General features: G+C 58.3%; 56 protein-coding genes (1 of these 56 only partly in view). 30 read left to right on the forward strand and 26 right to left on the reverse strand.

Going from position 1 to position 56526, the window contains the following annotated elements:
• Positions 1 to 45: 45 nt before the first annotated feature.
• On the reverse strand, positions 46 to 1023 hold the full coding sequence (locus tag DWX63_RS07740) for an IS110 family transposase (RefSeq protein ID WP_158559651.1): 978 nt from the start codon (positions 1021 to 1023) through the stop codon (positions 46 to 48).
• A gap of 484 nt (positions 1024 to 1507) precedes the next feature.
• On the opposite strand from DWX63_RS07740, the gene DWX63_RS07745 reads away from it, so the two are divergent.
• The 3 genes from DWX63_RS07745 to DWX63_RS07755 all read left to right on the forward strand — a co-directional run bounded on the left by DWX63_RS07745 (position 1508) and on the right by DWX63_RS07755 (position 3392).
• Positions 1508 to 1750: a hypothetical protein gene (locus tag DWX63_RS07745; protein ID WP_117843320.1), complete on the forward strand. Its 243-nt coding sequence runs from the start codon at positions 1508 to 1510 to the stop codon at positions 1748 to 1750.
• 134 nt (positions 1751 to 1884) lie between these two features.
• A complete protein-coding gene (locus tag DWX63_RS07750; RefSeq protein WP_117843321.1) occupies positions 1885 to 2793 on the forward strand; it encodes a hypothetical protein in 909 nt (302 codons plus the stop codon).
• Positions 2794 to 3125: 332 nt separating this feature from the next.
• Positions 3126 to 3392 carry a ribbon-helix-helix protein, CopG family gene (locus DWX63_RS07755; protein WP_055252530.1) on the forward strand — a complete coding sequence of 89 codons (267 nt, stop codon included), beginning with the start codon at positions 3126 to 3128 and terminating at the stop codon, positions 3390 to 3392.
• Positions 3393 to 3523: 131 nt separating this feature from the next.
• On the opposite strand, the gene DWX63_RS07760 is transcribed toward DWX63_RS07755, so the two are convergent.
• On the reverse strand, positions 3524 to 4456 hold the full coding sequence (locus tag DWX63_RS07760; RefSeq protein ID WP_233514511.1) for a tRNA-dihydrouridine synthase: 933 nt from the start codon (positions 4454 to 4456) through the stop codon (positions 3524 to 3526).
• A 144-nt stretch (positions 4457 to 4600) separates the two neighbouring features.
• On the opposite strand from DWX63_RS07760, the gene DWX63_RS07765 reads away from it, so the two are divergent.
• Both DWX63_RS07765 and DWX63_RS07770 read left to right on the forward strand, forming a co-directional pair.
• Positions 4601 to 5128, forward strand: coding sequence for a DUF3592 domain-containing protein (locus tag DWX63_RS07765; protein WP_117843322.1), 528 nt, complete (start codon positions 4601 to 4603; stop codon positions 5126 to 5128).
• Between the two features lie 63 nt (positions 5129 to 5191).
• Complete coding sequence (locus DWX63_RS07770) at positions 5192 to 6325, forward strand: hypothetical protein (RefSeq protein ID WP_117843323.1); 1134 nt, start codon at positions 5192 to 5194, stop codon at positions 6323 to 6325.
• Positions 6326 to 6399: 74 nt separating this feature from the next.
• Here DWX63_RS07770 and DWX63_RS07775 read toward each other — a convergent pair whose 3' ends face one another.
• From DWX63_RS07775 to DWX63_RS07795, 5 genes are all read right to left on the reverse strand, one after another.
• The gene (locus tag DWX63_RS07775) at positions 6400 to 9654 is read right to left on the reverse strand and encodes an ABC transporter ATP-binding protein/permease (RefSeq protein WP_117843324.1); all 3255 of its coding nucleotides are present in this window, start codon (positions 9652 to 9654) and stop codon (positions 6400 to 6402) included.
• A gap of 221 nt (positions 9655 to 9875) precedes the next feature.
• A complete protein-coding gene (locus DWX63_RS07780) occupies positions 9876 to 11567 on the reverse strand; it encodes an FAD-dependent oxidoreductase (protein WP_117743321.1) in 1692 nt (563 codons plus the stop codon).
• Positions 11568 to 11793: 226 nt separating this feature from the next.
• Positions 11794 to 12756: a redoxin domain-containing protein gene (locus DWX63_RS07785; protein WP_117799872.1), complete on the reverse strand. Its 963-nt coding sequence runs from the start codon at positions 12754 to 12756 to the stop codon at positions 11794 to 11796.
• A 35-nt stretch (positions 12757 to 12791) separates the two neighbouring features.
• On the reverse strand, positions 12792 to 13751 hold the full coding sequence (locus tag DWX63_RS07790; protein ID WP_117843325.1) for a 4Fe-4S binding protein: 960 nt from the start codon (positions 13749 to 13751) through the stop codon (positions 12792 to 12794).
• Positions 13696 to 13842 (reverse strand): CD1871A family CXXC motif-containing protein, encoded by a 147-nt coding sequence (locus tag DWX63_RS07795; RefSeq protein WP_197032205.1) that lies wholly within the window; start codon positions 13840 to 13842, stop codon positions 13696 to 13698. Before DWX63_RS07795 ends, DWX63_RS07790 begins: the two co-directional genes overlap by 56 nt.
• An 89-nt stretch (positions 13843 to 13931) precedes the next feature.
• On the opposite strand from DWX63_RS07795, the gene DWX63_RS07800 reads away from it, so the two are divergent.
• Both DWX63_RS07800 and DWX63_RS07805 read left to right on the forward strand, forming a co-directional pair.
• Positions 13932 to 14606: a response regulator transcription factor gene (locus DWX63_RS07800; RefSeq protein WP_117843326.1), complete on the forward strand. Its 675-nt coding sequence runs from the start codon at positions 13932 to 13934 to the stop codon at positions 14604 to 14606.
• Positions 14603 to 15778, forward strand: a complete 1176-nt coding sequence (locus tag DWX63_RS07805) for a cell wall metabolism sensor histidine kinase WalK (protein ID WP_117843327.1) — start codon at positions 14603 to 14605, stop codon at positions 15776 to 15778. Before DWX63_RS07800 ends, DWX63_RS07805 begins: the two co-directional genes overlap by 4 nt.
• A 97-nt stretch (positions 15779 to 15875) precedes the next feature.
• Here the strand turns inward: DWX63_RS07805 and guaA (DWX63_RS07810) are convergent, their stop codons facing one another.
• Positions 15876 to 16856, reverse strand: coding sequence for a glutamine-hydrolyzing GMP synthase (gene guaA / locus DWX63_RS07810; RefSeq protein ID WP_117843328.1), 981 nt, complete (start codon positions 16854 to 16856; stop codon positions 15876 to 15878).
• 327 nt (positions 16857 to 17183) lie between these two features.
• On the opposite strand from guaA (DWX63_RS07810), the gene DWX63_RS11410 reads away from it, so the two are divergent.
• Complete coding sequence (locus tag DWX63_RS11410) at positions 17184 to 18158, forward strand: helix-turn-helix transcriptional regulator (protein WP_199411146.1); 975 nt, start codon at positions 17184 to 17186, stop codon at positions 18156 to 18158.
• Positions 18159 to 18445: 287 nt separating this feature from the next.
• On the opposite strand, the gene DWX63_RS07820 is transcribed toward DWX63_RS11410, so the two are convergent.
• Entirely contained in the window at positions 18446 to 19030 is a 585-nt protein-coding gene (locus DWX63_RS07820; protein WP_117843329.1) for a hypothetical protein, read from the reverse strand.
• A gap of 9 nt (positions 19031 to 19039) precedes the next feature.
• Positions 19040 to 19270 carry a helix-turn-helix transcriptional regulator gene (locus DWX63_RS07825; RefSeq protein WP_117843330.1) on the reverse strand — a complete coding sequence of 77 codons (231 nt, stop codon included), beginning with the start codon at positions 19268 to 19270 and terminating at the stop codon, positions 19040 to 19042.
• 435 nt (positions 19271 to 19705) lie between these two features.
• Between DWX63_RS07825 and DWX63_RS07830 the strand changes: the two genes are divergently transcribed.
• Positions 19706 to 21703: a type IIA DNA topoisomerase subunit B gene (locus tag DWX63_RS07830; RefSeq protein WP_117716801.1), complete on the forward strand. Its 1998-nt coding sequence runs from the start codon at positions 19706 to 19708 to the stop codon at positions 21701 to 21703.
• Between the two features lie 45 nt (positions 21704 to 21748).
• The gene (locus DWX63_RS07835) at positions 21749 to 23989 is read left to right on the forward strand and encodes a DNA gyrase subunit A (protein ID WP_117843331.1); all 2241 of its coding nucleotides are present in this window, start codon (positions 21749 to 21751) and stop codon (positions 23987 to 23989) included.
• Between the two features lie 99 nt (positions 23990 to 24088).
• On the opposite strand, the gene DWX63_RS07840 is transcribed toward DWX63_RS07835, so the two are convergent.
• From DWX63_RS07840 to DWX63_RS07850, 3 genes are all read right to left on the reverse strand, one after another.
• Positions 24089 to 25378, reverse strand: a complete 1290-nt coding sequence (locus DWX63_RS07840; RefSeq protein ID WP_117583295.1) for an ATP-binding protein — start codon at positions 25376 to 25378, stop codon at positions 24089 to 24091.
• A gap of 180 nt (positions 25379 to 25558) precedes the next feature.
• Positions 25559 to 26089 (reverse strand): flavodoxin family protein, encoded by a 531-nt coding sequence (locus tag DWX63_RS07845; RefSeq protein WP_117843332.1) that lies wholly within the window; start codon positions 26087 to 26089, stop codon positions 25559 to 25561.
• 198 nt (positions 26090 to 26287) lie between these two features.
• Positions 26288 to 26848 (reverse strand): TetR/AcrR family transcriptional regulator, encoded by a 561-nt coding sequence (locus DWX63_RS07850; RefSeq protein ID WP_089572815.1) that lies wholly within the window; start codon positions 26846 to 26848, stop codon positions 26288 to 26290.
• A 143-nt stretch (positions 26849 to 26991) separates the two neighbouring features.
• On the opposite strand from DWX63_RS07850, the gene DWX63_RS07855 reads away from it, so the two are divergent.
• From DWX63_RS07855 to DWX63_RS07865, 3 genes are read left to right on the forward strand one after another with little or no spacing between them, the layout of a single operon-like run.
• A complete protein-coding gene (locus DWX63_RS07855; RefSeq protein ID WP_199411147.1) occupies positions 26992 to 27957 on the forward strand; it encodes a hypothetical protein in 966 nt (321 codons plus the stop codon).
• A gap of 3 nt (positions 27958 to 27960) precedes the next feature.
• Positions 27961 to 28659: a hypothetical protein gene (locus DWX63_RS07860; RefSeq protein WP_117799862.1), complete on the forward strand. Its 699-nt coding sequence runs from the start codon at positions 27961 to 27963 to the stop codon at positions 28657 to 28659.
• The gene (locus DWX63_RS07865; RefSeq protein WP_117843333.1) at positions 28647 to 29519 is read left to right on the forward strand and encodes an NAD-dependent protein deacetylase, SIR2 family; all 873 of its coding nucleotides are present in this window, start codon (positions 28647 to 28649) and stop codon (positions 29517 to 29519) included. Before DWX63_RS07860 ends, DWX63_RS07865 begins: the two co-directional genes overlap by 13 nt.
• Here the strand turns inward: DWX63_RS07865 and DWX63_RS07870 are convergent.
• Positions 29494 to 30258 carry a carboxymuconolactone decarboxylase family protein gene (locus tag DWX63_RS07870; protein WP_117843334.1) on the reverse strand — a complete coding sequence of 255 codons (765 nt, stop codon included), beginning with the start codon at positions 30256 to 30258 and terminating at the stop codon, positions 29494 to 29496. The two genes, DWX63_RS07865 and DWX63_RS07870, sit on opposite strands and share 26 nt — an antisense overlap.
• Positions 30259 to 30410: 152 nt before the next feature.
• Between DWX63_RS07870 and DWX63_RS07875 the strand changes: the two genes are divergently transcribed.
• A complete protein-coding gene (locus DWX63_RS07875) occupies positions 30411 to 30851 on the forward strand; it encodes a MerR family transcriptional regulator (RefSeq protein WP_117635863.1) in 441 nt (146 codons plus the stop codon).
• Positions 30852 to 30988: 137 nt separating this feature from the next.
• On the opposite strand, the gene DWX63_RS07880 is transcribed toward DWX63_RS07875, so the two are convergent.
• On the reverse strand, positions 30989 to 31624 hold the full coding sequence (locus tag DWX63_RS07880) for an NAD(P)-dependent oxidoreductase (RefSeq protein WP_199411148.1): 636 nt from the start codon (positions 31622 to 31624) through the stop codon (positions 30989 to 30991).
• 137 nt (positions 31625 to 31761) lie between these two features.
• Here DWX63_RS07880 and DWX63_RS07885 point away from each other — a divergent pair, with 137 nt between their 5' ends.
• Positions 31762 to 32139 (forward strand): winged helix-turn-helix transcriptional regulator, encoded by a 378-nt coding sequence (locus tag DWX63_RS07885; RefSeq protein ID WP_369831937.1) that lies wholly within the window; start codon positions 31762 to 31764, stop codon positions 32137 to 32139.
• A 271-nt stretch (positions 32140 to 32410) separates the two neighbouring features.
• On the opposite strand, the gene DWX63_RS07890 is transcribed toward DWX63_RS07885, so the two are convergent.
• Positions 32411 to 33034, reverse strand: a complete 624-nt coding sequence (locus tag DWX63_RS07890; RefSeq protein ID WP_117843336.1) for a TetR/AcrR family transcriptional regulator — start codon at positions 33032 to 33034, stop codon at positions 32411 to 32413.
• A 29-nt stretch (positions 33035 to 33063) separates the two neighbouring features.
• Positions 33064 to 33417, reverse strand: coding sequence for a dihydropteridine reductase (locus DWX63_RS07895; protein WP_117635866.1), 354 nt, complete (start codon positions 33415 to 33417; stop codon positions 33064 to 33066).
• A 134-nt stretch (positions 33418 to 33551) separates the two neighbouring features.
• Here DWX63_RS07895 and DWX63_RS11415 point away from each other — a divergent pair, with 134 nt between their 5' ends.
• The 8 genes from DWX63_RS11415 (at position 33552) to DWX63_RS07935 (ending at position 39421) form a co-directional block, all read left to right on the forward strand.
• Positions 33552 to 33701, forward strand: coding sequence for a DUF6019 family protein (locus DWX63_RS11415; RefSeq protein ID WP_199411150.1), 150 nt, complete (start codon positions 33552 to 33554; stop codon positions 33699 to 33701).
• Between the two features lie 639 nt (positions 33702 to 34340).
• A complete protein-coding gene (locus tag DWX63_RS07900) occupies positions 34341 to 34814 on the forward strand; it encodes a LytTR family DNA-binding domain-containing protein (protein WP_117843337.1) in 474 nt (157 codons plus the stop codon).
• Positions 34807 to 35286, forward strand: a complete 480-nt coding sequence (locus DWX63_RS07905; RefSeq protein ID WP_117843338.1) for a DUF3021 family protein — start codon at positions 34807 to 34809, stop codon at positions 35284 to 35286. Before DWX63_RS07900 ends, DWX63_RS07905 begins: the two co-directional genes overlap by 8 nt.
• A gap of 578 nt (positions 35287 to 35864) precedes the next feature.
• Positions 35865 to 36284 (forward strand): YjdF family protein, encoded by a 420-nt coding sequence (locus tag DWX63_RS07915; protein WP_117843340.1) that lies wholly within the window; start codon positions 35865 to 35867, stop codon positions 36282 to 36284.
• 212 nt (positions 36285 to 36496) lie between these two features.
• Positions 36497 to 36676: a DUF6019 family protein gene (locus DWX63_RS07920; protein WP_117843341.1), complete on the forward strand. Its 180-nt coding sequence runs from the start codon at positions 36497 to 36499 to the stop codon at positions 36674 to 36676.
• Positions 36677 to 37253: 577 nt separating this feature from the next.
• On the forward strand, positions 37254 to 37883 hold the full coding sequence (locus DWX63_RS07925) for a class I SAM-dependent methyltransferase (RefSeq protein WP_117786446.1): 630 nt from the start codon (positions 37254 to 37256) through the stop codon (positions 37881 to 37883).
• The gene (locus tag DWX63_RS07930) at positions 37870 to 38475 is read left to right on the forward strand and encodes a class I SAM-dependent methyltransferase (RefSeq protein ID WP_117843342.1); all 606 of its coding nucleotides are present in this window, start codon (positions 37870 to 37872) and stop codon (positions 38473 to 38475) included. The genes DWX63_RS07925 and DWX63_RS07930 overlap by 14 nt, the downstream gene beginning before the upstream one ends.
• Before the next feature lie 115 nt (positions 38476 to 38590).
• On the forward strand, positions 38591 to 39421 hold the full coding sequence (locus tag DWX63_RS07935; RefSeq protein WP_117843343.1) for a class I SAM-dependent methyltransferase: 831 nt from the start codon (positions 38591 to 38593) through the stop codon (positions 39419 to 39421).
• A gap of 190 nt (positions 39422 to 39611) precedes the next feature.
• Here DWX63_RS07935 and DWX63_RS11140 read toward each other — a convergent pair whose 3' ends face one another.
• Positions 39612 to 40046, reverse strand: a complete 435-nt coding sequence (locus tag DWX63_RS11140) for a hypothetical protein (RefSeq protein WP_147336075.1) — start codon at positions 40044 to 40046, stop codon at positions 39612 to 39614.
• Between DWX63_RS11140 and DWX63_RS07940 the strand changes: the two genes are divergently transcribed.
• Together DWX63_RS07940 and DWX63_RS07950 are read left to right on the forward strand one after the other, a co-directional pair.
• A complete protein-coding gene (locus DWX63_RS07940) occupies positions 40045 to 41007 on the forward strand; it encodes an Abi family protein (protein WP_117843344.1) in 963 nt (320 codons plus the stop codon). The genes DWX63_RS11140 and DWX63_RS07940 overlap by 2 nt on opposite strands.
• Positions 41008 to 41667: 660 nt before the next feature.
• Positions 41668 to 42270, forward strand: coding sequence for a Type 1 glutamine amidotransferase-like domain-containing protein (locus DWX63_RS07950; RefSeq protein WP_117843345.1), 603 nt, complete (start codon positions 41668 to 41670; stop codon positions 42268 to 42270).
• Positions 42271 to 42761: 491 nt separating this feature from the next.
• Here the strand turns inward: DWX63_RS07950 and guaA (DWX63_RS07955) are convergent, their stop codons facing one another.
• A complete protein-coding gene (gene guaA / locus DWX63_RS07955) occupies positions 42762 to 44360 on the reverse strand; it encodes a glutamine-hydrolyzing GMP synthase (protein WP_117583320.1) in 1599 nt (532 codons plus the stop codon).
• Between the two features lie 267 nt (positions 44361 to 44627).
• On the opposite strand from guaA (DWX63_RS07955), the gene DWX63_RS07960 reads away from it, so the two are divergent.
• Positions 44628 to 45641, forward strand: a complete 1014-nt coding sequence (locus DWX63_RS07960; protein ID WP_117843346.1) for an asparaginase — start codon at positions 44628 to 44630, stop codon at positions 45639 to 45641.
• A 22-nt stretch (positions 45642 to 45663) separates the two neighbouring features.
• Here DWX63_RS07960 and DWX63_RS07965 read toward each other — a convergent pair whose 3' ends face one another.
• On the reverse strand, positions 45664 to 45882 hold the full coding sequence (locus tag DWX63_RS07965) for a helix-turn-helix domain-containing protein (RefSeq protein WP_035136926.1): 219 nt from the start codon (positions 45880 to 45882) through the stop codon (positions 45664 to 45666).
• A 76-nt stretch (positions 45883 to 45958) separates the two neighbouring features.
• Between DWX63_RS07965 and DWX63_RS07970 the strand changes: the two genes are divergently transcribed.
• Complete coding sequence (locus DWX63_RS07970) at positions 45959 to 46348, forward strand: hypothetical protein (RefSeq protein ID WP_117843347.1); 390 nt, start codon at positions 45959 to 45961, stop codon at positions 46346 to 46348.
• 9 nt (positions 46349 to 46357) lie between these two features.
• Here DWX63_RS07970 and DWX63_RS07975 read toward each other — a convergent pair whose 3' ends face one another.
• The 6 genes from DWX63_RS07975 to DWX63_RS08000 all read right to left on the reverse strand — a co-directional run bounded on the left by DWX63_RS07975 (position 46358) and on the right by DWX63_RS08000 (position 52937).
• Positions 46358 to 46741 (reverse strand): DUF1648 domain-containing protein, encoded by a 384-nt coding sequence (locus tag DWX63_RS07975; protein ID WP_117843348.1) that lies wholly within the window; start codon positions 46739 to 46741, stop codon positions 46358 to 46360.
• A gap of 11 nt (positions 46742 to 46752) precedes the next feature.
• Entirely contained in the window at positions 46753 to 47829 is a 1077-nt protein-coding gene (ychF, locus tag DWX63_RS07980) for a redox-regulated ATPase YchF (RefSeq protein ID WP_089572784.1), read from the reverse strand.
• 114 nt (positions 47830 to 47943) lie between these two features.
• Positions 47944 to 49197 (reverse strand): 4Fe-4S binding protein, encoded by a 1254-nt coding sequence (locus tag DWX63_RS07985; protein WP_117843349.1) that lies wholly within the window; start codon positions 49195 to 49197, stop codon positions 47944 to 47946.
• Between the two features lie 150 nt (positions 49198 to 49347).
• On the reverse strand, positions 49348 to 50415 hold the full coding sequence (locus DWX63_RS07990; RefSeq protein ID WP_117843350.1) for a glycerol dehydrogenase: 1068 nt from the start codon (positions 50413 to 50415) through the stop codon (positions 49348 to 49350).
• 114 nt (positions 50416 to 50529) lie between these two features.
• Positions 50530 to 51630 (reverse strand): glycerol dehydrogenase, encoded by a 1101-nt coding sequence (locus tag DWX63_RS07995; protein WP_117843351.1) that lies wholly within the window; start codon positions 51628 to 51630, stop codon positions 50530 to 50532.
• Between the two features lie 83 nt (positions 51631 to 51713).
• Positions 51714 to 52937, reverse strand: a complete 1224-nt coding sequence (locus DWX63_RS08000; RefSeq protein WP_089572776.1) for an iron-containing alcohol dehydrogenase — start codon at positions 52935 to 52937, stop codon at positions 51714 to 51716.
• A gap of 500 nt (positions 52938 to 53437) precedes the next feature.
• Between DWX63_RS08000 and DWX63_RS08005 the strand changes: the two genes are divergently transcribed.
• The 3 genes in view from DWX63_RS08005 to DWX63_RS11520 are tightly spaced (at most 45 nt apart) and all read left to right on the forward strand, a layout consistent with a single transcriptional unit that may run on beyond the window.
• On the forward strand, positions 53438 to 54514 hold the full coding sequence (locus DWX63_RS08005; RefSeq protein ID WP_117843352.1) for a hypothetical protein: 1077 nt from the start codon (positions 53438 to 53440) through the stop codon (positions 54512 to 54514).
• Entirely contained in the window at positions 54514 to 55557 is a 1044-nt protein-coding gene (locus DWX63_RS08010; protein ID WP_117843353.1) for a hypothetical protein, read from the forward strand. The genes DWX63_RS08005 and DWX63_RS08010 overlap by 1 nt, the downstream gene beginning before the upstream one ends.
• A gap of 45 nt (positions 55558 to 55602) precedes the next feature.
• A protein-coding gene (locus DWX63_RS11520) for a MurT ligase domain-containing protein (RefSeq protein ID WP_233514513.1) crosses the window boundary here: on the forward strand, positions 55603 to 56526 show its beginning. 1254 nt of this gene lie beyond the right edge of the window; the window shows 924 of its 2178 coding nt (coding positions 1-924); the start codon lies at positions 55603 to 55605; its stop codon lies off the right edge, out of view.

Below are 56526 nucleotides of genomic sequence, written 5' to 3' on the forward strand. Positions count from 1 at the left end.
ATTGGTTATTGAGCGTTGGTCAAAATGGTTGTTTTTACAGTAGCGCTAACACCTCACCGACGTGCCGGAGCTCCTCACCCTCGGGGCTATGCCGCAGTACGAGGCCAGGTGGTCGTGGTCCGGGAACCTCGCGATGTCGACCGATACCGCGAGCTGCGCCGCCGTCCTCGGCCCGATGCCGGGCACGGTGAGCAGGCACGCGTAGGTCTCGTCGCCCTCGAGCAGCCCCGCCGTCTCGGCCTCGAGGGCCCCGGCCTCGTCGAGGGCCTCCGATATCCGGGCGGCAAGGAACCTGACCTGCCTGTTCTCGGCCTCGACGAGCGCCGGCGGCGGCGCGGTCGAGGCGGCCGCGGCCTCCCCGGCGGCCTCGGCCTGCGGCCCCTCGGCCCCCGAGCGGGCGATCCCCCACGCCCCGCCGAACCCGGCGAGCAGCTCCAGCCACCGGCGGTCCGACAGGTCGACCGCGGCCTCGAGGGCCGGGCAGGACTCGAGCAGCACCGCGCGCAGGCGGTTCTTGTCCCTGGTCGCGCAGGCCACGACGTGGTCGCGCTGGGAGGAGAGGGCGCGGGCGGCCTCGAGGGCCTCGCCGCGGCCCGGGACCCCCGACAGGGAGTCCGGCACGCCCAGGGCGGTCCGCGCGATCACCGCGGCGTCGCGCTCGTCGGTCTTGGCCTCGCCGGCGAACAGGCCGGCGGCGCGGCTGGCGGCGAGCCCGGGCAGGTGGGCGACCCCGAGCCCCGCGGCGCGGGCCCGCCTCACGGCGAGGGACCCTATGTTGCGGAACTGGTCGACGACGACGAGCGTGCCGGCGGGCGCGGAGGCGAACAGCGCGTCGAGCTCGGCCTCCCTGTTGCGGACGGGGGCGCTGGCCAGCACCTCCCCGTCGCGGTCGACCAGGCAGGCCCAGTGCGATGACTTGCCGACGTCCAGGCCGAGCACGGCCGCGGGCCTGGTGGATGGCGCTTTCACGGTGGTATCCTTCCGGTAGTCGTTCGACCGGATGGCCTCCCCCTCGGCACTCACATTACCAGCCGCGGCACCTGCCCGGCACTTTCCTATCAGCCGTCGGGGGCGGCGCGTCCCGCGCCGGCAGCACCCAACGGGCCCTCTCGGGGGCAGGGACGTTCGGCCGTGCGCGGGCGCCCGGTCGGCGGCCCGTTCTGGGCGCGCCTCAATCGTAGCCCGAGACGGTCCCGGGCTGACAATTTCGACTGTAATGGACGTTCTTAAATGACTAGTCGTTAAAGAACGTCCCCAACGACTAGTATCGATTTAATAGAACATACGTTTGCTTTTTATGCTATACTCGCCTCAAGGCATGAGAATGGTCGAGAGTTCCCGCGGAGGTCCCCAATGACACGCTGGAGCGAGCCCGGTAAGTAAGATCGGTGGTTACCGCACTCGTCCATCTCAGACAGGCTGCGCTCCTGTTCGTCGTCGCCGTCAAAGAACGACACTCACAACCAAACGTTTCCGTTATCCGTGAGCCACACAGGAGTGCATCGTTATGGCAAAAAAGATTCCAACCTTTACGTCCGACACCGTATCAAGCGCCTGCTCAGATATCAGCAAGATCGTTGAAGCCAAGAGTCTCAATCAAAAGAGACTCGATCATGAGACTTCGTTAGAGGGGGCGTTGCTCATTGGGCGCCGCCTCGAACAAGAGACTGCCGATACCCCATTACTAATCTCAAAGGACTGCTCTCCCCCGTCGGCGGCCATCTACACAAGCACTATGGCCCCCGCCTAGGACAATCCTATCTCGCACGCTGCATTAAGTTCGCTCGCGCCGTTCCCAAATACGCACCTTTTCGATCAGAGCTTGACCTAGCCCACTATGAGGCACTCGCTCGCGTCACAAACGAGTACCTGCGTCTTGAGCTCATGAACGTCGCGGCCGACAACAGGTGGCCCTCATCGCACATCGCGCTTCACGCCAGATACCAGAATCCACAAGATGCTCCAAGCAACAGAGAATTCCGCGAGCTCACAGCGAACCAGGAAGTTTGGCGCTTTGCCCGCGCTTATACAGATGCCTGCGGAATCATTTCGCTCGAGAAGTTTGTTGAGCTTTACAATTCTTGCGCTCCCGAACCAGTCTCGATATTCGAAGTAAATGAAACTATTTGGAAAATCAAAGAGGAGTCGGGGCGCATCGACAACCCCTGCATACTTTCCAAGGACGGAGAGCTGTACCTCATAGCGCCGGAACTAGACGACACGGTCGAAAATAACCCTTATTACTACGACGACTACGGATATTCCTATCGAAGATACGAACGCCATAGCGAGTACACCCAGGAAATGCGCTCGTTACGCGAGCGACGTGTTCAGAGCAGGAGGGCGGCCATATTCACTGGCCATAAGCAGCATCCAATCGAAAAACTAGACTATGAGGACATCGTCTGTGGATATGCCAGCTACACACAATCTGTTAATAATCTCAAATTGTATATCTTGAATGATTCCAAGCTGGGTGCCGCAAGCCTTCACGCAAGAGAGGACGAGTTCGATTTCATCATGGCAAAGCTCTTGCGTTCTATTGGTCTCAACGGCATGCCGACAGCACAACAAACAACCGAAGATGCCGAATTTTTATTGATCGTCGTACGACCCGATTTTTACAAACAAGCGGAGATAAACAAGGTCTCCAAGCTCCTCGCAATAGTCTATGAAAACACTCCCCTCTGGGAGTTCAACGGACGCTCATACACCGAGCTAAAGAGCGAAAAAACGCTAGAGCCTCCGGTGCCAACTTTGCAACGAACAGTCCAACCAAAACAGGCTGCTTAACCTAATTAACTGCTTGTATTTTTGTCTACAAAACTGTATACATAAAGAGAGGTCCATATGGAGCTCATCGCAATCCACCCCCATGCCCTCAAACACGGGCTGACAGAGACGGATATTATATGCGCCTGGAACTCCGCTTTTGCATGGTTCAGGCGTGATCTTGAAAATTGAGGCATCGATTACGTTCTCGTTGGACTTGATGGAAGAAGCCGCCTCATGGAGCTCATTGCTCGATGTTGCCCCGATCGGGATGGTTACATCATTTACCACGCCCTTGTCCCTCCTACGCGCAAGGTGCTCAGGGAAATCGGAATCGATCGATAGGAGGCGCTATGGACGCTAAACAGCTCGAAAAGATGATGGGGTTTGCTCCCGGTGAGCTAGAAAAAGCCGCAGCGGCATACGAAAAAGATGAGTGGCCGAAGGGCCACACCGTCAAGTTGGGAAGGCCGCCGATTTCCGATGAACCAAGCGTTGTTTTATCGGCACGTGTGGGCGAATCGGTTCTTGAAGCATTTGACGCAAAGGCAAAGCGCCATGGGCAAACGCGCACGGAGCGACTCAGGGAACTCATTACACTCGATGCAATGATTGCCTAGTCCCCTGCCGAACCAAACATGTACGTCAGCATCCAAAAACGATATTTTTCGACATCCTTGGATGCTGGCGTACAGTTTTTTGCATGGGTCCGGCACAGGCGATCCGTTCTTCTCCGTCCCCAAGGGATCATTTAGCCACAAAAGCGGGCGATGGGCGCAAGCTGCTGCTCGCGAAAGACACGGTCGACAGCGGCACGGTATTCATCGACCTTTTTGGTCTTGCGTACGAGTTTGTGAACGGTCGCGGGATCGGCGAAGGCGCATTTGGCGTAGAACCACCACTCCTTCATGCGAAAGACCGCGTTGCCCCCAATCTCGTCCGCATAGGCCGCAAACAGCATGTCATGGAAGCGTTGCAGCTCAGCGGCGGTAGCGGCAGGGTCGCCCTTAACCATGCGAGCCAGCGCGGGATTCGCAAGCAAGCCGCGCCCCAACATTACGTGGCGTGTTCCGGGATAGGCCTTCACCAGCGCATCCATGTCCTCAAGATCAAAGATGTCGCCGTTATAGGCCACGGGGAACGGCGCCCGTTCCAGCGTCTCGCCGTAAAACTCTTTGCGCGGTGAGCCCGTATAACGGTCCTTTTGCACGCGCGGATGCACGATCAACTCCGCCAGCGGCATTCGGCAATAGAGGTCGAGCACGCGCTCGTACTCGTCATCGCATTCGAGCCCCAGTCTGGTCTTGACCGACACCGGCAAGGGCGAGCGTTCGCACACGTCGCTCAAGAACACCTCGAGCTCATCCAAATTGCGCAGAAAGCCCGAACCCTTGCCCTTCGCGACCACCGTACCCGAAGGGCAGCCAAGGTTGAGGTTGACCTCGCGGTAACCCATATCGGCAAGCACCTGCGCCGCCCACACAAACTCGTCCGCATTCTTGGACATCAGCTGGGGCACCACGTTAAGTCCCTGGTTGTTGGCAGGATCGACCTCTTTAAACGCCTTGCCGCCAAAGCGATTGCCCACCCGCGGCGGCGGCAAAAACGGCGTGTAATAACAATCGAGCGCGCCGAAGCACTCCGCATGCACGCGACGGAACACATGCCCGGTAATCCCCTCCATAGGAGCCAGCGATAAATACATCAACATCCATTCTCAAATCAATGTGACAAAGGGACTGTCCCTTTGTCACATAATACGCCCACCGAGGGCGGGGGTTCTCTATACTGGGTCACATATGACGGTATCGCGCCAAAGGAGAACGCCGTGACCACCTCGCAGATATCCCTGCTCGCGCTCATCTTGGTTGGGGGCATCGGCATCCTGCTTATCGGAGTGAGCGCGCTCATGAAAGCCGTCGCTCGCAAGAAAGCCAAGGCCTGTACCGCCGTGACCATGGGAACGGTCATCGACCATCGCTTTATGGGCGAAGGCAGGATGTATCCCGTTTTGGAATACACCGTCGACGGCACGCAATACCGCGCGAAAAAACAATTCCGTGGCATAAAGACCAAAAGCTTGTCGGGACCCCCCATCCGCACGCAAGCCACCGCCCACGAAGACGCCAAGGGCTGGCTGCACGTGCAGACAGGCCCCATCGCCCGCCTAGGCACCCTCGCGGAGCAGCTTTGGCCCCTCGGTAGCCAAATGACCGTGTACTACAACCCCAGCAACCCAGACAAAAGCTATGTCGAACGCCCCATCGTGGGCAACTTTGCCACACTGATGTTTAACATCGCAGGCTTCTTGCTCATCGCGATGAGCATCTTGCTCTATGTTCTTATCCAGCGCTAGCTCAAACTGATGCGCCCCGCGCCCCATGCGCCGCAACGACCGTTACGACACCAAGGATCAGCCATGGCAACACTTTCCGAACAAGAACGCAAGCGTATCCAGCGATACTGCATCTATCCCAAGATTGCCGGCGCAGCGCTTGCCATGGCGTTTGTGCTGCCTTTTTTGATTATTCCCTTCGAAATGATTGACGATATCGTCTTCCATCATGAAAGCTTCCAGGAGACGGGCATGATGACCGCCTTGGCGCTCACCGCCGTCGAGCTCGCCATCTTCTGCTACTGCGCGCTCGCGCCGCGCTTTGGCATGCGCGGCAAGCAGTGGAAAGAAATGCAGCACCGACTCGTCGTCGAGCAGGCTGAGAAAGACCGCTCGGCACAAATCGCAGGTGTTATCGGTACGCAGGCCGCCGCGCGCCTGCTCAAGAACAGCGACAACGAGACCGCACGCAACCTGGGCGGCGCGGCAGAAGTCGCCGCTGCCGTAGGCGCCGTCGCCACCGCGGCAGACGTGCTTGCCGAAAGCTTTGCCAACGCAAAGGCAATGGCAGAGGCCTGTGGCGTGCCCGTCCCCCGTGCAAAAAAGTGGATCGTCGCGCTTGTGGCGCTGCCCCTCGCGATCGTGTGCGGTGCCTATATCCCGCAGCTGGCGCAGGGAAACATCGAGATGCAACAGAACGCAGCGGCCGCGGCCGAGCAGATCGCCATCGCTCGCAAGGCATTAGAGCCCGCATGCGAGTACGTGTCCGCCGATGACCCCTACGAGCGATATCAAGATTACGGCTATCACGTCCGCGGCTATCTGCACGAAGGCGACTCAGGTACCCAGAAGGCCTATACCTATCTGGACTTTGACAACAAGGGGACACTCAAGGAAGTGAGCTACGCGGCAGAGGTCGACCCCAGCGCGAGCCTTGAGGACAACCTCGCCCGCATCGAGCGCGACCTTGACGAGCTGTTCTCTGCCGTCCAAACCGTAGACGTCAAGACGGTGAGCCCCGAGCTCTTGGCACCGCAGAAACTCCCCGAAGAGTTTAGGCAGGCATTTTTGAACGGCTCACTCTACGAGAGAATCTCTATCAGGACGAGTGACGACCCCATCAAGGTGTATTACTCGTTTGATACGGATCCCGAGGACGAGTTTGACGAGTACACCCATCCAAGCATCCGTATCACGTTGATGGGCAAAACAAACTAAAAGGCGCGGGAAGGGCCACCCCCCTTCCCGCGCCTTTTCATCCAATGTGACAAAGGGGCTGTCCCTTTGTCACATTATTCGGAGCGTAGGGCTTCTACGGGGTCTTTTTTGGATGCGCTGCGGGCCGGCAGCAGGCCAGCGACAACCGTCAGCAACACCGAAATCGCGATGAGCACCAGCGCATCCTGCACGGGCAGGCTCATCAGATTGGGGACCTGTTTGACCGCAAGCGCCCAGGCATTGACCGGAAAACTCACGAGCACCACGACGACGATGGCGAAGACGCCAGCAATGAGGCCTTCGATGAAAGTCTCGGCGTTAAACACGTTGGCCACATTGCGCTTCGACGCGCCGATCGCGCGCAGGATGCCAATCTCCTTTTTACGCTCCAGCACGCTGATGTAGGTGATGATGCCGATCATGATGGAGCTGACGACCAAGCTGATGCTCACAAATGCGATGAGCACCAAGCTGATGGTGTTCACGATGTCGGTTACCGAACCCATGATGATGCCCATGTAGTCGGTGTACGAGATTGCCTGCTCATCGTGGCCAGCGGCTTTGACCTGCTTGTTGCACGCGTCGATGTGATCGAGCACGCGCTCCTTGGCCTCAAAGTCGCGCGGGAAAATCTTGACCGAGATGGGGTCTGCCTCGTCCGCATAGCCCAACGTGGTCAGATTGTTGTCGTAGGTGAGCTTTGACGCCTTGGCATAGCTCATCATGAGCGAGCTCAGGTCCTCGGCGTCCATGTTGAAGTGGATGGCACGAGCAAAGGCGTTCGCATCCACGCGCATGGCGCTCGCCAGGTTGGCAAAACTCGAAGACATCTGCGTCGCCATCTGGTCCATAAGCCCTGCCGCGCCCGCCTTGAGCTGAGCTGATACCGTCGTGGCAATCTGCTCGCTGACCGCCTTCATCACCTGATCCATAGCCTGCTGCAAATACGGAGCCAGCTGCTTTTGCACATAGTCGCCCATCACCTGCTGCAGACGCTCGGCCAGGGCATCGCCGCCAAGCGCTTTGAGCTGTGCCAAAATTTGCTGGGCTGCGGCATCATTCTCAAGATATGCCGAGAATGCGGCAGCGAGCTTTGACGCGTCTTTAAGGTCTTCGGGTGACAGCGCCTTAAACTGATCAGACCGCAAAAAGCCCTCAAACAGCTGGTTGGCAAGCGTTCCCACCTGCTGCATTTGCTCGGGCGTGAGCTCCAGACCGTCAAAGATGCCCGAGAAATCTGGGGTTGGCGCTTTGGCCATGATGTCGCTGAAGTCGATGTCCTTACCAACGCCCGAAAGGTCAATGTTCAGCCCGGACAAGTCGATACCAGAAAGGTCCATACCGCCGGCCGCACCCGAGAGCGCAGACGAATCGAGAGAGAACGCGCTCTTGAGCGCCGCCTCGTCCACGCTGAACATGCTGCTCAAATCCACGCCCTGCTTGGCTTCGCCCTGCAGCTCGTCGAAGGTTTTGCCCGTAAAGACATCCGTCTCGGGGTGGGCAAGCTGCTCCTGCACGATTTGCGAATCGGCAGCACGCTCCATAAGCTGGCGAGTCAGCGCACGCGTATAGGCAATGCCCGGGGACAATGCGCTCGCGTTTGCCGTCTCGCTGGGTCGCACCACGCCCACAATGCGCACGTCAATACCGTCGGCAACCTTGGCTTTCATAAAGTCGGCGTCGCCAGACATGTCAGTCCACATGCCGGTCTCTTCGTTTTTGCGATAGGCATCGGCCGGCGACAACACCTTAAACGTCGTGGACAGTGCATCGTCGTAGGTAAAGTCGCTGCCGGTCTTGGGCGTCTTGACCTTGCCGTCGGCCGTCATGGCACTGTTAACCAGGTCGTTGAGCTCATCGATATCCAGCGCGCCGATACTGTAGAGCGTGTAGTCGCCCACTGTTCCGCGGCTCGAAAGCACCATCACGGCCTCGTTGGCAGACGTAGGCCAATGGCCGGCAACGACATCGTACTGGCTGTCGAGCAGACTCTGGTCGTTGATCATCTCGTTAAAGACCGAGGTCCCCATGGAATCCATGCTCACCGTTGCCGCCGAGCTCGCGCCTCCGCTCATGGCCTCGGTCATAGCGTTGGGCACCAGCCGGACAGGCTTCTCATCGCCCTTGCCGGCACGATAGACAACCGGCGATACACCGTAGCCGTACTGAATGGCGTTGACCTCTTTATCGATGCCGTCGCCACCGGCATCGAGCCATGCCTTAAAGCTCGTCATGTCGTTGGACTTAACGCTTGCGAACATATCCTTTACGGCCGTGACCACAGGGATCTTATCGGTCCCCTGAGCCTTGCCGTCGGTGCCGTCGTCAGACGAACCCTCGTTCTTGGACGTATCGTCATCCGTGGCCCCATGCCCGCCCATCATGGACGACAGGTCGTAATCTTGTTTGGAAATCGTAAGCGGGTAGCTCGAGAGCGTGTCCTCCTCGACCTTTTTGATGTAGCCGTTTACGCCGTTGGAGAGCGCCAGAATCGCCGCGATACCGATGATGCCGATCGAACCAGCAAAGGCCGTCATAGCCGTACGGCCCTTCTTGGTCAAAAGGTTTCGCGCCGAAAGCCCCAGCGCTGTCACAAAGCTCATCGAGGTTTTGCGCGTGGGCTTGGCCTCGCGACGCGCGGCCTCGGCAGCATCAAAGGGATCTGAATCGTCGGTGACCTTGCCGTCCGCCAGGTTGACAATGCGCGTGGCGTACTTGTACGCCAGCTCGGGATTGTGCGTGACCATGATGACCAGACGGTCGCGCGCAACGTCCTTGAGCAAATCCATGACCTGGACGGACGTCGTTGAATCCAAGGCGCCGGTCGGCTCGTCTGCCAGCACAATCTCGGGGTCATTGATCAGGGCGCGGGCAATGGCCACGCGCTGCATCTGCCCGCCCGAAAGCTGGCTCGGGCGCTTGTCAACGTGCTCGCCCAGACCGACTGCCTCGAGCGCCTTGCGTGCACGTTGGCGGCGCTCGGCATGCCCCACGCCCGTGAGCGTAAGCGCCAACTCCACGTTTTCCAAAATGCTCTGATGCGGAATGAGGTTATAGCTCTGGAACACAAAGCCGATGCGATTATTGCGATAGGCATCCCAATCGCGGTCGTTGAAGTCCTTGGTCGAGATGCCGTCGATCAGCAGATCGCCCGAATCGAAATGATCGAGTCCACCGATGACGTTGAGCATCGTAGTTTTACCCGAACCCGAGGGACCCAGAACGGCTACGAACTCGTTATCGCGAAAAGACAGGCTTACGCTGTCGAGCGCTACCTGCGTAAACGACTGCGTAACGTACCTTTTGCAAATAACTCTGAGATCCAGCATGGACGGCAACCTCTCTCGCGCGGGCGCGCTCGCCCGCTCCCCCGCCGTTCACGTTCGGCGCGTTTGTCCTACTCTATCCTCATTTTTGGCCGATACCAGTGAGGAATGTAACGAACCGCGCCAAAAAACGAACGGGACAGCACGCCGCATGGCGCACCATCCCGCATATAACATCCCCGATGCGACAAAGAGGCTGTCACTTTGTCACATTCCAATGCGCGCTACTTTTCGAGCCCGCACGGCATAACGTTAGCGCTGCCGCGGCGAGCCTCAGTCACGGCTGCAAAGAAGCGATAGCCGCCCGAGAAGTTAAAGCACTCAAAGCCATGCTGCGCCAAAATGCGGCAAGCAATGTAGCTGCGAATGCCGCTCTGGCAAATCACGTAAACCGGCTTGGCCCGGTCGAGCTCGCCCAGGCGATTGCGCAGATCATCGACGGGAATGTTTACGAAACCATCGATATGCCCGCGCTCATACTCCCCTTCCGTACGAACATCGAGCAGCTGCACGCTGCCATCGCGTGGCAAGTTGGGCTCATCCTCCCAATGCCACTGCGCCAGTATGCCGCGATTGAGGTTCTCGATCATAAAGCCCGCCATATTGACGGGATCCTTCGCCGATGAATACGGCGGCGCGTATGCTAGGTCCAAATCCTTAAGCCTATCGCCGCGCATGCCTGCCTGGATGGCAGTCGCCAGAACGTCGATACGCTTGTCCACACCATCGATGCCCACGATTTGCGCACCCAGCAGGCGCAATCCCTGCTTCTCGAAGACAACCTTCATGGTCATGGGCGTTGCACCCGGATAATAACCCGCATGCGAACCGGGCGACAGGACCACGCTGTCGCAGTCAATTCCCGCCGCGTGTGCTGCCTTTTCGGATAGTCCCGTGCTTGCCGCCGTCAAGTCGAATACCTTGATAACCGATGAGCCCAACGATCCGAGGTAGCAGCTGTCCATGCCGGCTATGACATCGGCGACGACACGCCCCTGCTTGTTGGCGGGGCCGGCGAGCGAAATGACCGCGTCCTCGCCGGTCACCTGATGCGTGACCTGCACGGCATCGCCCACGGCATACACGTCGGCAGCAGAGGTCTCCATGCGGTCGTTGACCACAATAGCCCCCTTGATGCCCAGTTCGAGCCCCGCCTCTTGCGCCAGATGGCTCTCAGGTGCCACGCCAATGGCAAGCAGCACCATATCGGCTCCGATAGGGTCATCGCCCGCAACATGGGTGACAACGCGGCCATCAACTTCCTCAAAACCTGTCACATCGGCCTTGAGGCGCAGATCGATACCGTGCTCACGCACCTCGGTATGCAAAAGGGTCGCCATGTCGTAATCCAGGTTGTTCATAAGCTGGACGGGACGCTGCAGAAGGGTCACCTGGAGCCCCAGCTCGCACAGATTCTCCGCCGTCTCGACGCCAATGAAGCCGCCGCCGATCACGACGGCACTGCTCGGTCGCCGCTCTCGAACATAGCTGTGAATACGCAGCGTGTCCTCAACGGTGCGTAGGCTAAAGATTTTATCCGAGTCGATGCCCGGCAACGCAGGGCGAATCGGCTTTGCACCCGGCGACAGGATGAGCTTGTCATACGTCTCGACAAATTCCTCGCCCGTCAGCATATTGCGAACCTCGACCGTATGCGAATCGGGATGGATGGCAAACACCTCGTGACTCGTCTTGACCGCAATGCGAAAGCGATCCCAAAAGCCCTTGGGAGACTGCAGCGTCAATGCGCTCTCTTCTTCTATCACGCCGCCAATGTAGTACGGAAGCCCACAGTTGGCATACGATACAAAACCCGTGCGCTCAAAGATGACAATTTGGGCCTGCTCGTCGAGTCTGCGCAAACGTGCGGCCGCCGATGCTCCGCCCGCGACGCCTCCAACGATAACCACCTTCATAGCTAACGCACCACCTTTCCCGTGTAGCCGCTTATGCCGCCGATATTCTTGACACTGCCATACCCAGAACGCTTAAGAAAACTCACAGCTTGGTTGCCTCGCGCACCGCTCAGGCAATGCACGAAAAGCTGCGTGCCCTTTCGACGTATACCCATGATGCTACCCCGAAGCAGAAAAAAGAGTCGCTGTTTCCAGCGACTCCCCTTCAGTTGTCTGTCCCACGGACTTACTGTTCGCTCTTCGCGAGTGCCTGATCGATCAGTTTGTTGAGCGCCTCGCGCTGCTCAGCGGAGTTGATGCCGCCCATGATCGGCTCTCCCACAATGTTACCGTTCTGGTCGATCACGTAGGTGGTCGGGAACGAGTACAGGTTGGAGGTGAACTTTCCGGCCTCGCTGTCCGACTTAAACCAGATGTTCTTATACGTCACGCCCTTCTTGGAAAGCACGTCCTTGGCATCGGCCACCGCGTCTTTGTTGCCATCGAGCGTAAAGGAATTAACGCCCACGACCTGGCCGCCCTTCTCGGCAAGCTCCTTGTTGAGCTTCTCCAGATCGCCCAGCTCTCCCACGCACGGCTTGCAGGTGGTAAACCAGAAGTTCATGACGGTGACCTTGTTCTTGGAGAACAGCTCGTCGCTGTTTACATCGTTGCCGTCCAAGTCCTTGCCCTTAAAGCTGGGGAACTTCGTCTCCCCGCTCTCGCCGTTGGTCATACCCGCGGTCGAGGCATCAACGCTCTCCCCCTCGCCGGGCGTGCTGCCGCATCCGGGGAACTCCTTCTCCAGCGCCATGAGCTTGTCCTCGATCTCCTTGACCTGCTGCGCGCCGGCCTTAAGCGTCTTAAGCTCGTCAGCCGCAAACTGATCCTTGGCGCCCTCGATGGTATCGAGCAAGAAGTCACCGTAGTTCTTGCCGTCCTCAATCATGGGGGTGTCTTTGTTGGCCGCAAGGAACACCTTTTCCCATAGGGCGTTATCGCTCGCAAAGATCTCGTTTTCCTTTTGCAGCAGCTGCTGATACAGCTCGGCCGCCTCCTCGGCACTTGACGGCTTTTGCGCTATGAGCTCGGCAATCTGCGCATCGCCGCTCGTAGCATCCTTCGCGTCGCCCTTGGGGGCAGAGCACGCCGCGAGAGTCAGCGCCAGCACGGGCAGCATCAACAGAGCCGCAATTTTTGACAGTTTCATGGTTCCTCCGTTTATATCGAAACTTATATAGGTACCTATTTGTTTTCGCAGGCTTGCGTGGACTGCGCGGGTTTGTCGCCCGTCACACCCAGCCCATAGCGAAAGCTAATAGCATCGACGGGGCACGCGCCCACGCATTTGCCGCAACGAATGCACTCGGCATGGTCGGGCGTACGCGTAACGTCCACGTCCATCTGGCACACCCTGGCGCACTTGCCGCACGAGACGCATTTACAATGATCGACCCGAATCCCCAGCAAAGACACCTTGTTCATGAGCGCATAAAACGCACCGAGGGGGCAAATCCATTTGCAGAAGGGGCGGTAGAACAGCACGCTCAGCACCGCAACCACAATGAGGATCGCGAGCTTCCAGGAAAAGAGCTTTCCCAGCGTGGAGCGGATTCCCACGTTCATGATGGACAGCGGAATCGCGCCCTCGAGCACACCTTGCGGGCAGATGTACTTGCAAAAGAACGGGTCGCCCATACCAACATCGTTAACCACCAAGACGGGCAGCAGCACCACGGCAAACAGCAGCACGGCATACTTGATGTACGTGAGCGGCTTGAGCTTTTTCGTGGAGAGCTTTTTGCTGGGAATCTTATGCAAAAGCTCTTGTAGCCATCCAAACGGGCACAAAAAGCCGCATACAAAACGTCCCAGCAGTACGCCGATCAGAATGAGCGTTCCGGTGACGTAATACGAAAAGCTAAACTTAGACGAGCCCACCACCGACTGAAACGACCCGATGGGGCACGCACCCGAGGCCGCCGGACACGAGTAGCAGTTGAGGCCCGGCACGCAGACGGCTTTGCCCGCTCCCTGGTAGATACCGCCCTTGGCAAAGTTAGGCAGGTGAATATTGGTCGCAAGCGTCGCCGCCGCCTGAATCAATCCGCGAAATCTCGCCAAAAGATGCGATGCAGTGTTTTTTCTTTTATCCAATTCCGATACACTCCAAGCAAAGCCTGATTGCCTTGGCCAGCACGGCATCTGCCTCGCCGCGCATAACGCCAAAGCACACCATGGCTACCCCAACGATCAGCAAAGCCACCTGCGCCACAGGCTTAATCGCTTTGAACAATCTGACCACTCCTTTCGTTTCGCGACCCATTGGACCATACCGACTATAAAATCCGTGTTAAGCGTGAATGACTATGCAAGGAGAACGTTATGCGCATCTTGGTCGTCGAGGACGAGCGGGCGCTGTGCGATGCGATCGCACGCAGCCTGCGCAACTTGGCCTATAGCGTCGACTGCTGCTACGACGGGCAGCAGGCCCTCGACCTGCTCGATATCGAGACCTTTGATCTTGTCGTGCTCGACCTCAATCTCCCCCATGTCGACGGCATGACCGTGCTCAGGCAACTCAGAATTACCGATTGCGAGACCAAGGTGCTCGTGCTCTCGGCACGCGGCGAGGTCACCGACAAGGTAGCAGGGCTCGATGCGGGCGCCAACGACTACCTCACCAAGCCGTTCCATCTTGACGAGCTGGCAGCACGTATCCGTAGCCTCACGCTCAGACGCTTTACGCAAAGCGACGTTGTCCTGACCTGCGGATCGCTGAACTTTGACACCAAGGCGCGCGTCGCCTCCGTGGGCGGCGAGACCCTATGCCTCACGCGCAAGGAGACCGGCATCTTGGAATACCTGATGCTTAACCAGGGGCGGCCGGTGAGCCAGGAAGAGCTTATCGAGCATGTATGGGACAGCAGCGTCAACAGCTTTAGCAACGCGACCCGCGTGCACATCTCGTCGCTGCGCAAAAAGCTGCGCGGCGCGTTGGGGCACGACCCCATCCGCAACCGAATCGGCGAAGGCTACGTTATGGAGGACGGCAAATGAAGCGGCTGTCGCTGCAGTGGCGCATCACGTTGATGACGGCACTGCTGATATGTTCAACCTGCGTACTTATGAATTGCCTGGTTGGCTACTCCGGCATGCGCTACATGGACTCGATCGGCAATGAACTATCGGCGCACAGCAAGGTGGAGGCGGCCTCGCCCAGCTCATTTGACCCGACAAACAAAGAGCTCGACGACGCGCTGACCATCGTCGTGAACGACGCCCAAGAATCGTTTGGCGCGACGAGCTGGTATATAACTGCGGCGGTGACGCTGCTCGGCGGCGTGCTGGCCTACTTTGTAAGCGGACATGCGCTGCGGCCGTTGCGCTTCTTTGCGACGCAAGTCGAGAGCGTGCGGCCCGACAACCTCGCCGACACAAAAATCAGCGAGGACGTGCCCTCTGAACTCAGGCGCTGCAGCGCGTCGTTTAACGACATGATTGCCCGCCTTGACGAGGGATTTTCCGCACAAAGACAGTTTACGGGCAATGCGGCGCACGAGCTGCGCACGCCACTTGCGCTCATGCAGGCCCAGGTCGAGCTGTTTTGCGCCGAGCACCCCGACGTCGACGCCGATACAGCGAGCCTGCTCGGGCTGCTGCAGGAGCAGACCGAGCGAATGACGCACATGACAAAGACCCTGCTCGAGATGAGCGAGCTGCGCAGTGTCCCTTGCAACGATGTGATTGACCTAGCGCCGATGATCGAAGAAGTGCTCACGGACCTGGCGCCCCTTGCCGAGCAAAAAGACATCACGCTTACAAGTGAGGGCGACGCGCAAATGATCGGCAGCGACACGCTAATCTATCGGTTGCTGTTCAACTTGACCGAAAACGCCATACGCTATAGCGCGCCCAACTCGACCGCGCAAATCAACGCCTGCGCCGAAGGCGACCGCGTGCTGCTACGCGTGCGCGACCAGGGGCCGGGCATTCCCGAGCAATACCAGACGAGCATCTTTCAGCCCTTCTTTCGCGTCGACAAATCGCGCAGCAGGGCATACGGCGGCGTGGGGCTGGGGCTTGCGCTGGTCTGGGAGATTGCCGCGCTCCACGGCGGCTCCATCGAGGTCGAAGAGAGCTCGGAGCGCGGAACGACCATGCTCGTGACTCTTCCCGCGCATAACATCGAAGATGCGACAAAGGAACTGCCCCTTTGTCACATCTGTTAGTTCGCAGGATACGTGAGGCCCAAGATGCGCGAAATTGGGCGAAGCGCCAGCAAAAAGCCCCCGCTTCCAAGCGGAAACGGGGGCTAGGTGAGTTAGCTTACTCCCACTCGACCGTGCCGACGGGCTTCGGCGTGAGGTCGTAGCAAACGCGGCAAATACCGGGGACCTCGGCGGTCACTCGAGCGGTAATGCGCTTGAGCAGCGCCCAGTCGAGCTCGGGCACCTCGGCGGTCATGACGTCGACGGTGTTGATGCAGCGAATAATGCAGGGCCAGTCGTAGGCGCGCTTGCCCTCGCGCACACCGGTAGCGCGGAAATCGGGCACTACGGCAAAGTACTGCCAGATGGTCAGGCCGGCCTTGTCGATCTCTTCGCGCACGATGGCATCGGCCTCGCGCAGCGCCTCGAGACGGTCGCGGGTGATGGCGCCAAGGCAGCGGACGCCCAGGCCAGGACCGGGGAACGGCTGACGCTCAACCATGTTCTCGGGCAGGCCGAGCTCGCGGCCCACGACGCGCACCTCGTCCTTGTACAGCAGCTTAACGGGCTCGCAGAGCTCAAACTGTAGGTCCTCGGGCAGGCCGCCAACGTTGTGGTGAGCCTTCACGCCGTCCTGCGACTCCAGAATGTCGGGATAGATGGTGCCCTGGGCGAGGAAACTGACCTCGTCGCCAACCTTGCGGGCCTCCTCCTCGAACACGCGAATGAACTCGGCGCCGATAATCTTGCGCTTGGCCTCGGGCTCCTCGACGTCCACGAGCTTATCCAGGAAGCGATCAGTAGCGTCGACATAGACCAGGTTCGCATCCATCTGGTTCTTGAAGACGTCGACGACCTGTTCGCTCTCGCCCTTGCGCATCAGGCCGTGGTTCACGTGCACGCAGATGAGCTGCTTGCCGATAGCTTTGATGAGCAGGGCCGCAACTACAGAACTGTCGACGCCGCCGGAAAGAGCCAGCAGGACCTTCTTGTCGCCAATCTGCTCGCGGATTGCAGCGACCTGCTCTTCGATGAACACCTGGGCAAGTTCGGGAGTGGTGATACGCACCATATCGTCGGGACGCTTGTTGGGATCCATGCAGAGCTCCTTTTCGGTTCGATGGGAGTGCGTTGCACGTATGCAAACGCACCGTCATATGACCTCATTATATGCAGAGCGAGGTTCGTTTCCCATCGCTGCGACGAAGCTTTTTGCAGGGGTGGCAATTTTTCCTAATGACGAGGTCAGCTAGGCTTCGGTAGCCACCTTGGGAGCATCGCCAATAGGCTCTTCCTTTATACGTTCGGCATAATCGTAGGCGATAACCACAAATTCCAGTCCCGAGCAACAGGAGTACAATTGCTGCTAATGTTGCCAGCTGTTGGGAGATGGAAGATGGACTGCGATGGCTACCCATGCGTTCCCATGCCGTTGATGTGTACCGCCTTTGTGCCGGGGCAGATTGACGCTGCGGTTGCAGGCATTTCCGACCCCGATTCACACACCATCGCCTCGGCAGAAGCGCTGTACTTTCGCGGGCAGGCCACACTCGCCGCCGAGACAGCACGCCCCTATCTTGACGCCACCGACCCCGCACTGCGCTATTCCGCATGCCTTATCTGCGGATATGCCAGTCTGTCGCTCAACCGTATCGCCGATGCCCGCCGTTGCCTTGCGGGCATCATCGATATACCAACTGACGAGGAACCGTCCGCCGTCCACGCCACGCATATCCTGTTCGCCTCCGCCGCGAGCGTCCTGCTGCACTTGCCTTCCCCGTATTCTGCCGAAGAGTTTTATCCGCTTGCGGCACATCTGCCCGAAGGCCTGCGCCTGTTCGCCAGCTACGTGATGGCGCATGCCCTGTACCTGCGCGGCGAATATGGCCGCAGTCTAGGCATGGCGGAAAACGCCCTGATCATGAAACAGGGAAGTTATCCCATCTCGGAGCTGTTCCTGCACCTGTCGGCTTCCATGGCCTGCATGAGTCTCAAAGACGTCGACGCCGCAAAGGCACACTTCGGAGCCGCTTGGGACATTGCGCGTCCCGACGGCCTTATCGAGCTCATTGGCGAGCACCACGGCCTTTTACAGGGGCTCATCGAGGCGTGCCTAAAAACGCAATACCCTGATGACTTCGCGCGCATCATCGAGATCACGTACCGCTTCAGCTACGGCTGGCGGCGCATCCACAACCCCGATTCGGGCGAGGACGTGGCCGACGATCTAACGACCACGGAATTCACCATGGCCATGCTCGCCTGTCGTGGGTGGACCAACGCCGAAATCGCACGCCATATGGGCGTGTCGCCGGGCACCGTCAAAAACCGCCTATCAGGAGTGTATGCCAAGCTTGGTATCGGAACTCGCGCCGAGCTGGTCGCGCATATGTTGCGCTAGCGGCCAGACTGCCCGGCATATCGAAAGCGCTCCGGGGCCTGACGCTTTCGCGCGCTCAAATTGGACACTTTGACCCTTGAACGGCACTACCGCCACGGGGCACCTTCTTGCAAAGACAGCAACGCTCCCCTTACGGCAGCCGCTGTAGCACTCGAAAAAACACCGGCAATGAGGTCAATTCGGATAGGCCTCGCTAGCTCCTACTTACTTTTGTGAGAGACGCCGACTCGGCTCATCGATCATCAAAATGGGCTGGTTCTGAATACCCAGAGCCAGCCCATTGCGCATTAAATGTCGTCTGAGGAGTCGAGTTCTGCCTCGAGCTTTGTACGGCGTCTTTTCGCCGTGAAAAACGTTGCGCACAGGACAGCAAACGTGGCCGCGAAAATCGTCGCACCGCAGAACACGCCCGTGGCCAGGTTCGCCAACCAAAAGACGCTTTCGAGCGGTACGATCTGCGCCTCAGCGACACAGCGCATTGCGGCAATAACAAGCGCGAACGCGGTGCCGCTAAGACCGCTGACAAGCAGGAAATATCCAACAGGAAGATGCTCGGTTTGCCCAAAACGATTGGTATCGACATAGCCCTTCCGCGTTTGCAGTCCTGCACAAATCAACATCACGAGAACGAGCCACAAATACATGGCTGCCTCGAACGGCGTTGCAAAGCCATGCGACATTTCACTGGCGTCGCTGTGAACCCACGCAACCTGTCGAGCTATAAACTGGTAGAAAAAGATCATCAACATGCCAAACGAAAGCAGCACGAAACCAATCTTGTAGATCTTCGCGTTCTCAGCCTCCAGGCGTTCATCCTTTGGGCCGGCATATTCACGCCACTTTTGCACGATTTTCAGATCTTCGTATTTCATAGTGAACTCCTAAAGAGTATTAGGGTCGGCGTCGGTTTCGTCTTCCCAAAACAGATCGTTCAACGTAACGCGTAGCGCTTTACAGATTGCCACGCACAAATTGAGCGTGGGGTTGTAGCCGCCCGCCTCGATAAGGCCGATCGTTTGGCGCGTAACGCCCACGGCCCGGGCCAAGTCAGCTTGCGAAAGGCCAGCCGCCGCGCGTGCCGCCTTCATGCGTAGGTTCTTTTTGCCCGGCATGGAACTCCTTTCGTAGTAATGGACAAATATCCGTTGCATCATGCCAGAAATATATTGCATCGACTAATTGATGTCAACTATATCTGTCATCGGTATACGGATATAGCAGTTTCGATTCGTCATTCCATCTTACTCGGGCGGAACCGACTCGGTTTTGTCCGAGTAAGATTGGGCATCCGCGAACTCATCGAATTTCTGAATCGTGTCACCCATAATCGTTCGATTTTGTTTAGTAAAACTAGGTCCCTATTAAATAAAATTCGTTTGTATCCAAATTTGTTTAACAATGCCGCGCTAACACTAAACACTATACCCGTTAATTCGAACGATTGTTCGATGGATTTCGTGTTGGTTGGAATCGCCTATGGGCTGGGCTATGCTAATTTGACTATCTATATGACTAAAACGCAGCAAAGGAGTATCGAGAGAGCGAGCATGGCAAAAAACACCGCAAACTATGGTAACGACAGTATTCGTCAGCTCAAGGACGAGGAGCGCGTACGCCTGCGCCCCGCCGTCATCTTTGGCTCGGACGGGCTCGACGGCTGCGCGCATGCCGCCTTCGAGATCCTGTCCAACGCCGTTGACGAGGCGCGCCAGGGCTACGGCAAGCTCATCACCCTTACCGCCTTTCGCGATGGCTCTATCCAGGTAGAGGATAACGGCCGTGGCTGCCCACTCGACTGGAACCCTTCCGAGAAGCGCTTTAACTGGGAGCTCGTCTTTTGCGAGCTCTACGCCGGTGGCAAGTACAACAACAACCAGGGCGGCGACTACGACTTCTCGCTCGGCACCAACGGCCTGGGCTCCTGCGCGACCCAGTACGCCTCCGAATACATGGACGTCACGGTTTGGCGTGACGGCAACAAGTACTCCCTGCACTTTAAGAAGGGCAAGGTCGTCGGCGCCAAAAAGAAAGCGCTTGAGATTGAGCCCAGCGACGAGGACCGCACCGGCACCACCATCAAGTGGCGCCCCGATCTTGAGGTCTTTACCTCGATCAGCATTCCCCACGACTGGTATCGCGAGACCATGCGCCGCCAGGCCGTGGTCAACGCCAACGTGACCTTCCGCCTGCGCATCGAAGGCGACGATGGCGAGTTTTCCGAAGAGGATTTTTGCTACCCCAAGGGTATCGAGGACTACGTGCTCGAGAAGGTCGGTGCCGACTACCTCACCGAGCCCTTCTTCATCGAGGCCGACCGTCGCGGTCGCGACCGCGAGGACCTGCCCGACTACAACGTAAAGATCACCGCGTGCATGTGCTTCTCGCGCACTTTCATGATGCAGGAGTACTACCACAACTCCTCCTGGCTCGAGAACGGCGGCTCACCCGAGAAGGCCGCCCGTAGCGCTCTGACCAGCGCCATCGATGCCTACATTAAGCAACAGGGCAAATACAACAAAAACGAGAGCGGCATTAAGTGGCAAGACGTCCAGGACTGCCTGGTACTGGTGACCAACTGCTTCTCCACTCAGACGTCCTACGAAAACCAGACCAAGAAAGCCATCAATAACCGCTTTATCCAGCAGGCCATGACGGCCTTCTTTAAGGAGCGCCTCTCGACCTACTTGATCGAGAACAAGGACGCCGCCAATAAGATCATGGAACAGGTGCTCATCAACAAGCGCTCGCGCGAGAACGCCGAGAAGACCCGTCAGAGCATCAAGACCAACCTGCAGCAGAAGACCGACATGGCCAACCGCGTGCAGAAGTTCATCGACTGCCGCTCCAAGGACAAGAGCCGTCGCGAGATCTACATCGTAGAGGGCGACTCGGCAGCAGGCGCCATCCGCACCTCGCGCGATGCCGAGTTCCAGGGTGTTATGCCCGTCCGAGGCAAGATCCTCAACTGTCTGAAAGAGGACTACCCGCGCATCTTTAAGTCCGACATCATCATGGACCTCATGCGCGTGCTGGGCTGCGGTGTGGAGATCAAGGACAAGCGCATCAAGAACCTTGGTGCCTTCGACCTGGACAACCTCAACTGGAACAAGGTCATCATCTGTACGGACGCCGACGTCGACGGTTATCACATCCGCACGCTCGTGCTCACCATGCTCTACCGCCTGGTGCCCACGCTTATCGACGAGGGCTACGTGTATATCGCCGAGTCACCGCTCTACGAGATCAACTGCAAAGAGAAGACCTACTTTGCCTACACCGAACTCGAGAAGAACGGCATCCTCAAGGAGATCGGCGACCAGAAGTGCTCGATCAACCGCTCCAAGGGTCTTGGTGAGAACGATCCGGACATGATGTGGCTCACCACCATGAACCCCGAGACGCGTCGCCTGATCAAGGTGGAGCCCGAGGACGTCACCAAGATGGAAACCATGTTCAACCTGTTGCTGGGCAACGACGAGGCGGGCCGCAAGCGCCATATCTCCGAGCACGGCAAGGAATACCTGGACCAGCTGGACCTGCAATAGCAGCAAATCGATAACGACGGCCCATAAGAAGTTCAAGAGGAAATCGTGGCAAAGAAGAAGACGAAGAACCAGCCAAAGAAAAAGCAGGTCAACGCCGAGAACGTCATCGGCCTGCACTCCGAGGTCACCGACCAGCCGATTACGCAGACGCTCGAGGTCAACTACATGCCCTACGCTATGAGCGTCAACGTCTCGCGTGCATTCCCCGAGATCGACGGCTTTAAGCCCTCGCACCGCAAGCTGCTCTACACTATGTACAAGATGGGCCTGCTCAAGGGCGAGCGCCAAAAGAGCGCCAACATCGTGGGCCAGACCATGAAGCTCAACCCGCACGGCGATGCCGCGATCTACGAGACGATGGTGCGCCTGGCGACGGGCAACGAAGCGCTGCTTGCCCCCTTCGTGGAGTCGAAGGGCAACTTTGGCAAGTACTATTCGGGCGACCTGAGCTACGCCGCCTCGCGTTATACCGAGGCCAAGCTCTCCCCCATCAGCGCCGAAATCTTCAAAGACATCGACAAGGACCCGGTCGACTTCGTTGACAGCTACGACGGTGCCATGAAGGAGCCGCGTCTGCTGCCCACCACGTTCCCCAACATCCTTGTCTCGGCCAATAAGGGCATCGGCGTCGCCATGGCGTCCGACATCTGCGGTTTCAACCTCAACGAGGTCTGCACCGCCACGATGCACTACCTGAAGGACCCCGACTGCGACCTGCTCGAGTACATGCCCATGCCCGATTTCTCGACCGGCGGCGAGATTATCTACCGCCGCGAGGAGATGGAGAAGATCATCGAGACCGGTCTTGGCAGCTTCCAGATTCGCTCCCGCTGGCGCTGGATTCCCGAAGAGCGCATCATCGAGGTGTACGAGATTCCCTACACCACCAAGACCGATGTCATCATCGAGCGCATCGTCAAGCTCTCCAAGGAGGGCAAGGTCAAAGAGATCGCTGACATCCGCGACGAGACCGACCTCTCGGGCTTGCGCATCGCCATCGACCTTAAGCGCGGCGTCGACCCCGACAAGCTCATGGCGAAGCTCTATCGCTCGACCACGCTGCAGGATTCGTTCTCGTGCAACTTCAACGTACTGGTCGACGGCTATCCCCGCGTTATGGGTGTGCGCCAGATCTTGCACGAATGGGCCAAGTGGCGTATTGAGTCCACGCGCCGCCGCATTAGCTTTGACCTGGACAAAAAGTCCGAGCGTCTGCACCTTCTGCACGGCCTCGAGGCAATTCTGCTCGACATCGACAAGGCCATCGCCATCATCCGCGGCACTAAGCTCGAGGCAGAGGTTGTACCCAACCTTATGAAGGGTTTCGACATCGACGAGACCCAGGCCGAGTTTGTCGCCGAACTCAAGCTCCGCAACATCAACGAGGAATACATCCTCAACCGCACCAAGGACATTGCCAAGCTCGAGGGCGAGATCGCCGAACTCGAGGAGATCCTCTCGAGCGAGGACAACATCAAGAAGGTCATCAGCGACGAGCTGGCCGCGGTTAACAAGAAGTACGTGATGCCGCGCCGCACGGGCAGGATCGAGCCCCATGAGGTCATCGAGGTAAGCCTGGAGTCCGAGGTCGAGGAGTACCCGGTCACCATCATGCTCTCGCGCGACGGCTACCTTAAGAAGATGACGGACCGCGTGCTCAAGAAGGCGACCACGCTCAAGTACAAGGACGGCGACAAACCCTTTATCGAGTTCCCGTCCTCCAACACGCACGAGCTGCTGGTCTTTACCAACAAGAGCCAGGTGTACAAGTGCAAGGTCGCGGCGTTTGAGGATACCAAGTCGGCCCAGCTGGGCTCGTACCTTCCGACCGATCTCGAGATGGAACCCGACGAGAGCGTCATCTGGGTCATCGACCCCGAGGACTACAAGGCCGACGTGCTGTTCGTCTTTGAGAACGGCCGCGTGGTGCGTGTCGCGCTTTCTGGATACGCTACCAAGACCAACCGCAAGCGCCTTAAGAACGCCATCTACGGCGGCAGCAAGCTGCTGTATGCGCAGGTGCTCAAGGAGGACCGCGACCTCGCGCTGGTCTCGAGCGACTACCGCCTGATGAACTTCAACACGTCGCTGCTCAAGACCAAGACGACCACCAACACGCAGGGCGTCCAGGCCTTTACGGCCAAGAAGGGCCGCTCGGTCACCACCGTCGGCACGACCGAGGAGATCCTCGGCGCCGGCGTCTCGGCCGAAAAGTTCACCGCGCAGAGCCTACCTTCCGCCGGTGCCCTCATGAAGGAAAACGACATGCCGAGCCTGTTTGACTAAAACAACGGCGGCCAAACCGTCATGGTTGTACAAAGCAGCGGGGCCCGGAGCGCAGTAAACGCTGCGCCCTGGGCCCCATGCATTACACCAGCATCATCCCTATAGACAAAATGCCGCATAAAGTGGAACAGACATAAGCCCATCATTCATTCCAAAGGGCTTAGTCGATAGCCTGATAAGGCGTACGCCCGGATGGGTCTTTTTAAGTGAGGACAGGCTTCGAGATCTTGTGTTCTCTCCCGCCTTGACTTCAATCGCAGACAAGCATCCCTGCTTCTCTACTACAAAGTCGATTTCCGCACGATTATCTCGCGCCCAATAATGCAGCGGATAGCCCATGGCTGAAAGCTGTTGGGCGACGTAGTTTTCGGTAAGTGCACCCATGAATGTGCCGCCGATGCCGGCAAGAATATCGGCGCGTTGAGCACCGGCCTTGGAGACGAGCAGCCCTGTATCCGCCTGATAGATTTTAAAAGCAGAAGGGTTAACGAAGGCCTCTAAAGGGCTTTCGATCTGCCCGACTAGGCTGCAGCGCGCCACCGTACCCGACAATACAAGCCAGTCGAGAGCATCTCCAAAGAGAGACGCATTGCCCCCCGCTCGCACTACCTTGTATTGAAATTTGCGATTCTCTTTGGCAAGCTGCTGTGGAATGGAATCGAAGCACGCACGCGTCTTTGCGCTCAAGCGTTCATCAGCATATTTATTGGTGTCGGCGGAATATCCGTCGAGAATAATCCGATGCTTTTCGGCCACATCAATGATTGACTGATCATCGATATACGTTTGGACCGCCTCGGGCATTCCGCCAACAACAAGATACTGTCGATAGAGCCTAAGCGCCTTTTCATGAAGGCTTGGCGCAAGAGGACCCATTAACTCGAATGACGAGCGTATCTCATCGACCAGCTGATCGTGCCCCATTGCCCAGAGAAACTCCTCGAAATCGAGTGGAGTCATCTCGATCAAGTCGGTCTTTCCGACGGGGAACGAATACGACTGATGGTTAATGGCAACCCCAAGAAGCGACCCAGCAGCCGCAACGTAATACTCGGGAGCATCTTCGCAAAAGTATTTAAGGGAAGTGAGCGCTTCCTCGCATGCCTGGATCTCGTCAATGAACAGTAAGGTTTTGCCAGGCACGATACGCTGTCCCGTACGAGCCTCGATCGCACGTACGATCGAATGAGGGTCAAGACCGCCCGAAAAATCCGCTCGCGCCGACCGGTCGTTCTCAAGATTAACGTAGACAACCGATTCGAAAAGATCCTGGGCGTACGTTCTGAGCAAATAGGTCTTGCCACACTGGCGCACGCCTTTGACCAGCAAAGGTTTTCTATCAGCTCTGTCTCGCCATTCCCTAAGGAGCTCGTCTGCCTTGCGACGCATACGTAACCTTCCCTCATGAACTTCTATTTGACAATATTTTAACGCGGATTAATTTGTTTTTAGTTATTTTTCTGCGTTTAAAAATTGTTCTATACGGCACTTGAGGGAATGCGCCCCTATCTCTCGGTAAGGACAGCAAGCATTTCCACCAACACCGATTGCCATGCGCTCTTCTTGCCCTTAGGCGAGCTTGCGAGCGAGCTCGCGCACCTCTTTCAACTTGGGCGAGGATGCCATGCTGCCGCGCTCGGTCATACCGCTGATGGTGACAATGCCCTGGTCCGCCCACTTGCAGTACGCGCAGGTTGACTTGTACATGGCGATCGCCGCGTCATAGACGCCCTGGCTGTGGCTATCGAGCAGAAGGGCCGTCTTGGTGAACGGGAATCCCGTGGCACCGAAAGCGTACAGACGGTCGATGGCGGCCTTTTCCTGCGCGGTGATATCGAACCAGTAGATAGGCGAAGCAAAGACGACCATATCTGCATCTTTCAGCGACTCGATCACGTTGGCCATGTCATCCTTCTGCACGCAGACGCCCCCATGGGCGAAGCAGTACTGGCATCCCAAGCAGCCGGCGATCTTCTTGCTGGCAACGCGAACGACCTCAACCGTATTACCGCCCTCACGCGCGGTCTCGGCAAACACCTCGACCATGGTATCGGTATTGGCGCCCTTACGCGGGCTGCCGCTCAATACAACGATATTCATAGGATTCCCTCTCCTTCATGCTGCAGGCGCGCAGCATTTTTTCTTGTAACCAAAACAAATGGGGTTAATCAATCGCCAGCAGGCCATATCTCTTGCTCAAGTTCCCTAAAGAAGCTCAAGGCGATTGCGATTGCCTTATACAACGTCGAAAATCAAAGAGGGCCCATAGCAACGCCACCTACCTGAAATGACATGCGGTCAAGACGAGCTACGAGGATCGTGACGAGCCGATACCGCTCGCATACCCCCTTCGGAATAGGCGCTGAGCAGCTCCTGAGCGTGGGCAAACTCGGGCCCTCGCCTCCAACCGAGCAGGCGGTTGACCGCGAGATTTCCCTGGACGTTGTGGACGAAGAGCAGATAGGCGTCCTCGCGCGAAAGCCCAGTCTCCTCCATGATCGAGGGAACCATCTGCTCGGCGCCGCGCTCGACGACGCGCTGTGCCACCCGGGCGTACGCGTCGTCATCCGAGTAGAGCAGATAATAGTCATCGTTTGCCGGCGGACGCTGGCAGAGGGCGCCCGCCTCCGTTCCCTCGAGCGGCGGCACCGCCGCCAAGGCCTCGTCGATAAGCGCGTCGAGCAGGGCGAACTTGTCCTCGTAGTGCAGATAGAACGTGCCACGGTTGATATCGGCGCGTCGGCAGATATCCGCTACCGTCATCTTCGCGAAGCCGACCTCGGCCAGCAGCGCGAAGAACGCCTCCCGTATGACCGAGAGTGTATAGCGTCGGCGACGATCGATCTTCCCCGCTTCCATTACCCCTCCAATTGCAACGCTCGACAATGCCCGGCAAACGCTCGTTTATCGACAGCAGGCCGAAGCTGTTCATTGCTCTTAAGCAAATCGACATGGATACTTTTTATAGACACCTGTTTATAATAGCTGAAAGAAGGTATCCAGTGACCCTGTACGAGCAGCTCGTTATCGAGCTCACCAACCAATCGTTTTCCCTTCAGGCCGCCTACCGCAGCGGCGGCACGCCCTATGAGCTGAGTGACCGCGAGCCCGAGCCCTACGACCAGCAAATCAGGGACTTCGCCCGCATGATCGAGGAAGCCGATTGCGTGCTGGTGGGCGGGGCCTCTGGGCTCTCCGCGGCGGGCGGCGGCGACTTCTATTACGAGGACAACGCAACCTATCGCAGGCATTTCGGCAAATTCGCCGAGCGTTACGGTTTCAAGGGCGCTTTCGAGGGGTCGTTCTACCGCTGGCCCACCGCCGAGGCGCGCTGGGGATACCTCGCCACCTTCCTCGACACCACGCTCAACGCCCCGCTGCGCAAGCCCTACAAGGACCTCGACGCCATTCTCGCCGAGAAGGATTTCTTCGTGCTCACCACCAACCAGGACACGCAGTTTGTGAAGCTCTACCCCTGGGAGAAGGTGGCAGAGATCCAAGGCGACCACCGCTTCTTTCAGTGCTCCCGCTGTTGCACCGACGCGGTGTGGGATGCGGTCGAGCCGGTCTCCAACATGGTAGAGGCCATGGGAGACGGCCTTGAGGTTCCGACAGAGCTCGTGCCGCGCTGCCCGCACTGCGGGGCAGAGGCGTTCCCCTGGGTTCGCGGCTACGGCAACTTCCTGCAGGGCGAGCTCTACGAGGAGCAGTACCACAAGGTGTCCGACTGGCTCGACGCGCACGCGCGGCAGAGGATCCTTTTCCTCGAGCTGGGCGTGGGCCGCATGACGCCCGCGTTTATCCAGGAGCCGTTCTGGGCCCTCACGGCGCAGTTGTCGCAGGCTAGCTACATCGCCGTGAACAACAGGACGCAGTTTCTCCCCCGCGCGATCGAGGATTGGGGGCTCGCCGTTCGCGCCGACATCGCCGACGTGCTCGCCGACGTGCGCAAGACGCTGGGGAGGTAGCACATGGAAACGGTGAAAGCAGTTCGCATAGGCAGGGCGCTAGCCGAGGCGGATCTTGTCATCATCGGCGCCAGCAACGGGCTGGACATGGCAGAGGGGCTCAACCTCTTCTGCGCCGATGCTCATTTCCGAGAGGCGTACGGCGACCTCGCTCAGGCCGACGGCATCGGCTGCATACTGCAGGGGCTCGCCTCCCCGGATGCCAGCGTGCGAAGCCGATGGGTCGAGCGGTTCCATCAAAAGGAGTATGTCGAGTATGAGCCCAGCCCGCTCATGAACGGGCTGCGGCGTCTTACAGAGCACGCTGACACCTTCGTGATCACGTGCAATATCGACGGGCACTTCGTACGCGCAGGGTTCAACGAGAACCGCGTGCTCGAGACGGAGGGGAGCATACGCACGTCGATCGACGAGCGGCGTCTCGCCCATCCAGACGCCCTCGCCACGGCCCAGCTCGAGGAGCTCGAGCGCCTTGTGCAAGCCCATCGCAACGGCAGGGTCGCCATCCTCGAACTTGGCGTGGGACTGCGCAACGGCATCATAAAGCACATGCTCGCCCAGATCGCGAACGTCTGCGAGCACGCCACCTACATCGTGTTCAACTACAGCCAGGCCATGGCGCCCGACGCCTCGTGCGAGACGATTCTCGTTGACGGCGATATGACCCCGGCTTTCGAGGAGATCGCCCGATGCCACCCCTAGAAAGAGAAGCGCGTAGGCTTCGAAGCCTTATCGACGATGCCGACGCCATCATCGTCGGCATCGGCTCGGGCATGTCGAGCGCCGCCGGGTTCAACCATTACAACCGCGCGGGCATGGCGCGCGCAGGAATGGCGGACTGGCAGCAAGCCTTTGGCTTCAAGAGCCTTTTCGACGGCTTCTACCACCTCTACCCCAGCCTCGAGCAGCAATGGGCCTACTACGCGCGATATATCGATTTCATGCTGCGCGAGCCGACCTCGCAGCCCTATCTCGACCTACGGTCCCTCATCGGCCATAAGGACTACTTCATCCTGAGCACCAATGTAGACACCCAAGTCGAGAAGACGTTTCCCACCGAGAGGATCTGCAACTATCAGGGAAGCTTCGCGCACCTTCAATGCAAGCAGCCATGCTGCGACGAGCTCTTCGATGCGAGCCCCTACGTCGAGCGCATGCTCGCGGGCATGGCGGGGTTCGAGGTCCGCAGCGAGGACGTCCCCCGATGCCCGCACTGCGGCTGGCGGCTCGTGCCGTGGGTGCGCGACGACACGTTTCTGCAGGGTGCGGCATGGCGCGAGAGCCTCGGACGATACGAGCGCTTCGTGCGCGAGCGCAGCGATCGCCGCGTGCTGTTGCTGGAGCTCGGCGTGGGCGAGATGACCCCGGGCATCATCACGCTCCCGTTCTGGAGCATGGCCGCAAAGCTGCCGGATGCGCACCTTTTGAGCGTAAACATCTCGGGCGACTCGGCTCCGCTGCAGCTTGGAAGCAAGGCGGAGGCGATCCAGGCCGATTTGGGCGCCCTGCTCTCGGCGGCGCGGACGGCGAAGGTATTTAAGCCTCCTTGTCAGTCGCTTTGAGATAATCCTCATCGTTCACAGGTTCCAACCACTCGTTGGAGGCTTCCTCGCCCGGAACCTCCAACGCGAGATGTGAGAACCAGCTGTCGGGTGCGGCTCCGTGCCAGTGCTTCACCCCTGGGGCAATGTTGACCACGTCGCCAGGGTGCAGTTTCTGCGCCGGCTTACCCCATTCCTGGTAAAACCCTCGACCAGCCACGCAGATGAGAATCTGTCCGCCGCCGTTTTTGGCGTGGTGCACGTGCCAGTTGTTGCGGCAGCCGGGCTCGAACGTCACGTTGTAGACGCCAACCTGCTCGGTTGATAGAGGCGCGAGGTAGCTTTGCCCGATAAAGTACTTCGCGAATGCGTCGTTGGGGGCACCGATGGGAAAGGCCATCTCGTTTTGGTGCTCGGCTTTTGCATCAGCGGCATCGTCATCCGCCCAGACCTCCTTTGCCATGCGGAAGGCCGCCCACGCCTTGGGCCATCCCGCATAAAACGCCGCGTGCGTAAGGATTTCCGCTATCTCCGCCCTGGTCACCCCGTTGTTCTTTGCGGACATCAGATGATATTTAAACGAAGAGTCCGTCAGTCCCTGCGCCATCAGGGCCACAACCGTCACCACGCTGCGGTCTCGAAGGGAAAGCCCGTCTTCTCGACTCCACACCTCGCCAAACAGCACATCGTCATTGAGCTGTGCGAACTTGTGGGCGAACTCCCCCAGGGCATCCCTGCCTGCCGTCTGTTTAATTGCCATGATCGATCTCCCCCTGTCGATGGTTTAGGTGCAAATCTGTTTCCGCATTACGGAACACCCTTTGCAATCCCTGTTCTAATGACGAGAATGAAGGTAATACCTAAACCTGACTTTAGGTCAAGGAATGAATTCGAGGTTGATTCGGAGGAGCCATGTACACAATCGGACAGGTTTCGGAGATGTTCGGTTTGCCCGCCTCAACGCTGCGCTATTACGACAAGCAGGGATTGTTCCCGGCATTGGAGCGGACGTCCGGCATTCGGCAATTCGGCGATACGGAACTCGAGGCGCTTCGGGTCATCGAATGCCTCAAGAAAGCGGGGATGGAGATCAAGGACATCCGGCTGTTCATGGAATGGTGCGCGGAGGGTCCATCGACATACCCCAAACGCAAGGCCATGTTCGAGGAGCGGAAGGCCCACATGGAGCTAGAGATCGCGAACATGAACCGCGCGCTGGACATGCTGAAGTACAAATGCTGGTTCTACGGGCAGCTGAATCAGGGCGAGAATGAGACTGAGCTGAGGGCCATGATTCCCGACGGTTTGCCAGAAGATATCAAAGAGGCCTACGAGAACGCTCACGCTCGGTAGTACCAAAAACGCCCCTTTTTAAACTCAACCATTGTTTAAGATGTCACAACTTAGGCAACAAGACTGGTTGCCCCGGTACGCAACGGGAGGGTCGACGCGACTGGAATCGACCCTCCCGTTTCCCAAACGGCATGAAGCTACTTGCTCACAACCGAGATGCGCTGGGCGACGTGGTCACCGGACTCGATCTCATCGACCATGGCGATCGCATAGTCAGCGTACGAGAGCGTTGACTCGCCGCGGCTGTTGAGTGTGAACTCCTCGCCCGCCAAGATATACTCACCGGTGCGCTCGCCGTCGGCCTGGAAGTCAGCAGCAGGGGAAACGAAGGTCCATTTGAGGCCGTCCGTTTCGCGAAGGTGAGCAAGGACTTTGCCGGCCGCGGCGGACAGCGGCTTCCAGTCATCGGGGAAGTCCGAGCCCATATCGACGGTGACCGTATGCTCGGGGTTGACGAACAGCGAGCCCGCGCCACCCACTATGAGCAGGCGCACATCGGTGCCGACCAGCACATTAGCCAAGTGGATGCCCGCGTCGGTGATACCGGGGATGGTCTCGGGCGTCCAGCCGCCCACGGCGTCCACCACGGCGTCGAATCCTTCGAGGTCTTCCGTCGTGAGCTCGAGTGCGTCCTTGATGACGGAGTTCTGAGCGGCGGTCCTATTCTCGCCGCGCACGATGGCGGTCACGTCGAATCCGCGACGCACGGCCTCCTCAACGATGAGGCTGCCGGCCCTGCCGTTCGCTGCTACAACTGCGATTTTCTTGGTCATCATGCTTTCCTTTCGACCTGCGGCACTCGACGCCGCTTTCCTTGCAGCTCATACGATACGCGTCAAAGGTATATAATGGAAAGTAGGCACATAAAAGTGCTGTAAGCACCAAAAGGAAACTAATGTAAATGACGTGCATGATTGCAGACGGAGGTTTCGCGAACATGACAACACCGACTTTGGAGAACCTGCCTGCCTGCCCAGTGGAGACAACGCTTTTGCTCATCGGCAACAAGTGGCAGGTGCTCATCCTGCGCGAACTCTCGCTCAAAGGCACGATGCGCTTTAAGGAGCTGCAACGCTCGATCGGCAAGATTTCGCAGAAAGTTCTGACCAGCAACCTACGAACCATGGAGGAAACGGGGCTCGTTCATCGTGAAGCGTTCGCAGAGGTGCCCCCACGGGTGGAGTACTCGCTCACCGACCTGGGACAGACACTCAGACCCGTTCTTGACGCAATGAGAGCTTGGGGCGAGAACTACAAGGAGCAGCTCCGCGGCGGCGGGCTTCGATAAGTAGCTCCTACTGGTTACACGCCTACAGAAACCCCTCCGTCCTATCGCCATCACGGGAAACCCTCCTCCTTGGTTCTCGCCGCAAACGGCTTCGAGGCCGCGCTGGCGGTCCCGGCACGGCTGGAGTCGGCCCGCGCGAGCAGCGGAAAGGGACACACGCCCTTTACCAAGGTAGATTGCTGCTTTCGCTTCCCGTTCCTTCCGCAGTATTCTCAAGGCGGATGCGCGGCCCGCACTCTTGGCGCCTAGGGGGCGTCGCCGTCACATCGTTTCATTCGCGCCTCTCTTTAGCGTTGGCAAGACGTCGGTTCGTGCCGTTCGGGTGCACGCAGGTTTTGATAATGCGCACCATCTCATCGATAGGCGTTTCGCAGCCGCTCCGAATCCAGTCCTGTACCACGGCAGAGAGCCCATGCACATAAAAACTGATGACGAAGGCCCGCTGCTCGCTGGGATAGCCAAAGCGCTCCAACACTGGGTCGATGATGTGCTTCGCTAGGGCCTCGAATCGCTCCTGAGCTTGCAGCGTATGCCCGTTTGCGAGCACCGCGCGATAGATGGAGCAGCTGTCTTGGACGAACTCGAGGTAGGGCCTCAGATACTCGTCGGTTACGAAAACGAGCTCGTCGAGGGGAGCCGTACGGATAGCCCCGATCGTGTCTGCGGCGCTTTGTTCAAAGCGCTCGAAGAACTTGGTGTTCACATGCTCCGAACACTCCTTCACGAGGTCAGGGGCACCCTGGTGGTGAAGGTAGAACGTAGAGCGACCCACCCCTGCCTTCTTGCAAATCTCCTTAACGGTTATGAACTCCGCGCCCTTGTTCTGCAGCAAGTCGAGCAAAGCCTCGTCCATAAGCTGCGCCGTCGTAAAGTATCTGCTCTGCTGCCTGTTCACCCAAGCCTGCCTCTCCCTGATGCCAAAAGCTATTCGCCGGCAATTTCCTTGGCAAGCTCCATTATCTCAAAGGCGTATTTCTTCTTAGAGGTTTCCAGAATCCAGCGATACAGGACAAGGTTCACGCTTGCGCCTGCGATACCCAAGATACCAAGGACGATTCCGAGCACAAACAACGTGCCCTCGCCAGGTCCCAGCACACCCATGGTCAGGCACATGCCCACACCCAACAACAGCGAGGAAGCGATGCCAAAGCTGTAGGCGAAGACGTTCGCGGGGCGCTTTGCTTTGGCATCGAGCTTCTTGAGCGCGGTGAGCTTGGAGGCGCTTTTGGGCGCGTATTGCTTGGCGATCGATTCCGCGCAGATCTTGTCGGTGTCCATGTTTTCTTCCTTTTCTCTATGGCTTGTTCGACAACCCAAGAATAGGAAGAACGTGCAGGCGATTGGAGAACACAAACGGGACGTTGTGTCCATGTTATATCGGCGAATGTCGACACTCGCCGCAACTGCTCGGAATGATGATTGCGCTGTATTTCGTTATCAAATGGGCAGTGAAAAACGGCATAAAAGAAGCCTACGGTGCTATCGCTGGCAAGAATACCGCTGAAGATATCCAAAACGAAAAAGAGTTGAAAGAACTTGGATTGGATCAAGAGGATCGATAAATCCAGTTTCACTGCCCCTAAAACGGCCTCGCTTTGTCCTCGGGGACAATGATGCTCACTCATTCATTTGAATTCGTCTTGAGGAGCGCCTTGACGCGCAGGGCGTAACGTGTGGCCTAGAGAGGTCGTCCCCTGCGCTTTGTCCTTCGCGCGCTCGTGCTTACCTTGATAAGGTCGGCATCACGAAAGAGCATCGCTTCCTCGAGGTACCTGTCACGATTCCTGAGTCTGCTGCATTTCAAGAGCTGCTCCTAAAACTCGAATCTGATTACACTTTTGGGAGTTTCATGACTCTGCGCCACAAGATGAGCAAAGAACGCACCTCGAGATGAATCGACAAAAGGAATTACGCACCTGCCGGGAGGCAGGCAGCCTGCTCGATCATCGCGGACTGCCAATTGATAAACCCCAAAAGCCGGACCGCACGGCGGCGCTCGTTTCGCTAAATCGACTTGATGGAATGGCGGATCACGGTCTTGAGCTTCAATAGCTGGATGCGTTCAGAAATGGACACGAAGGCCCTCGGGTGTCATTCAAATCCAGTCTGCATCTTGGTTCCTCGACTGCGCAGCTTGGTTAAACGCCGAAGGTTCAGCTATCTTCGTCAGCTAGCATGAGAGCAACCCGAAGGGAGGACGCATGAAGATCACAATCGAAGAGCGAGAAGCAGCTCAAGATATAGAAGTCACGATCATCTGCGTAAGGGTCGATCGCCGCGTGCTTGATATAACGGCTCGGCTGCGCATGCTTGACAGGAAGGTGACGGGCGCGGCCGACGGCTGCACGCGCGTGCTGAGCGCAGAAGACGTCCTGTTCATCGAGTCGGTCGACAAGCACACGTTCATTTATACGGCCGACACGGTTCTCGAGACGGGCCTGCGCCTTTACGAGATGGAGGAGCGCCTGGCGGACTGCGACTTCCTGCGCATCGCGAAAGGTTGCATCGTCAACTTCCGCGCGATCACCGCCCTCAAGCCCGACGTCAACGGCAGGATCATCGCCACCTTGGAAAACGGTGAGCAGGTCGTTATCTCGCGCCAGTATGCGCCCGACGTCAAATCGAAGCTCGGTCTGAAGCAGTCGAAACGAAGGAAGGGAGACCGAAATGATTAACAGGGACATTATCGACACCGATAAAAAGACGCCCGTGGAAAACCTCAGGCAACTCGTGAAAAGCACCTGTATCGGCTTCACTGTTGCCATGATAGCCTTCTTGGCATTAGGGACTTGTTTCGCTGATGACACCGCCAAGCAGGGCATTAACTATTGCTGGTCGATTCTCGCCGCGTGCGTCGCCGTCCCCGCGCTGCAGTTCGTGTTCTTCACGCCCGCGGTGATCAGACAGATGGCGTATTCCGCGCGCCTGGCGCTGTTCGACGTTTGCCTCTACGCAGTCCTCTGTGCATTGGCGTTTGTCTTTGCTTGGGTTCCCGTGAACAACCCCGGGGCGTGGGTTACCTTCACGGTTGTCTTTCTCGCCATCCTGGCGGTCCTCACTCTTGCTTTCAACGCCAAGCTGAGCCGCGAGACCCGCGAATTGAACGACAGGCTCGCGGAATACCGCAAGAGCAGGGAGACGGAATAAGGGTATAGCTGAGCATTATCGATGCTGGGCAAATCCTTACTCCCGATCCTCGGATTACCGCCCAGCGCGAGGACCTGATACCAAGGCCGGCGCAGGGCGATGCTCGGCCCCGTTCGCTACCCCAAGCGCTTCCTGCGCGGTCATGCCCTTGTAGCCCTCGTTTGCGCGCATAAGCGGGTTCATGTGCAGGGGATGTCGATCCAGGTGCTGATTGCTCGGTCAGTCTGATCGGATTGGAGGAAGACGACCTCGTGTTCAGCATAGACGATGACGAAACTTCCTACGTATTGCGGCCTACCCAAGCCATCATTCGGTCCTCCTCGGTTTTCGAAACTCGAATTTTTTAAAGTTTCGAAACCAGGGAGGCAATATGCACAGGGATGCATCGAGGAGCGATTCCCAGTCGCGCCATGCCAGCAGCGATACCGGGCGCATTCACGCGTGCTACAATGCGGGCTCCAGAGATGAAAACACAGTCCCCGTCGGGTAGTCGTGGGCGTGCGGGGGTCCGCATCAGCAACCCGCCTCCTTGGTTGTCCCTTCTCTGCATGGTCATCTACATAAAGGAGGAACCAGCCATGCAGATCAGCGTGTCGCCCACCCTGACCGTATATCACGACGGCCAATTTTGGGTCGGGCTGGCGGAACACGCCGAGGACAGAACATACGGCGTCGCCCGCATCGTCTTCGGCACGGAACCGTCCGATGAGGAAATCCTGCAATTCGTTACAAGCAAATGGGCGGAGCTCGCGTTCTTCGGTGACGAGGCCACGGAAACAAGCAAGCCCGCGAAGAATCCCAAGCGACGCGCTCGCGAGGCAGCGAAAGCCCTTAAGCGGCCCGCGGTGAGCACCAAGGCACAACAGGCGCTCGCAGCACAGCGGGAAGCGATGAAGCGGGAATCGGCCCGCGCAAGAAGCCAGTGTCGCGCGGATGAGGCGGAGGCGCGCTTCGAGCAGCGAAAGCTGAAGCGCAAGCAGAAGCATCGTGGGCATTGATCGCCATGTGCAGCAAGCCTTATACAGAAGCGGCGTCAGTTCGGCTTGAAACTGACGCCGTTGTCTATTGCGCCGTTCGTCAACGGCGCGTCCTCGTTTTCTACGAAACTGCCCAAAGATGACGGCTGCGATTGCCCTAGACAACGCTACAGATCCAAGCTATAATTCGAGGACAAAATCGAGCTACAGATCGGAATTATGAGGATTGAATCATGTGGGATGAATTAGGCATAAGTGCAGGGACGGCAGTACTCATTTTGATTGCGCTGTATTTCGTTATCAAATGGGCAGTGAAGAATGGCATAAAAGAAGTCTACAGTGCCATCACTGGCAAAAAAGCCGATGAAGACATCCAAAACGAAATAGACCTAAAAGAGCTTGGATTGGATTAAACAATCAATAAATCCAGCTTCGGTAGCTCTGGAACGGCCTCTTTTCGCCCTCGGGGACAAAAATCGCACGTCTACTCACTTGGGATAAACCCTTACTCCCATTTCTCCGAATACCGCCCCGTGCCTTACCGTCTTCAAACACGGGAAGTAAATTGCAAAATCGCAGGTAAAAGGGAGTAAAACGGCAAAGAAAAAGCCTCCGTCCCAACATGGGAACGGAGGCTCGATTACCGTATTTACTCACCAATGTCGCTGGCGGCTTTGCCGTGATTCTCGTACAAAACGAAAGTCAGCGGCACAGTGCGGCACTCAAAAGTGCAAGTCAAAGCCCCATCGGCTTACTCCCACTCAATGACTAGGGCCCTGGTGTAATTGGCTTGATCACCGTTCCGGGAACCGGTATCGACCTACCTGTCCGCCAAGCTCCTTCTTCAGCTCCAGCCTAGTATCTGATTCGCGCCGTTATAAGCGAAAACCGAAGAGATGCGTCTTAGCCAAGAAAAGAAGGTTAGCCTCATCTTACTGCATGATTCGTGTGTTATAGTTAGATGGCTCTAACTGTTTGGGGGCGACAGCCATGCACGAACGTGAGGGTTTCTGGGACAAGAACGCCGGTCGGTATGACCGTTTCATGCGAAACGACCGGGCGGCGTATGAGAAGATGTATGGGCTGATCCGGCCGGTGGTGAAAGCAAAGACCGTGCTGGAGGTTGCTACCGGCACGGGGCTTATCGCAAAGAGCGTCGTGGATGCGGCGGCGCGCATCGAGGCTACGGACGCCTCTGCAAAGATGATCCTTGAAGCAAAGCGGGACAATCAATCCGCAAAGCTGCACTTTTCCGTACAAGATATGTTCCGCCTGCCCTATGCACAGAAGTCCTTCGAAGTGGTGATCGTGTCCAACGCACTTCACATAGTGCCGCATCCGGAAAAGGCCCTGCACGAAATCAGGCGGGTGCTGAAGGACGACGGCGTGCTCATCGCGCCAACCTTCACCCACGCGGGGAACTCGGTTTCCGGCAAGGCAAAAGCCTTTTTCATGAGTATGGCGGGATTCCCCCTCCACAGCAGATGGACAAGCGAGGAATACCTGCGTTTCCTGCGTCAAAACGGCTGGGCGGTGCGGAAAAGCGCGGTGCTGAAGGCCTCGTTCCCGTTGACCTATGCGGAATGCACGAAATCGGAGGGGCCAGATGTCGTTCTTTGAAAACACCCGCAAGCCCGTGGGCCTCGGCGGAAAACTTATGGTTGCCATGATGAACCTGGGCCACAGCCCTGTGGCGCGGTGGGGACTTCGATTTCTACGACTTGCGCCAAACGCCAAGGTGCTAGATTGCGGCTGCGGCGGCGGGGCAAACATAAAACGGCTGCTGAAAAAATGCCCGTATGGCGTCGTCAAGGGCATCGACTATTCGCCCGTCAGCGTGGAGAAGGCTAGAAAGCTCAACCGAACTGCAATTCAGGAGGGGCGTTGCGCCGTCTTGCAAGGCAGTGTGGCGGATATGGCGTTTGATGATAGCTACTTCGATGCTGCCACGGCCTTTGAGACCGTCTATTTTTGGCCTGATTTGCCCCGATGCTTCCGCGAGGTCTGGCGGACGCTGAAGCCAGGCGGGACAATTCTCATCTGCAACGAGAGCAATGGCGATACGGACAAGGACGAGAGGTGGACGCAGATCATCGGCGGCATGACCATCTACAAGGACATTGAATTAAAGGCATGTCTGGAGCGGGCGGGTTTTCACGAGGTGCAGATACACAAAAAGAAAAAGTGGCTCTGCGTCACGGCGCGGAAGTAGGGGCATCAAGCACGGGTATTTTTGCATCCATCCTGCACATGGCGATAGGCATGACGGTCATAGCGGCTATGCTGGCGGCAATTATGACAGTTTTTATTCACTGAGGAAGAAACCTATGAAATGTAAAATTGAGAAAAACACCGTGCAGGAGACGCTGATCCTCCCGCTGTATTCCCGGAAGCTGTGTACGGAGTTGTACCCGAACCTTTACAGGGATGAAACAGCGGTTCGTCTGCTCGACCAGATCGACTACGACTTTTCAGAGGCAGAGAAAAACTCCCGCAGCCTGATGCAGCGCTTTGGTGCGCTGGAGGTGGCCACACGGCAGGGTGATCTTGCTTTCGAGGTGCGGGATTACCTGAAAGACCACCCCAATGCGGCGGTGGTCAATCTGGGCTGCGGGCTGGACAACACCGGCAGAACCTGCGACAACGGTAGATGCAAGATCTACAATCTGGACTTCCCGGATGTGATTGCCTTGCGGCAGCAGCTGCTGCCCGCCGGGGATCGAGAACAAAATATCCCCTGCGACCTGAAAGACACCGCATGGTTTAGCAAAATCGATGCCTCCCGCGGGGCGGTGTTCTTTGCCTCCGGGGTGTTCTATTACTTTCTGACCCAGCAGGTCCGGGAACTGGTGCGGGGGATGGCGGACGCTTTCCCCGGCAGTGTGCTGGTCTTTGATGCTGCCAATCGGACGGCGGTAAAGATGATCGCAAAAACATGGCTTAAGACTGCAAAAATCAAGGATGTGGGGGCATATTTTGCGGTTTCGGATGCCGCCAAGGAAATCGGCACGTGGAACAGCCGTCTGCAGGTCACAAGTCGCGGCTATATGCTGGGTTACAACGATTTGAGAGACCCTTCTGTCAGCGGCTTTTTCCGGTTTCTCGCAAGGGTCGGTGACAACGGGATGAAAATGCAAATCGTGAAAATTAGATTTTAAAAGGCAGAAATGAAGCCCATTCACTTTGACGTTGAAGAAGACGGCTTTTACGGCACATATTGGGCGTGCAAGGACACACATACAGCAGCGGGCACGGATTCGATTGAAACCGTGCCCGCTATCTAATACTATATTATTTTATCGAACGTATGTTCTATTCCCACTCGATGGCTTTGGTTCTGTCGTCCCGTCATTCCAGTTGCACCCAGTTTTCGGCATCGACACGGAACGCGTGCCGCCGAATGACGCGATGTCGCGTTTCGTCGGCTTCGGGGACAAAAGTTGGGACAACCTCAAAAACTTTTTTCAAACTCAGGGCGTTGAGTTTTTGTTTTTGTCCCAAAGGAGCTTCCGGCCGTGATTCGGGTGCCCGATTGGGCGGAATCGCCCGTTTCTGAAACTCAACCGCAGCATCACGCGCAAGCCACTCGCAACAACTGCAAATGATTGGTCGCGGGCGGCTTCCAACGCGATTCCAAAGCCGCAGGTCAGGCGACTGCGCTGCTGACAGGGAAAGGGAGTCGTATCGGGCGGCTTGCCCATGAGTCGACGATGAGGCTTCCACCGAATGTCGAGAACATGCTGGTAAAATAGGCAATACTTTTGATGACAGGAGACCGAGCATGGCCGAACCCCACGATAGGAAGCCGATCCTCACGATCGAGCAGCAGATAGAGCACCTCAAGCAGAAGGGCGTAGCCTTCGAGCTGTGTTCCGAGGAAGAGGCCGCGGACTACCTGCGCGACAAGTGCAACTTCTTCAAGCTCGCATCCTACCGCAAGCTCTTCTCGAAATACGAGGGGGGCCCGCGCGACGGCCGCTACGTAGACCTCGACTTCGGCCAGCTGCGCCTGCTCGCGGCGCTCGACCAGGAGCTGCGCCACGCCCTGCTCGGCATGACGCTCGACATCGAGCACTTCCAGAAGGTGACACTGCTTCGCGAGATGGAGGACCGCGGAGAGGACGGCTACGCCATCGTGGCCGACTACATGGCATCGCTTACCACTGCAAACAGGGAGTACCGCCTGCGCGAGCTCAAGATGAGCGGCCGCAGCCCCTACAGCTCGAGCCTCTACACGAAGTACTCCGGCGACATGCCCGCCTGGGCCTTCCTTGAGCTCACCTCGTTCGGCGCCCTCATCGACTTCGTGCGCTTCTGCGCCAGGCGATGGGGCGACAGGCGCCTCGAGGCCTCCCACTACGACCTCAAGCGCGTGAAGTCCGTCCGCAACTGCGCCGCGCACGGCTCGTGCCTGATCAACTGCTTCGCCGAGAGGGGCGCCGCCCGGGGCTCGGCGTCCAGCGGCGTCTCCCGAAGGGTCGCCGCCGTGGGAATTCCCAAGGCGACCAGGAGGAAGTGGATGGGGAATACGGCCATGCAGGAGGTCGCGACCGTGCTCGTGGCGCACTCCGGCTTGGTACCCGAGGGCTCCTCGCGCTCGCGCGCCGCATCCGAGCTCGCCGAGATGTTCGCCAGGGCCGACGGCGAAACCGAGGCGCTGCCCGACAAGGGGCCCGACGCCGCAGCTCGCTTCGCGCTCGAGTTCCTTCGCAGGTTGACAGAATCGCTCGGGTTGGTAGAATAGCCTGCAGATAGCAAAACCTTCACGGTTTTAGGGGCGGACTTGCGCAAGCGACTCTGCCCTATTTTTATATTCACTCGCTATAGGAGACGGGTGATACCTGGGTCAATGACAGAACTGAGAAGCCCGGAATAATGGAGCCAGTTAGAAACCCTCGGGTTTGCGGGACGGGATCGTGAAAGCGATTCTGCCCTATTTTTTCCTCCGTCTGCCCCAAATCAAGTAGTTCGAAGATAGCCTGTAGGTGTCCTCGTGGGCGCCTTTTATTTTCAGGGAATCAGTCGCTCGTTCATGAACGCAACCATCGGCCGCTTCATGAACGAGCGACCGGCTTGACCTAGATCGAACCGCCTTCATCTCCGTCTAGGCGCCGGCAATCAACATCGTAAATCCGCGCGTGCTACAATGCGGGCACCAGAGATGTAACCGATTACCGACCGACAAACAAACGCTTGTGGTTGATCCTGTGGCTTCTGAGGTGGTAAAGCGTATCTTTCTGCTTGCCGATGAGGGAAAAGTCCACGAGCCATAGCGGAAATACTGACCGAAGAAAAGGTTTTAATTCCTGCCGCATATGCAAAGGAATATCACCCAGAACAGTACAACGGGATTAAGTTTGCAGACCCTTTGAGCGACAAATGGAATTTATAAAGGAGAATATTGATGAAACTATTTTTATGTTCGCACTTTTCAAGTGTGGGAAGTCTGATAAAGGAAGAAATTGAAAATAAGAAAGTCGCATTTATTCCAACAGCTTCACTGCGTGAAGGCTACACCGGTTATGTCGGCTCGGCTCGAAAATTATTCAAAAAGTTGGGGGCAATCGTAACTGAAATTGATATTTCAACGGAGGCTTATTCAACGATACAGTCTGTTTTTGAAGAAGCAGATGTTATTTATTTTACCGGCGGAAATTCTTTCTTTCTTATGGACCAGCTCCGTAAAACGGGAACTGATGGGCTACTGAAAAAGGAATTGGCAAATGGAAAATTGATGATCGGCGAGTCGGCAGGCGCAATTATATGCGCCCCAAGCATCCAATATATCGAGCAAATGGATGAAAAGCCAGAGGACTACTCACAAGAAGATGATGCAGGGCTTGATTTGATTGATTTCTATGTTCTTCCGCATTATCTTACAGCACCATTTAAGAAAGTTACCGAGACAATAATGACTGAGTTTTCGGATTTGAATCTATGCCCAATTAACAACCGTCAGGGAATTGTAATTGATGGTGAAGATTCAAAGGTTATTTGCAAAGATTAATTTGAAAATTCCAGTTTATCAGTATCAAAAATAGAATATGACGGCACACGGCGGTATTTCCCCTGGATACTCCCGTTCTCATTGGGACGGCGAGATTCTTTACTCCCTATTAACGACCTGGGAAAACGCTGTGCAGAGACCGCCAAAAAGCCTGTTGAGTTTGATTTGAGTTTCGCGGACCCCGAAACGGCCTCGTTTCGCCCTCGGGGACAAAAACCGCGCGTCCACTTACTTGGGATGAATCCTTACTCCCATTCCTCCGAATACCGCCCTGTACTTTGTTGTCTTGAAACGCGGGGAGTAAATGGCGAAATCGCAGGTGAAAGGGAGTAAATGGCCAAAGAAAAAGCCTCCGTCCCAACATGGGAACGGAGGCTAGATCATCGTATTTACTCACCGCCGTCGCTGGCGGCTTTGCCGTGACTTTCGTACGAAACGAAACTCAGCGGCACAGTGCGGCACTCAAAATTGCAGGCCAGAACCCTGTCGTCCTACTCCCACTCGATGGTCGCGGGCGGCTTGGACGTAATGTCGTAGCATACGCGGTTGGCGCCAGGGACCTCGGCAACGATGCGGCCGGAGATGCGGGCCAGGACGTCGTAGGGCAGCTTGGCCCAGTCGGCGGTCATGGCGTCGCTGGACTCCACGGCGCGCAAGATGATCGGGCGCTGATAGGTGCGCTCGTCGCCCATAACGCCGACGGACTTAATGTCGGGCAGGACCGCGAAATACTGCCAGCAGCTGTGCTCGGAGTTGCGCTCGCCGGTCTGCTCAAACAGACGCTGGTTATAGGCGTCGAGCTCCTCGCGCACGATGGCGTCGGCATTCTTGAGGATCTCGAGTTTCTCCTTGTCGACCGCACCGATGATGCGGATGGCAAGACCCGGGCCCGGGAAGGGCTGACGGAACACGATGTGACCCGGCAGGCCGAGCGCAAGGCCAAGCGCGCGGACCTCGTCCTTAAAGAAGTGATCGAGCGGCTCGATAAGGTCGAAGTGCACGCCCTCGGGGAACGGAATCAGGTTGTGGTGGCTCTTGATGGTGGCCGTCTTGCCGCCCGTCTTGCGAGCGCCGGACTCGATGATGTCGGGGTAGATGGTGCCCTGAGCCAGGTACTTGACCGGCTTGCCATCGCACTCGAGCTGCTGAGCAACCGCGAAGAACTCTTTCCAGAACTGCGTGCCGATGATGCGGCGCTTCTCCTCGGGCTCGGTCACGCCGGCCAGAAGCTCGGCATAACGGTCCTCGGCGTGGACGTGGATAAAGTCGACGTCAAACTGTTTGGTGAAGACCTCCTCCACCTGCTCGGGCTCGCCCTTGCGCAGCAGGCCGTGGTTGATGAACACGCAGGTCATCTGCTTGCCCACGGCGCGGGCGCCCAGGGCAGCCACGACGGAGGAGTCAACGCCACCGGACAGGGCCAGAATCACGCGGTCGTCGCCGACCTTCTCGCGGAACTCGGCCGTCATGGTCTCGACCAGGTTGTCCATGCTCCAGTTGGGCTCCAGGCCGCAAATCTCAAACAGGAAGTTGCTCAGCAGCTGCTGACCGTACTCGGAGTGCTTGACCTCGGGGTGGAACTGCGTGGTGAAAATCTTGCGCTCGACGCACTCCATGGCGGCAACCGGGCACACGTCGGTGCTGGCGGTAACGGTAAAGCCTTCGGGCACCTCGGACACGGCATCGCGATGGCTCATCCACACGGTCTGCTCCATGGGCGTGGAGTTAAAGAGCTTGGCGCCGGCCGTGCGCGTGATGGTGGCGCGGCCGTACTCGCCCACCTCGGAGTGGCCGACCTTGCCGCCGAGCGTCACGGCCGTGATCTGATGGCCGTAGCAAAAGCCCAAGACGGGAAGGCCCAGGTCAAAGATGGCAGGATCGATGGACGGAGCGTCCTCGGCGTACACGGAGGCCGGGCCGCCAGAAAGGATGAGCGCAGAGGCGTTCATCTCGCGAATCTCATCGGCCGAGATGTCGCAGGGAACGATCTCGGAATACACGTTGAGGTCGCGGACGCGACGGGCAATGAGCTGACCGTACTGCGCACCAAAGTCGAGTACGAGGACCTTTGCGGAAGCCTTTTGATCCATGGTTTCCCCCTCTTGTTGGCGGGGAGCCGGTGCCCACCCGCGTGAATGAACGAAAATAACTTTCATAGTGTACACGTTATATGGGGTTTCTCGTCCCTCGCAGCCATCAGCGCACGGCAAACGCACGACCGGGGCCCTATTTGACGGCGATTGAAGTGTTACCAAACGTTACAGATGATGTAATACGTTTGAACATTGGACGCCCTGTGCCACAATACTGCCGAACGACTCCGCCTCTGCGGCGGCAAATACGATAGGAATACCAGCATGAAGCGCATCCTTCTCATCGCCACGGGCGGCACCATCGCATCGGCCGAGGACGGCAATGGCCTCTCCCCCGCCCTGACCGGCGAGGAGCTCGCCCAGAGCGTCCCCGAGATCTCGGGCCTCTGCGAGCTCGACGTCGTGCAGCCCATGAACATCGACAGCACCAATATGCGCCCCAGTGACTGGATGCGTATCCGCGACGTCATCGTCGAGGGTTATGCCGACCACGACGGCTTCGTGATTCTGCACGGCACCGACACCATGAGCTACACCGCGGCGGCGCTTTCCTACCTGATTCAGGACAGCCCCAAGCCCATCGTGCTCACCGGCTCGCAAAAGCCCATGGGCAATCCCTTTACCGACGCCAAACTCAATCTGTACCAGAGCCTGCTCTATGCGCTCGATGAGCATTCGCACGACGTCTCGATCGTGTTTGGCGGCGTCGCCATTGCCGGCACGCGCGCCCGCAAACAGCGCACCATGAGCTTTAACGCGTTCATTAGCGTCAACTATCCGCCCATCGCCTATATCCGCAACGACCGCATCGTGCGCAACGGGCTTCACGGCACGCATCGGGGCGAAAACCCGGTGCGTTTCTACGACAGCATCGACCCGCGCGTGTTTGTCCTTAAGCTCACGCCCGGCGTGAACCCAGGCATTCTGGACGCCCTTGCCGATAGCTACGACGCTGTAATCCTAGAGACCTTTGGCATTGGCGGTATTCCCGAGTTTGGCGAGTCCGGCGAGTCGTTCCAAGAGGCAATTTTCCGCTGGGTCGATTCGGGCCGCACCGTCGTTATGACTACGCAGGTCCCCGAAGAGGGCCTCGACCTGGGCGTTTATGAGGTCGGCCGCGCTTACGCCGATCATCCGGGCATTCTGCGCGGCGATGACATGACCACCGAGACGCTCGTGGCCAAAACCATGTGGGCACTCGGCCAGTCACGTGATGCGGCCGAGATTCAGCGCCTGTTCTACAGCCAAGTCAACCACGACCGCGTCCCGATGGCGTAATTCAGTTATCGACGGGTATCCCCTATTCGATCCCCTCGAGTAGCTCTGACACCGTCATGCCAAGCGCGGGCGCGATCTTAAATAGAACCTTGAGCGTGAAATTTGCCGTCCCATCTTCGATTCGGTCGAGGTAGGGTCGGCTGATTCCTGTCGCCACACAAAAATCAACCTTGGAGATACCAAGGTCCCTGCGTGTCTCTTCGACCCGCCTGCCAAGAATCTGTTTAGCACGTTCGTCCATGCAGACGAGTTTGAAATGGAGCCGAACATAAACGTAAACTATAGTTTACGTTTTGCCGAATACACAGGAGTTTTCTATGTCGGGTTCTTCGGTCCGCACGTACCGAGCCACGCTTCGCACAAACAGCGCACCGCCCAAGCTCGTCGTCGTTGAAGCCGAATGTCTTTCGCCCGATGAGCGCACAGCATTTGCATTGCTATCAAGTCGCGTAGCCGCCGTTCTGGTCCCTTGCCCGGCGCAAGGCGAACTTGCCATCCAATGCCAAGCGCACAGCTGCTCGCTCAATCAGGCTGCCGTAATCGCAACCAGCCAACGCGGTCTGCCCCTTCTCCTGGAAGCCGGTACCGCGCTCACCCTTCGCGGCGCCGGATACGAAAACGAGGCCGCCGCCGACATGGTCTTTAAACCACGATCGAGCGGCGGCCTCGCAGCAGCCATTGAATATGCGTGCAGGCTCGTTGACTAAAAGGACAAGCTAGAAACCAAAGCCAAAGCCCGTTCCGGTAATAGCCGAGTACATAAAGTAAACGTTGATCACGTTGAGGAACACACCCGTGATGCAACCGTTGCGCAGGTAGCGCTCGCACACGATGCGCGCCATGGCGGCGGAGTCATCATTGTTTTTAGCCTGACGTCCTGCCGTAAAGTACGTCGCCACGCTCAGCAGCAGGTTGAGCACCGGCAGTGCCAGCAGCTCGTAGCTCTTGCCCCAGCGCGTCACCTCGCCGGCGGCGTTAAACTTCGTTGCCACCTCGGGGCCAATGTTGGGGATAACACACGCTGCAACCACCAGCGGAATCACCGCAAGCACGAGCAACGCGACGCCCATGTAGCCAGCTTTTTTGCCGTATTTAAACATATGCGTCGTCCTTACACGTTAAAGCGGAAGTGCACGACGTCGCCATCGGCCATGACATACTCTTTGCCCTCGATACGCAGCTTGCCGGCGGCCTTGGCGCCCTGCTCGCCACCGAGCTCGATGTAGTCGTCGTAGCCAATGACCTCGGCCTTAATAAAGCCGCGCTCAAAGTCGGTGTGGATGACGCCGGCGGCCTGCGGAGCGGTCGCGCCCTGACGCACCGTCCAGGCCTTGACCTCCATCTCGCCGGCCGTAAAGAACGACTGCAGGCCGAGCAGCTTGTAAGCGGCCTGTGCGAGCACGTCCAGACCGGGCTGCTCCAGGCCCAGGCTCTCCAGGTAGTCGGCAGCGTCCTCGGGATCGAGCTCGGAAAGCTCGGCCTCGATCTTGGCGCAGATGGGCAGCGGCTTGACGCCGTCGATGGGCGCCAGGTCCTCGTTGAGCATGTCCTCGTCTACGTTGGCCACATACAGGATGGGCTTCATGGTGAGCAGGAACAAGCCCTTGGCAGCGGCGCGCTCCTCGTCGGTCATCTCCATGGACGCGGCGCGCTTGCCCTCGTTGAGCCAGGCAAGCAGGCGCTTGGCGACCTCGAACTTGGGCATGAGCTCCTTGTCGCGCTTGGCCTCCTTCTCGAGCTTGGGCAGCTGCTTCTCGAGCGTGCCCATGTCGGCCAGGATGAGCTCGGTCATGATGGTGTCGGCATCGCCGGCGGGGTCGACGAACTCGCCGGTACGGCCCACTTCGCGCATAACGTTGGGATCCTTAAAGTAGCGAACGACCTCGCAGATGGCGTCGGTCTCGCGGATGTTTGCCAAGAACTGGTTGCCCAGACCCTCGCCCTCGTTAGCGCCCTTCACCAGACCTGCGATGTCGACGAACTCGACCGTAGCCGGCACAATGCGACCCGGGTTGACGATGTCGGCGAGCTTTTGCAGGCGGCTATCGGGCACGTCGACGATACCCACGTTGGGGTCGATCGTGGCGAACGGATAGTTGGCGGCAAGGCCGGTCTTTTTGGTAAGCGCGGTGAACAGCGTCGACTTACCCACGTTGGGCAGGCCCACGATACCGATGGAAAGGGACACGACAGCTCCTTTTGGTACAAGCATTTCAAACTGCATAAGTATAGCGCCGCCGCAGCATCTGGGCTAACCCGGACGCCACGGCGGCACGAATGAAGCAGAGATAGGGGTCGCTGACTAGTCCGCGAGCTTCTCCACCTGATCGAGCATCTTGTCGAGCTTGGCCTTCGCCTCAGCCTTGACCTTCTGGGCTTCTTCGTGGGCCCTAGCCTTCTGGGCGGCCTTTTCCTCGGCCTCGGGATCGACGACGACTAGGTTGGATGCATCATGTTCAACCAACTTAAGCGCATGCTCGGGGCACACCTTGACGCAGGCTCCGCAGCCTAGGCAATACGTGGACTCCAGTGCAAAGCGGCCGCTTCCCACCAAATCGCAGGCAAACGTGGGGCACACGTTGACGCACTCGCCACACGACGTGCACTTGTCAAAATCGCATTCCGGCGTGCTCACCTGCATGTTCTGGGCAAGCTCGGGGTGGTTTTGCAACGTCGAGAGTACCAGCTGGCGGCCGTGCGTAAGCGTACGGCGACGTTTTGCCGTCGTGGCGCCGCACATGGTATTGAGCGTGCGCTCCAGCTGGGTAATCTGGTGGCGGTGGGCTTTGAGCTTCTGCGTCACCGAGGCCAGCGCCGCCGTTGCCGGGTTGAGCTTGGTCACGGTAAGGCCCGTGGTGCGGGCAATCTTATCCATGTACTCCTTGCGCTCGTACTCGCGGCGCTTATGACATTTGAGGCTCTTGGGGTCGACCTCCAGGCCCATGCCCGTACCGGCCCACTCCTCGGCGGTGGCGATGGCCTCGCCCAGAATATCCTCGCCACCGGTGTTGCGGCACTTATCGCACACGCCCAACGGCAGGTACACGCTCACGTTGGGATAGTCCGCCAGCACCGAGAACCAGGTCTCGGCCGTAATATCGCCCACGCAGGCGACGACGACCTCGTTTTCGCGCGGCATGCGCTTAAGGGCGCGCGTGCAGGTGACGTAGGCGGTCTCGTGGCTCGTGGCAGCAGAGACGATGTCGTCATACATGTTTTTGGGCGCCAAGCGCGGCGAGATGATCGCCTCGGTCGGACAGGCAGCGGCGCACAGGCCGCACTTGCGACAGGAGTCGAGGATCTCGATGGAGTCTTCCTCGACCTCGATAGCGTTGACCGGGCACACGTCCATGCACGCGGTGCAGCCGCTCTTTTCGTTTTTGCAGGTCAGGCACGGAATGGTGTTACCGCGCGGACGCTCCTTGTAGTCGGCAGGATTCCACTGCGGCGCCGACGGATCGAGTGCATCGGTCACACCGCCAAGCGGGTTTTTAAGAAAGTCGAAACCCTTGCTGATCTCGATAATGTCATCAAACAGATCGTGTTCCTGCGCCATGCGCGGCCCCTCCCTGAGCAGTGCAAACAAGCAAGAGATAATGATACGCTATCGGCCCACGCCTCGGGCAAATTACATGCGGCGCATCTTTGCGGCAAATAGCCTATGCCTATCGCCGCCTCGATTGCACAAGGTCGATCAAGTGCCAAGCTATGCTTCGCACATGAGCTGCACGAGCTGTTGTTTGGTCGCCTTGGCCTGCTCGTTGGCCATATTGCGCTCGTTTCTAAAGACCGCATTTGCAACACCCTGCAGATCGGCATCCGAAATCTCGCCAAGGCCCAGCTCCTCGAGCGTCGTCGGCAGGCCGACGCGCTGGCAGAACTCGAGCACCTGATCAAGCTCGGGCGCACGCTCCAGGCGCAGCTGAACCACCAAGCCAAATGCCACGGCCTCGCCATGCATGGCCTTGCACTCAGGCAGAATCGTCAGGCCGTTGGCGACGGCATGCGCCAACGCCAAGCCACCGCTCTCAAAGCCGACGCCCGAAAGCAGGATGTTGCACTCGATCAGGCGCTCAACCGCCGGCGATGTACGCCCCTTTTTGAGATCGCGCTTGGCAGCGACGCCGCATTCCATAAGCGTATCGTAGCAGGCACGTGCCGCGACCAGTGCCAAGTGCCCCGGCGCACCACCGTGCTCGTTCGCACCTCTCGCCGCGGCGCACGAACGCGCCTCGAAGTACGTTGCCAGCGCATCGCCCATACCAGCGACCGTCATACGCAGTGGGGCCGCCGCGACCACGTTGGTATCGACCACGACCAGGTCCGGATTCTTCTCGAGCATCAGGTAGCGGTCGAACGATCCATCCTCGTGATACAGCACCGAAATCGCGCTGCACGGTCCGTCCATCGAAGCCGCCGTGGGGCATACGCACAACGGCAGCTCGGCATAAAACGCTACTGCCTTGGCGATGTCGAGCATCTTGCCACCACCGATACCCACCACCATGTCGCAATACTCAGCCTGGGCTTCCTTAGCCATTTCGACAACGGCCTCTTCCGTACACGGACCGTCATAAATCTTAAAGAACGGCTCACTCAGATCGTCGTCCAGAAATCCATCGACGATCTGCCCGCACAGCCGATCCTCGGTGCCCTGGTCAAACAAGACATAGGCAGCGCAGCCCAACCATGACAAATACCTGCCCTGGCGCGAAAGCTCCCCCGGCCCCTGAACATACCGGCCGGGACCGCCGTAAACCATAGGAAGCGCCATACGAGAATCCACCCTTCATCAAACAACGATTGGTGCAAAGTAACCTGACCCCTTTGCACCTTAGCAAAAAAGGGGCAAAGCCATCTGTTGGCTTTGCCCCTTCCTTAGCTTGATTTACTCATCCATGAGATAGTAGTGGCCCAGCGCGTCGGCACCCAGGATGGCGTTTGCGACCATCTCGGGCGTCACCTCAAACGGCATGTTGCACATGGTGTCCTCGGGCACGCAAGCGGCCTCGGCAACGACCATGGCCTGCTCGCGCGTAACCTCGGCAACGCCAAGTTCCTTCATCGTGACCGGCAGGCCCAGCTCAATGCAGAAGCCCAAGACTTCCTCGAGCTTCTCAGTCGGGGCATCCTCGAGTACCAGCTGGACGATAGTGCCAAAGGCGACCTTCTCGCCGTGATACATGCCGTGGCACTCGGGCAGCATCGTCAGGCCATTGTGGATGGCATGAGCAGCAGCAAGGCCCGAGCTCTCAAAGCCAATGCCCGAAAGCAGCGTATTGGCCTCGATGATATGCTCGACGGCAGGCGTGAGCGCACCCTTCTCCAGCGCAACCTTGGCCTTGACGCCATCGGCCATGAGCGTCTCATAGCAGAGCTTGGCGAGCGCCAGGCCGGCCATTCCGCCCTTACCGCCAGCGCAGGTGCCGCCGTCGGCATCGTGCGTCGCCTGAGCCTCGAAATAGGTTGCGAGCGCATCGCCCATACCGGAAACCGTCAGGCGCACCGGGCTCGCCGCGATAACCGTCGTGTCCATAAGGACAATGTTGGGGTTTGCCTTAAGGAAGAGATACTTGTCGAACTGGCCGTCATCGGTATAGAGCACCGAAAGCGCCGAACACGGGGCATCGGTCGAAGCAATGGTGGGGCAAATGATAACCGGGGACTCCAGGTAATAGGCGACGGCCTTCGCGGTGTCGAGGATTTTGCCGCCACCGACGCCGACGATGATGTCGCAACCGTTGTCGCGAGCGAGCGCAACCAGGCGATCGACCTCGCCCTTGGAGCACTCACCGTTAAAGTCCTCAAACAGCAGCTCGGCCTTAGCCTCGGCAAAGCCGCCCTCGATCTTGGCGCCGACGCGCTTCTTGCCCGAAGGCGTCACGATGACGAGGGCCTTAGCGCCAAGCGGCTCAACATAAGAGCCGAGCTTGGCCAGCTCGTCCGGGCCCTGGATGTACTTGCTGGGGCTATTGAAAATTGCAGCCATAACTATCCCATTCTCTAAAAGAAAAAAGAAAGGGGCTCCGTACGGATACGTGCGGAGCCCCTCGTTACGATAACAAGAGTCGATTAGAAATCGATGTCGGTGTCGTAGTAGCAGGCCTTGAGGATCTTCTCGAAGTCGGCAGCCTTGGTCTCACGCGGGTTCTCGGGCGTGCAGGCGTCGGTCTCGGCGTTCGCAGCGATCTCGGGCAGCTTGGCGAGGAACTCCTCCTCGGAAACCATCTGCGGGTTCTCGGCGTCGACCTTCACGCCACCATTCGCGTAATCCTTGATGGACTGCGGAATGTTGAGCTGGTCATTGAGGTCGCGAATCTTCTGGACGAGCGCAGCGATGAGCTCCTCGTTGGTCTCGCCGGGAAGGTGCAGGATCTCCTTGGCCACGTAAGCGTAACGCTCAGCAGCACGCGGATCCTTGGAGTTCCACTGGATAACCTTGCCCAGGTACATGGCGTTAGCGGCACCGTGGATGATGTGGCCGTTCTCGAAGGCAGCACCGGTCTTGTGAGCCATGGAGTGAACGATGCCGAGCAGGCCCGAGGAGAAGGCGATACCGGCGATGCACTGAGCCTCGTGCATGTGCTGACGGGCCTCATGGTCGCCAGCATAGGACTTGGGCAGCCACTCGACGATCTCGCGGATGCCGTGCAGGGCGTTGGCGTCGGTGAACATAGAGGCGCAGGTGGAAACGTAGGCCTCCATGCAGTGGGTCAGAGCATCCATGCCGGTGTGAGCGCACAGCTTGGCGGGCATGGTGTAGGTGAGCTCGGGGTCGACGATGGCGACATCAGGGGTGATGTTGAAGTCGGCCAGCGGGTACTTGATGCCCTTGGCGTAGTCGGTAATGACGGAGAACGCGGTGACCTCGGTAGCGGTGCCGGAGGTAGAGGAGATGGCGCAGAAATGAGCCTTCTGACGCAGCTCCGGGAAGCTGAACGGCTGGATGATGTTATCGAAGGACTCCTCGGGATACTCGTAGAAGACCCACATGGCCTTAGCGGCATCGATGGGCGAGCCGCCACCGATGGCGATAATCCAGTCGGGCTCGAACTCGCGCATGGCCTCGGCGCCCTTCATGACCGTCTCGATGGACGGGTCGGACTCGACGCCCTCGAACAGCTTGACCTCGAAACCGCCTTCCTTAAGGTCGTTCTCGACGTCCTGCAGGAACCCGCCGCGGCGCATAGAGCTGCCGCCAGAAACGATGATGGCCTTCTTGCCCTTGAGGTTCTTCACCTCGTGGCGAGCGCCCTCACCAAAGTACAGATCGCGAGGATTGGTAAAACGTCCCATACTGTGCCTCCTAAACAAGCCCCTCTTAGACTTGCGTATATAACGGAGCACCCGATTGGCTCCGTTAGGACCGGTTTGCGCGTTGCCGGCGATGACAATGCGCGATGTCTAAACGTCTCGACGCTCAGACAAACACTATTCTACCGTTCTGGTTGGTCAGTTATTCACCTAAAGCCGACAATGATGAAACGTTTTTTCTATCCCTGAAGACCCTTGTGGGGCATTCATACTCCCAAGCTGGGCAAACGTTTTATCAAGGTTGACCACATATCCCGGGCAGGACGGTGCTCCTCCAAAATGCGCCCCGTTCGCCGCCAAAAATCGACCGTTTGCGGCACCGTGATACCACTCAGTCGTCCAAGGTGCCGACATTTGTGCGACATCCGTCTTCGTGGTGCAAAGGTGCATGTCCAAGTGCGGCACCCCCGGTGTGCCACATGCGGGTAAACTAGAACCTTATATAGAGACATTTGAACCCTAACCGCAGCAAAGGAGGCCCCATGGCATTCGATCCCATTCAAGAGGATTGCCATCGCCTCGTTCTTGAGGCCTTGCGCCGCGACAATATCCCGCTCACCGACGGCCCCGCCGTCGAGCGTCTGATGGAGCAATTCACCCGCAACCCCGCGCCGCTCATCGTGCACGACCGCGACCGCGCCGGGCATCTGATTGCCAAGGTGGTCGAGGCCGTCGACTACCGCATTCCCTTTATCCCCGACGACGCCCAGGCAGAGCAAGAAGAGGCCGCTGCCGAGAACATGCTTCGCGAGGCCGCCGCACTCGATCCGGCCAACTGGGATGCGCAGCGCATGCTGACGGCCCTCACCGCTGACTCCAACGAGGAATACGTACAGTACTTGGTATCCAAGTGCGATGAAGTCGAACACGACCTGGCGCTCAAGATTGCCTCGGCGCAGGACCCCTACGAGCGTGAAGCCGCAGGCGACCTTATGCGCCGCCCCTACCTGCGCTGGCTTGCCGCCCTTGCATCGCGCTCCCTCATTAGCGGACGCTATCGCATGTCGTTGGATGCCGCGAATCGCAGCCTGGACTTTGCGCCCAACGATCCTGCCGGCGTCCGCCATACTGCGATGCTTGCCATGGCAAAGCTCGAATACCCCGCCGAGGAGCTCAAGCGCTTTCGCTCCGCTCACTCCGTGCCGTACCTCGCGAATACCCCGCTGCGCCGCCGTCCCAAGGATGCAGAGCGCGACTTGGACCCGTGGACGCTCATCGCACTGATGAGCGCAGCCTGGCGCGAGCTGGACTACGAGAGTGCCGAACACTACCTGCGTATCCTTGTGCGTTCGTGCCCCCACGCCGCCGAGGCGCTCTACTTCCAAACCGAGTTTCCCGATGGCGTCTATGCCCGCGTTAACGTGGGCGTGGGCTCGACCGACGAGTTTGTCCTTGCATTGTCCGAGGCGACGCCGGTACTGCAGGAGGGCCTGGGCGCTCCCGACAACGCCAGCTTTGCCGCCTGGGTCGCCACCAACGACATCGTGCGCTCCCAGATCGACGAGCGCATCCTGCGCGCAGCCGAGCAGGGGCTTCCATTTAAGGGAGGGGACCTCTAATGGATCCGAGCGTCTACATCCCCGCCTACTTGGAGCGCACCTATCTGGCATCGCACCCCGAGCTCACCGATGCAGCACGCGAGCTTGTCCATAACGACATTAGCGCGAATCCCCAAAAGTATGCGCAGTCCGAGCATGCCCAGGCGCTGCTGTCCTATGCCGGTGTTCATCGCCACCTGCTCGACGAGCTCCGTCGCATCGAGGACATGGGCAGCGACGAGGAGTTCGAGCAGACGCGCAATCGCCTGTTCGACGATATGCGTGATGAGCTGCTCAAGATCGTCCGCATCGATGCGCTGGCCGTCGATGCCCAGCTGCTCGCCATCATTTTGGCGGACACGCCCGTTGACGCCTGCCTGGGCGACCTGATGAAGCTCGAGGCGAGCACGGCCGACTACCTGCAACAGAGCGTGCCCGGGTTTGATATGGAGGCCCCGCACTATTGGGCCAATAATGTTTTGGCCGACGGTGTCACCGCAGCGGACCTTACCGTGAGCGAGCCGGCCCTTATCGGGTGGCTTCACACACTCGAGGCCATCTCGCAGCTGTGCATGGCGAGCGCTCGTTACCGCGCCGCCGCCAACTATGCTCGCCGTGTCCTTAAGGCGGAGGGCTATCCCACCCGGGCCGCCGGCACCGTATTGCTTGCCCTCGCCCGCTTGGAAGACCAGGACGGCTTTTTTGCCCTGGCGCATCAGCTCGAGGAACAGATGGGGGCAGACGCACTCGAAAACTCTCCTTGGTACCTGCTCGCCCGCACGATCTTGCTGTTCAAAACAAACAAGATGCGCCCGGCGGTGCGTGCGCTGCGTGAGTTCGCTAACCGCTGCGAGGGCGGCGCGTTCTTCTTGCTGAATCCCATGTACCAGACGCCGTATCTTCCCTGCCGACCCGAGCCGCGCGACCCCTGGGACCTTTCGCACCAGGCAGTTTGGGAGGCCGACGGCATTATCTCGGACACCCCCGACTTTGCCCCCTGGGCCAACGCCTGCGAAGATGTATCGCAGCTCGCCCAGGAATTTGCGCGCCGCTACGGCTTTTAGCGACGCGATCGCCCCGACCATGTCATCTATGTTAGGAACGGCTTCATGAACCTCCGCTCATCTCTCGCCTGCACCTCGAGCGATATCGCCCGCTGGGGACTGCGCTCTGTCCTCAAACGCCAGGGTGGCGTGCTTCCCGGCCGCATCGCCATGAAGATCGACCCCGAGCTGCTAAGCGACCTCGCGAGCCTGGTCGACCGCAGCGTGGTGATTACCGGTACTAATGGCAAGACCACCACCTCCAACCTCATCGCTGACGCCGTTGCTGCCAGCGGCGCTACCGTGGTGTGCAACCGTGCCGGCAACAATATGGAGCCTGGTGTGGTGGGTGCTCTGCTCGAGGCCCGCGGCGGCCTTAAGCACACCAGCAGCGGCAAGCGCGTGGGCGTTTTTGAGTGCGACGAGCTCTACACCGTACGCGTTCTGCCCAAGCTCAAACCGACGTACTTTGTGCTGCTCAACCTGTTCCGCGACCAGCTAGACCGCTACGGCGAGATTGACCATACCCAAGACGTCATCGCCCATGCGTTGGAGCTCTCTCCGACGACAACGCTCATCTACAACGCCGACGATCCGCTGTGCGCCTCGATCGCCGCGCGCGTCCCCAACACGAGCATCGCCTTTGGCATCGACGGCGCCACGGGCACCGAGTCCGACCGCATTAGCGACTCGCGTTTTTGCTCGCAGTGCAACGCCCCGCTGGAATACGACTATGTGCAGTACGGACAGCTGGGCGCCTATCATTGCCCTTCGTGCGGCTGGGGTCGCCCCGCGCTGCTCCGCCGCGTGACGGGCGTTGAGCTCGGCTGCGACGGCTACGGCTTTGACCTGGCCTTTGGACCCGAGGTCAACGCGCCCGCCGTGCACATCGCCACGCGCTACAACGGCCTGTACATGGTCTATAACGTCGCCGCCGCCTTCTTTGCGGCGCACGAGCTGGGCGTGGACGCGGCGCACCTGCAGCCCACG

It is taken from the genome of Collinsella sp. AF20-14LB (assembly GCF_003459505.1).
Taxonomy (GTDB): Bacteria; Actinomycetota; Coriobacteriia; order Coriobacteriales; family Coriobacteriaceae; genus Collinsella.

Excerpts from the sequence above, each read along its gene's own strand:
- DWX63_RS07745 (WP_117843320.1), top strand. The coding sequence starts at position 1,508 with ATGGCAAAAAAGATTCCAACCTTTACGTCCGACACCGTATCAAGCGCC.
- DWX63_RS07750 (WP_117843321.1), top strand. The coding sequence starts at position 1,885 with ATGAACGTCGCGGCCGACAACAGGTGGCCCTCATCGCACATCGCGCTT.
- DWX63_RS07755 (WP_055252530.1), top strand. The coding sequence starts at position 3,126 with ATGGACGCTAAACAGCTCGAAAAGATGATGGGGTTTGCTCCCGGTGAG.
- DWX63_RS07760 (WP_233514511.1), bottom strand. The coding sequence starts at position 4,456 with ATGGAGGGGATTACCGGGCATGTGTTCCGTCGCGTGCATGCGGAGTGC.
- DWX63_RS07770 (WP_117843323.1), top strand. The coding sequence starts at position 5,192 with ATGGCAACACTTTCCGAACAAGAACGCAAGCGTATCCAGCGATACTGC.
- DWX63_RS07775 (WP_117843324.1), bottom strand. The coding sequence starts at position 9,654 with ATGCTGGATCTCAGAGTTATTTGCAAAAGGTACGTTACGCAGTCGTTT.
- DWX63_RS07780 (WP_117743321.1), bottom strand. The coding sequence starts at position 11,567 with ATGAAGGTGGTTATCGTTGGAGGCGTCGCGGGCGGAGCATCGGCGGCC.
- DWX63_RS07785 (WP_117799872.1), bottom strand. The coding sequence starts at position 12,756 with ATGAAACTGTCAAAAATTGCGGCTCTGTTGATGCTGCCCGTGCTGGCG.
- DWX63_RS07790 (WP_117843325.1), bottom strand. The coding sequence starts at position 13,751 with ATGCCGTGCTGGCCAAGGCAATCAGGCTTTGCTTGGAGTGTATCGGAA.
- DWX63_RS07800 (WP_117843326.1), top strand. The coding sequence starts at position 13,932 with ATGCGCATCTTGGTCGTCGAGGACGAGCGGGCGCTGTGCGATGCGATC.
- DWX63_RS07805 (WP_117843327.1), top strand. The coding sequence starts at position 14,603 with ATGAAGCGGCTGTCGCTGCAGTGGCGCATCACGTTGATGACGGCACTG.
- guaA (WP_117843328.1), bottom strand. The coding sequence starts at position 16,856 with ATGGATCCCAACAAGCGTCCCGACGATATGGTGCGTATCACCACTCCC.
- DWX63_RS11410 (WP_199411146.1), top strand. The coding sequence starts at position 17,184 with ATGCCGTTGATGTGTACCGCCTTTGTGCCGGGGCAGATTGACGCTGCG.
- DWX63_RS07820 (WP_117843329.1), bottom strand. The coding sequence starts at position 19,030 with ATGAAATACGAAGATCTGAAAATCGTGCAAAAGTGGCGTGAATATGCC.
- DWX63_RS07825 (WP_117843330.1), bottom strand. The coding sequence starts at position 19,270 with ATGCCGGGCAAAAAGAACCTACGCATGAAGGCGGCACGCGCGGCGGCT.
- DWX63_RS07830 (WP_117716801.1), top strand. The coding sequence starts at position 19,706 with ATGGCAAAAAACACCGCAAACTATGGTAACGACAGTATTCGTCAGCTC.
- DWX63_RS07840 (WP_117583295.1), bottom strand. The coding sequence starts at position 25,378 with ATGCGTCGCAAGGCAGACGAGCTCCTTAGGGAATGGCGAGACAGAGCT.
- DWX63_RS07845 (WP_117843332.1), bottom strand. The coding sequence starts at position 26,089 with ATGAATATCGTTGTATTGAGCGGCAGCCCGCGTAAGGGCGCCAATACC.
- DWX63_RS07850 (WP_089572815.1), bottom strand. The coding sequence starts at position 26,848 with ATGGAAGCGGGGAAGATCGATCGTCGCCGACGCTATACACTCTCGGTC.
- DWX63_RS07860 (WP_117799862.1), top strand. The coding sequence starts at position 27,961 with ATGGAAACGGTGAAAGCAGTTCGCATAGGCAGGGCGCTAGCCGAGGCG.
- DWX63_RS07865 (WP_117843333.1), top strand. The coding sequence starts at position 28,647 with ATGCCACCCCTAGAAAGAGAAGCGCGTAGGCTTCGAAGCCTTATCGAC.
- DWX63_RS07870 (WP_117843334.1), bottom strand. The coding sequence starts at position 30,258 with ATGGCAATTAAACAGACGGCAGGCAGGGATGCCCTGGGGGAGTTCGCC.
- DWX63_RS07875 (WP_117635863.1), top strand. The coding sequence starts at position 30,411 with ATGTACACAATCGGACAGGTTTCGGAGATGTTCGGTTTGCCCGCCTCA.
- DWX63_RS07880 (WP_199411148.1), bottom strand. The coding sequence starts at position 31,624 with ATGACCAAGAAAATCGCAGTTGTAGCAGCGAACGGCAGGGCCGGCAGC.
- DWX63_RS07885 (WP_369831937.1), top strand. The coding sequence starts at position 31,762 with ATGATTGCAGACGGAGGTTTCGCGAACATGACAACACCGACTTTGGAG.
- DWX63_RS07895 (WP_117635866.1), bottom strand. The coding sequence starts at position 33,417 with ATGGACACCGACAAGATCTGCGCGGAATCGATCGCCAAGCAATACGCG.
- DWX63_RS11415 (WP_199411150.1), top strand. The coding sequence starts at position 33,552 with ATGATGATTGCGCTGTATTTCGTTATCAAATGGGCAGTGAAAAACGGC.
- DWX63_RS07900 (WP_117843337.1), top strand. The coding sequence starts at position 34,341 with ATGAAGATCACAATCGAAGAGCGAGAAGCAGCTCAAGATATAGAAGTC.
- DWX63_RS07905 (WP_117843338.1), top strand. The coding sequence starts at position 34,807 with ATGATTAACAGGGACATTATCGACACCGATAAAAAGACGCCCGTGGAA.
- DWX63_RS07915 (WP_117843340.1), top strand. The coding sequence starts at position 35,865 with ATGCAGATCAGCGTGTCGCCCACCCTGACCGTATATCACGACGGCCAA.
- DWX63_RS07920 (WP_117843341.1), top strand. The coding sequence starts at position 36,497 with ATGTGGGATGAATTAGGCATAAGTGCAGGGACGGCAGTACTCATTTTG.
- DWX63_RS07925 (WP_117786446.1), top strand. The coding sequence starts at position 37,254 with ATGCACGAACGTGAGGGTTTCTGGGACAAGAACGCCGGTCGGTATGAC.
- DWX63_RS07930 (WP_117843342.1), top strand. The coding sequence starts at position 37,870 with ATGTCGTTCTTTGAAAACACCCGCAAGCCCGTGGGCCTCGGCGGAAAA.
- DWX63_RS07935 (WP_117843343.1), top strand. The coding sequence starts at position 38,591 with ATGAAATGTAAAATTGAGAAAAACACCGTGCAGGAGACGCTGATCCTC.
- DWX63_RS07940 (WP_117843344.1), top strand. The coding sequence starts at position 40,045 with ATGGCCGAACCCCACGATAGGAAGCCGATCCTCACGATCGAGCAGCAG.
- DWX63_RS11140 (WP_147336075.1), bottom strand. The coding sequence starts at position 40,046 with ATGCTCGGTCTCCTGTCATCAAAAGTATTGCCTATTTTACCAGCATGT.
- DWX63_RS07950 (WP_117843345.1), top strand. The coding sequence starts at position 41,668 with ATGAAACTATTTTTATGTTCGCACTTTTCAAGTGTGGGAAGTCTGATA.
- guaA (WP_117583320.1), bottom strand. The coding sequence starts at position 44,360 with ATGGATCAAAAGGCTTCCGCAAAGGTCCTCGTACTCGACTTTGGTGCG.
- DWX63_RS07960 (WP_117843346.1), top strand. The coding sequence starts at position 44,628 with ATGAAGCGCATCCTTCTCATCGCCACGGGCGGCACCATCGCATCGGCC.
- DWX63_RS07965 (WP_035136926.1), bottom strand. The coding sequence starts at position 45,882 with ATGGACGAACGTGCTAAACAGATTCTTGGCAGGCGGGTCGAAGAGACA.
- DWX63_RS07970 (WP_117843347.1), top strand. The coding sequence starts at position 45,959 with ATGTCGGGTTCTTCGGTCCGCACGTACCGAGCCACGCTTCGCACAAAC.
- DWX63_RS07975 (WP_117843348.1), bottom strand. The coding sequence starts at position 46,741 with ATGTTTAAATACGGCAAAAAAGCTGGCTACATGGGCGTCGCGTTGCTC.
- DWX63_RS07985 (WP_117843349.1), bottom strand. The coding sequence starts at position 49,197 with ATGGCGCAGGAACACGATCTGTTTGATGACATTATCGAGATCAGCAAG.
- DWX63_RS07990 (WP_117843350.1), bottom strand. The coding sequence starts at position 50,415 with ATGGCGCTTCCTATGGTTTACGGCGGTCCCGGCCGGTATGTTCAGGGG.
- DWX63_RS07995 (WP_117843351.1), bottom strand. The coding sequence starts at position 51,630 with ATGGCTGCAATTTTCAATAGCCCCAGCAAGTACATCCAGGGCCCGGAC.
- DWX63_RS08000 (WP_089572776.1), bottom strand. The coding sequence starts at position 52,937 with ATGGGACGTTTTACCAATCCTCGCGATCTGTACTTTGGTGAGGGCGCT.
- DWX63_RS08005 (WP_117843352.1), top strand. The coding sequence starts at position 53,438 with ATGGCATTCGATCCCATTCAAGAGGATTGCCATCGCCTCGTTCTTGAG.
- DWX63_RS08010 (WP_117843353.1), top strand. The coding sequence starts at position 54,514 with ATGGATCCGAGCGTCTACATCCCCGCCTACTTGGAGCGCACCTATCTG.